This is a genomic window from candidate division WOR-3 bacterium (genome assembly GCA_016934535.1).
Taxonomy (GTDB): domain Bacteria; phylum SDB-A; class SDB-A; order SDB-A; family SDB-A; genus JAFGIG01.
In genome coordinates this window covers 1-57,671 of record JAFGSQ010000010.1, presented here as the reverse complement: position 1 = coordinate 57,671, position 57,671 = coordinate 1, and the positions used below count along the sequence as shown (strand labels likewise).

Genomic DNA, 57,671 nt, shown 5'->3' with positions numbered 1-57,671 from the left:
TTTCTTCAGCTGTTTCGAGGGATTTTTTTGAACAATCGAGGAAAACGACTTCTTTTGCACCGTAAAAGGCAGCATGGATTCCGAAGGCTCCATTGTTGCAGAAAGCATCGAGAACTCTTTTTGAATTGGAAAAACCGGAAAGCAGAGTGTAGTTCTCTCTTTGATCGAGAAAGAATCCTGTTTTCTGAGCTTCTAGAAGGTCAACAGAAAATAAAACTCCGTTGATTTTCACCGGTTTTTTCCTGTCAATTTTGCCGTAAACGCAACCTTTGAATTGTTCGAGCCCTTCCTTGATCCTGATTGGAGAGTCAGATCTTTCGACGACAAAAGACGGATTAAAAATTTCGATGACGGACTCCAGAATGAGATCTCTCATCTTGTCAGCGCCGAGGGTTGACAGCTGAAAAACCACGGCGTCTTCGTATTTGTCAATAACAAGGCCGGGAATACCGTCTGCTTCAGAAAAAAAGACCCGAAGGCAATTTTCCAGCGGGTATATCAGCTTTCTCTGATGCCACGCTTTATTTATAGTTCTCTTGATAAAAGCGAGATCGATAGGCTCGTCGCGTCTCGTTAGAAAACGAACGGTGATTGAAGATGAGGGATTGTAATATCCTTTTCCGAGAAATTTATTTTCCGAATCATACACGTCGGCGATGGAACCGGGCGTGAGAGAAGAGGAGACCAGGTCAATTTCATTGCCCCATATCCAGGGATAACCGCGTACCGCTTTTTTTTCGGCATTTTTTCTAAGTTTGATTAAATTCACAGAATATCTTCAGGTATTTAAAATTGATTATATAACGTACGGCACAATATTGAACACGAAAATTTTTACAGTGATTTTCCGCTGTGACAATCAGATGTGAAAAGGGGTTACAGAGGGTTTATTTTTGACATTTTGCGAAAAAAACATGTTCCTTCTTTTTGAACTGATACGAAATAAACACCCGGACAAAGATCTGCCGCAGAGAAGGAAATTTCGGGTGAATCATTTTGAAGAACGCCTCTGTAATAAAAGCCTGCGTTTCTCCCTGAAACATCAAGAACAAACACTTCTATGAATTCACCTGAATATTCTGAAAAGCGGATAAAGACATTCCCTCGGCCGTCGCTGAGAAAATAAAAAGGGTCGCAGCTGAAATAAGAGTCACGATTGATTTCTTCGACGTAAGTGAGCTGATTGTAGTACAATGCGCCCTGGTCTGCTCTCGTTCCGTCCAAATCAGGTGAAGAAGAAGGGTCGCCGGCGTCTATGCAAGGAGATCTCGTGCTGTCGTGCAAAGGGAAATTTGCCCATGTAATTTGAAGATTCGCGGACTCTGTGTCGGCAAATATGGGGTATTGCTCTATGCAGCCTGTTCCGAACCACTGGTTTCCCGTTCCACCCTGTAAATCGGAATATATGACGGAGACAGAGTTGGGAGAGGAATATGAAAAAGCGTTGGGTAAATCGCTCCACGAGATTATGTTTCTGCAGACAAAAACTGAAGTTGATTGTTCGGAATAATAATAGATACCGCCGCCTTCCAAAGCTCTGTTGGCGAAAAAGGTCGAACGGTCGAGTAAAATCGACCCCGACGCGGAAGCCGCCGAGAGTCCTCCTCCTACATTCCCCGCAGAATCCCTGAAAAAAATGTTCCCCGCCAATACCGACACGGCAAAATCCGACGTAAAAGAGATTCCTCCTCCATTGTCCTGCGCCGTGTTTGCGCTGAAAATATTATCCTGTATGGAAGACGTTCCGGTTCCTATCCATATCCAGGCTCCTCCTCCGTCTTCGCCCGAGTAATTTGAATTAAATTGATTTTGTGAAAAGTTGAGAGTACCGGAATTGAGGTGAAGAGATATTCCTCCGCCGTTCCAGTTCGTCGTCGTGTTGCCGATGAAATTGTTTGAACTGATGCAGACAGATCCGCTGTCATTCACTCTGACAAAAAATCCGGCTCCGTCGAGAACCGCATGGTTTGCCGTGAAAGTGTTGTTTTGAGCAAAAAGAGAGCTGTTGGCGCCTAAAAAATAAGTAAACAAACCGCCTCCGCCGTCTTGAGCGTAATTTCCAGAGAAACTGTTTCCGGTTGCTGATGCCGATCCGTTCTCGCAATACAGCAATGCTCCCCCGGCGTCGTCACCGTTTGCCCTGTTGCCGTTAAAAGTGCTGTTCGTCAATGCTATAGACCCGGAGGTTGATCCTGCGTTAAGGCCCCCTCCGTCATTGGCGCACGTGTTGTCGTCAAAATGACAGTCGGTAACAAAGATGTCTCCGGAATTGGTTATCAGAGCGGCTCCGCCGCCAATTTCCTGAGCCTGGCATTGTTCGAACATACAATTCGACATGAATATTCGGCTTGATGATGTTTCGACAAGAACGCCTCCTCCGTTAGATGCGTTACCGCCGTGAGAGAAACCCACTCCGTTAATTGCGATGTCTTCGGTCGAGTAAACTGAAACAACGCTCAGCAGTCTGAATGTACCGTCGCCGGTAAGGACAGTAGAGTCTGAACCAGCTCCGGCAATAAAAACACCGTAACTTTCAGCAGAGTTATACAACAATGCGGATGTCAAATCATAATTTCCTGCGGCAGCTATAATCGTGTCGTTTTGTCCGTTCGAAGCCGAAATAATAAGAGCGTTCTGAAAAGAGGATTCGTCGTTGACGTAAAAAACGGCCGAATGCAAAATGCTTGGGAGGATCGCCGCTGAAAACAGCGAGACCATAATTTTAAGCATCTCTTTTTCCTCCTGGTTCCTGAGTGTTTTCGCTATTCATGCAAAAAAGCGTTTTTCCGCAGATAAAACAGTATTTTGCAAAAGGAGACCTCACGGGGGTTCCGCAATGCGGGCAACAGGATATCATGTTATCGCCGCAGTAAGGGCATGCCGATTCATTATTTCTTCCCAAATAATGACAGCGGGGACACATTATCAAACTGTTCTTCATTACAAAAATATTATAAGGAAAGGGTATTAAAATTTAATTAAAAGCTTAAGTGGCTTCGATGCCTTTTACAAGATCGCGGGTTTTTTGTTCCGGTGTAACGCCGAGTTCGGCATCCAGAAGCCTGCAAAGTCTTTTGTATTGGTTCAAAACGCTGTTCCTGTCGCCCGCGAGAATGTAGGATTCCATCAAAAATCTGTGTGCTCTCTCGTCGAAAGGATCCGTGGAGAGAAGAGTATGAGAAAAATTTCTAAGTTCGTTGATGTCGCTTCTGTCCGCGGCTATCTGAGCGAGCCACAATAAGGCTTCTTTGATTTTTTCTCTGTAAATCAATTGCTCGTCGTCAATTGCAAGAGCGTACATCTCCGGAAGAAAATCCCCTTTGTAAAGACTGACGGCTTCTCTCGCGTATCGTTCGGCAGAATGAGATTTAGCTCTGTTTTTTTCCTGTTCGAAAAAAGCGTGTATTTTATCGAATTCGTAGCAATCTACGGTGAATTTACTGTTGTCGAGCCTGTAAAAAGGTTCTTCGCAGATAACTGCTTCTGCGCCGATTGTCTTTCTTAAATGCGTCAGGGTAACGTGAAAATTGTTTTGGGATTCTTTGGGTCCTTTGTCAGGCCAGAGCTGATTTTCAAGCATTTCTCTAGTCGCGCCTTTACTACCGGAAAAAACCAGCAGGAGGGCGAGAAGTTCCTTCGCTTTTCTCGATCCCCATTCCCTGTCTGAAAAAACTCTTTTCAATTCAGTGTCTTCCACCGTCAAACCGCCGAAGGTGGTTATTTTAAGTTTTTTACTCTTTGATTTTTTTTTAACTCCGGTCAAAGAAAGGTTTGGAAAAGGCGTTTTCAAACCGGATCTGGCGGCGAAATATTCCGTCTGTTCAGGCAAACGCATCTTTTCGAAAAGATCAAACGCCTCAAGAAGATACTTGTTCCCTTTTTCACCTTTTAAACACAGACCGAATTCGGCTTTCTGCCTTGCGAGAGAGAAAACCGCTCCTGATTTTTTAAGTATGTTTTCAGCCAAAATGAATTCATCGACCGCTTTTTTGGGGTTGCGGAGAAGAGCCCGAATTTGAGCTTTTCTCGAAAGAACGACTGCCTCGAGGATTTTCATCTTGTTTTTTTTACACAGTTCAAGCGTCTGTTCAAGTGAGTTCATGGCTTCATTAAATTGGCGTTTTTCCTGCTGTATATACGAACCTGTAAGAGAGAGCTCGGTTTTCAACGAACTTTCCAATTCTCCGAAATGCTCACGCGAGATGTCCAAAAATTCTTTTTCGGCTCCGCTGAAATCCATCTCTTCCAGCAGTATCCGGCAGAGTTTGATTCTGGATTCAAGAACGAGTGCACTCATCCCCTTTTTTTCGGCAAGTTCCCTGCAAGTAAAAGAATGCATTTTTGAAAGGGCTAAATCTTGTTTTATGAGAGCAAAGCTCGACAGAAAATCGTGAGTTTTGGCGATTTTCATTGTATTTCCTGTTTCATGGAATAATTCAAAGCTCTCTCTCGTGAATTTCAGAGCGAGGTCGATTTCCCCGATTTCGCGAAGAACCAGACCAAGATTTCCGAAAGAGACGCTTTTGCTGTTTTTATCACCGGCTTTGTCGGCTATTTCAACAGAAAGCTCATATATGTTACGCGCTTTTTGTAGTTTACCCGTGAGAAAAAATATCGAACCTAAAAGATTCATCGGGTACCATTTTCCTGACGGGCTTATTTTTGAATCGATCTCTTTTATCAGGATTTCGCATTCAGAAGAGGCTTTTGTGTAATGTCCCTGTTTTGTGAGTAAAAGGCAGTTGTTGTATTTCAGTTTCCACTTTTCTTCTTTCATTCTCTCCGGTATAAGGGAGATTGTCTCGTCCATCAGTTTCCTGGCTTTTTTATACTCGAATCTTTCGAGATAATTCCTCGAAAGGAAGTTTGACAAAGAGACAGCGTCTTGAATAAGACCCGCCGAAAAAAGCCGGGTTATTAAATCCGTGTATTGCTTTTCATTAAAGGCTTCAGATTTAAGGTTAGAGAAAATTATAAGCAGCTTTGATTGGACTTCAAGAACGTCGGTATCACTGAATTCTGGAATTTCTTTCATCAATTGAACCAGCATTTTCATGTATTCCGCAACACTTTCCCAATTCTGAATTTTTTTGTAATGATCGGCGGCCGCTTCAATTTTCTTTGCGAGTGGAATATTATATTCATCAGACGTCAAAAACCTCGTGAGATGGTAGGTTTCTAAAAGCGGGTCCTGAAATTTACCTTTCGAGAAAAACCTGGCTGCTTTTCTGTGGGATCGTTTTTTGTCACTTTCTTTTGTGATTTCGAAAATCGCTTTTCGAATCAGCGGATTTTGAAAATCGGTCAGAGAGTTTTCGTCCTTGACAAGAAAATTTTTATTCACGAGTGACGAAATCGTCTTAATCGGGTCGGAAACAATGTTTTCTGAAATAAATACGGCGGCCTGTTCCGGGAAAGCGCTTTCCAGGACTGAAACCGAAGAAAGCAAAGCATATTCTTCTTTTGAAAGTTTTTCAAATTTCTCTTTCAAAAAAACAGCGACGTTTTCCGGAAGTTTTACGTCCTCATAGAAATCGTCAACTTTCCATGTCCCGTCTTTGTAATATATTATGTTTGACCGCAAGAGAGTTTTTATAATTTCGTCAATGAAAAAAGGAATTCCTTTTGTTTGGAAGTGAACCCATTCTACGAATTCACGGTTAATATGTTTTTGAAAAAAACAACGTAGTGAATCCTCCACCATTTTCACATCCAAAGGTTTCAATACGATTAGTTCGGAAGAAAATCTGGCTGAAGAGAGAAATCCTGTGTTTAGTGCGCCGGCAATCACAAAGATGGAACAGTCATAGATGTTGGATCCCAGATATTCGAGAAATTCGATTGAACCTGAGTCCATATAATCCGCATCGTCAATAACTATTACCAGGGGCCACAATGAGGATATTTTCTTTATGATTTTTAAAAAAGAATCAAAAACGGCTTCTTTTCCGGCCGGGGGTACTTTTAGAACGGAATACGGATAATGTTCGGAAATCAAAGGGCAATAAGCGGATATGATCCTTGCGGTGTCGGCAGGGATCAGCGAAGCGATTAGTTTGGATTTTCCTTTTTGAGAATTCAGAAAAGAGCTTATCAAAAAGGAAAACACGGACATGAAGGTAACTTTTCCCGAAGCTTTACCGTGAAGAACTATGAAAGGAGGGCAGAGGATTTTCGATCGGAATTCTTCGAGAAAACGGGTTTTTCCTATTCCGTCTGCACCCGTAACAAGAGCGAATATCCCTTCACCTGAAAGAGTGTACTGCAGTTTTGCAACAAGCATGGAGATTTCACGCTCTCTCCCCTCCAGGGTGAGTTTTTTGTTCAGGATTTCGGCTGCTTTTTGTTCATTTTCTGACATTCTTAGCTCCGCAAAAAAATCTATTTAGAATGACGCTTTGAAAACCGGTTAAATTGAGATGAGGTGAGAGAAGTTTTGACTTTTTCAAAAGAGTCTTTGCCGCAACACAACAATGAAGACAAGGGCGCTTTTTCAAAAACCAGACCGATTATATCGTCGGCCAATTTTCTTATTTCCCATTGAGAGTGACTGTCCATCCTCAATCTTGAAAAATGGCAAAGTTCCCGTGCATTCATCCTTACGAGTACTGTTCTTTTAAATGAATTTGCGAGAAGATACGAAGATGATATTTTCATTCCGTCTTTTTTCCAAGCTTCTTCCGATTGAAGTGACAGCTCGCGGAATTTGCTTTCATAACCGGCTGTAATTACTGATTCCGGGATGACGAATCCGAGGGCGGGATCAGGTAAGCTGTTTAATAAAGTCATCATTCTGTGTCTCTTAAGCTGAGCGAAAGCGCAGGAAGAAAGATTTATAGAAAAAGTGAAGTCGGCGAGTTCAAAAGAACGGGGAAGCGGATCGTGAACGTTCAGGTTTTTATAAATATTTAAAATCACTTCTTTTTTTCTCTGCTCGGACAGTTTTTCAGGTTCCTGGAAAACGCCTTCTGACTCAAAAATCAAACCCGAAGCGATTTTTGAATCGGCATTTTCAGTGAACGAGACGAGTTTTACGGCCTCTGAATTCACGTTTGATGAGGAAATCGGTCTTACTGCCAATTGTGCCGTTGCTCCTGCAGTGTGCCTTATGAGAGACGGGATGTGTTCTTTTGCTTCGGACTCGAGCAGGCCGGCGATGTTTTCTGTTTCAGCGAGGCCGGAGTTTCTGAGCGTGACAATTATATGCTCGAGAGATCTTGCGTTGACCGTCATCCCCAATTGAGTCGGAGCTGACAAAGTAAGTGCGTATCGTGAGTCTTCTTTCGAAGGATCACCCCTGGAAGGGTTTTTTTTCTCAAGATTTTCAGAAAGTTCTTCGTAAAGCGCAGTTGATTTTTCCGAGATGTCCAAAAAATCTTTCTTTTTTTCGGGCTCCTGAAATTCATAAGGTACAACCGGTTTTTCAAATATGTTCATGTAGCGCTGAGATCTTTCGGTGAACGACGCCAACCTGTGATGTTCAATGAATTCGGCGGCGAATCTGGTAATTCCGGATAAATCGAAATTGAGGCAGACGTGTTCGGCGATGGATTTGTGCCCCATTTCAAAAATGATTTTTTCGTTTGATTTTCTCGCGCTTTCGACGTCGGCCAGCGCTTGATTACGTAATTCCAAAAGAGAAAGGGAGGACCTGCTGCACCTGGCAAAAGACGTCGCCATGGCTTCCGCTTGTTTGGCTTTTTCGGAGTCCGCAAACGATGTTATACCCGACAATTTTACCTGCATAGCACGAAATATAGATTATTATATTCTTCGTGACAAGCGTTTTCAAGACAAAAGAGGGTTGCGTAACATGCAAAAGCGTGTATTTTTTAAAATAAAAGGGGAAAAAATGGATTTTAATAAATTGACAACAAAGGCACAGGAGGCCGTTCACTCTTCCCAGATTGAAGCTTCACGAAGAGCGAATCAGATAATAGAACCCGAGCATCTTCTTCTGGCTTTGATTCAGCAGGAAAACGGTTTCATACCTCAGATATTAATGAGGATGAACACGGACGTTCAAGGTCTGGCTGAAAAAACCGAGAAAGAAATAATGAAATATCCTTCCGTGACCGGTCAAAGCGGTGCCTTGTCTCCGGGAATCGGATCGGATCTTAATCTGATACTTGCAGATTCGTTTGAAGAAGCACAGAAAATGAAAGATGAATTCGTCAGCGTGGAGCATATTTTTCTGGCGATGACATCTGACGCAAGCAAGAGGACGAGAAAGATACTTAACGAATTCGGAATTGACAGAGAAAAATTCTTGAAAGTGCTCATGGAAATGAGAGGAAGTCAGCGAGTGACCAGCGCTGAACCTGAAGCGACTTACGACGTTTTGAAGAAATACGGGCGCGAACTTGTAGAACTCGCACGGTCCAACAAACTGGATCCGGTTATCGGCAGAGACGAAGAGATAAGAAGAGTCGTGAGGATCCTTTTGAGAAGGACAAAGAACAATCCTGTCCTAATAGGCGACCCCGGAGTCGGCAAGACTGCGATAGTTGAAGGCCTCGCTCAAAGAATAGAAAGAGGCGATGTTCCCGAGGGCTTGAAAGACAAAAAGATTTTTGCCCTAGACATGGGATCGCTAATAGCCGGAGCGAAATTCAGGGGGGAATTTGAAGAAAGACTTAAAGCCGTTTTAAATGAAGTTCAGAAATCGGAAGGCAAAATTCTCATGTTCATCGATGAACTTCACATAGTCGTGGGCGCTGGAAAAGCCGAAGGATCAATCGACGCCGGTAACATGCTAAAACCTCTTCTTGCAAGAGGTGAAATACATTGTATCGGAGCCACAACAATAGACGAATACAGAAAACACATTGAAAAAGACGCCGCTTTCGAAAGGCGTTTTCAACCGGTCCTGGTAGACGAACCTTCAGTAGAAGATACGATATCGATCTTGAGAGGCCTAAAAGAAAAGTTTGAGATTCATCACGGAATAAAAATCCTCGACAGCGCAATTGTTGCTTCGGCTGTCTTGAGTCACAGATACATATCTGACAGGTTTCTCCCTGACAAAGCCATCGACCTGATAGACGAAGCCGCAGCAAAAATCAGATCTGAAATTGACAGTATGCCGTCTGTGATAGACGACCTGAACAGGAGAATCACCCGACTAGAGATAGAAAGAGAAGCCTTGAAAAAAGAAAAAGATAAAGCGAGCAAAGCGAGACTTGCCGAAATCGAAACAGACATTGAAAAAAACAAAGACAAATATTCAAAGCTGCGGAAAAAATGGTCTCAGGAAAAAGAACAAATAATCCGGATAGGCAAGGTCAGGGAAGAAATTGAAAGGGTCCGCACTGAGTCGGATAAAGCCGAAAGGGAATACGACCTGAACAAAGCCGCTGAGCTTAGATACGGTAAACTTCTGAATCTTGAAAAAGAACTCGCTTCGCTCGAGGCCGGATCAGATAAAGGGGAAGGCAGGCTTTTGAGAGAAGAAGTTTCGGAGGAAGAGATCGCCGGAGTTGTCTCTCTTTGGACTGGTATCCCAGTCAATAAGCTTATCGAAGGCGAAAGAGAAAAGCTGATGAAGCTTGAAGAACTCCTGCACGAAAGAGTAATTGGACAGGACCCGGCGGTTTCCGCTCTTTCAAAATCGGTATTGAGAGCGAGAGCCGGCCTCAAAGATCCTTCGAAACCGATAGGTAATTTCATTTTTCTCGGTCCTACCGGGGTGGGAAAGACCGAACTTGCGAAAGCTTTGACTGAAGTGCTTTTTGACACGGAAGAAAACCTCATAAGAATTGACATGACGGAGTACATGGAAAAGCACACGGTTTCCAAACTCATAGGCGCTCCTCCGGGGTATGTCGGATACGACGAGGGGGGGCAGTTGACGGAAGCCGTCAGAAGAAAGCCTTACAGCGTAATACTTTTCGATGAAATTGAAAAAGCTCATCCGGATATATTCAACGCGCTCTTGCAGATTATGGACGACGGAAGACTCACGGACAATAAAGGAAGGACAGTGGACTTCAAAAACACGATACTGATTATGACTTCCAATATAGGCAGCGCTCTGCTCGTAGAAGGCATGGGAAAAGACGGATATATGTTCGACGAACGCAAAAAGGACGTTCTCGACGCACTGAGAAACCATTTCAAGCCTGAATTCCTCAACAGAGTTGATGAAGTCGTCATGTTCATGCCCTTGACAGTCGAACAGGTCGAAAAGATAGTTGATTTACAGATTGAAAAAATAAGAGAAAGGCTGAAAGAAAATAAAAACAACATTGCTATATCTGAAAATGCCAAAAAAATGATAGCGTCGGAGGCTTACGATCCTATATACGGCGCGAGGCCGATAAAAAGATATCTTCAAAGAAACGTTGAAAACGTGCTGGCTGAAAAGATAATCAAGGGAGACATAAATCCCGGAGACACAATAAACATTGAAGAAAGAAACGGACAACTTGAGATTTCAGTTAAAAAGTGATCAAAAAGAAAAATCAATCGTCAAATATTTAGACAATACGGTCCAAATCAGAAAACCCGCTGAAATAAAAGGAACAAAAGGTATTTTTTTCCATCTCGGTTCAGGATCCCGCCAGTCTTTTTCGACGTTTTTTCTAAAAAAAACCATAAGAGCCAGCGAAAAAATGAGCCCAAAAACAGAGCCGAAAAACAAGGAAAAAAACGAAGCCTTCCAGCCGGTGTAAGCTCCTATCAATCCGGCAACGCTCGCGTCCCCGTCACCGAGTCCGTTTTTAGAAAATAAGGCTGAAAACAAATCATTGAACAAGACGACTGTACCAATTGCTATTGCTGTCCCCGCAAGGCTTTCGAGGGGGGTGACAAAACCGTTTTTGATAAACGAAGTCAAGAGGCCGAAAACAATTCCAGCCGAAGTCAGTTTTACAGGCACGATATATCTGTCGGTGTCAGTTGCAGAAACCGTGAAAAGAAAAAAAAGCAGAGCGGATATTCTGACGGCGTCGAGAGTCGTTCCGAAAAAAACAAAAGAATACAAGAACAGTATTCCGACCGATAATTCGACGAGGGGATAACGCGGAGAGATAGCTTTTTTGCAGTAACGGCATTTTCCCTGGAGCAGCAAATAGGAAACAACGGGAATGTTCAGGTAAAAATGTATTTTTTTTCCGCATTCCGGGCAAAAAGACCGGGATTTCACAACGGAAATTTTTCTCGGCATTCTGTATATGCAGACGTTTGAAAATGAACCGAGACATGTTCCGAGAAAAAACCAGTACGTTCCAAGCAGAACAGAAGGGTAGCTTCTAAGTGCTTCAAGAAAGCTCAGAAAAATTCCTTCCTTTCGAAAAAGATGATTGACAAAGCCAGGCATGAAATAACGTAAAACAGAGAATATGAAACAGCGGAAAGAGCGAAATCATATCCCAGGGGGATCCTTTTGTACGCGAGGATGTTAATGTCAATTTCCGAAAAAGCCGGTAAAATGTATGCTAATAAGGAGACAACAAACTTTGTCAGAGGGTTCAATTTATGACTTATGTCGCTGAAATTCAAGGCTGAAGAAAGATAGAACCCGGAAAGCACTGTAAGAAAAGTGAACACGGCGCCGGTAATCGGAGTCGCGAAAGAAGAGAAAAAAACACTCAAAGCGCAGACTATTAAAAGCTGAAGCTGGATAAAGATAAAATTTAGGCAGAATTCGAGACGTAAAGGCACCTTGGTCATTATAAAAACAACGGCAAAAAGAAGAGCAATGAATATTTCCAGAATAAATATACTCCAGTACATGCCCAGGAATTTGGCTATCAGATAATGATCTCTTCTGACAGGTTTGGAAAGGATAAGATATATCGTCCTTTGCTTGAATTCAGTCTGTATAACTGTTGTCCCCGTGACAACAGCTACGAGAATTCCGGTCAAAAGAAAAGTGGCGTTGGAAAAATCATAAAGAATTTTTTCGTATTCTCCGAGGACGAGTGGTTTAATAAGCACTGGCATCAAGCTCATTAAAACAGGAAAAACAGAAATGAAATAAAGAGACCTTTCTCTGAGAAGAACTTTGAATGTGACTTCAGCGAGAACAAACACCTTTTTCATTTTGCGCCCATCAAATCCACGAAAGTCTGTTCAAGGGGAGATAGAGAAGGGCCGTATTGAATGATTTTTACATTTTCCGTCTGGCATGTCTTCATAACTTTCTCAAGCGTTTCCCTGTTTCCTTCTATCTTCCAAAGGTTTTCGCCGCAGTTCTGCGGAACTGCTGAAGTTACTGTCTTTTTGATGTCGTTTTTGCCGGACTCGACAACCAGAGTGAAAGCGTTTCTGTATTTTGACGTTATGTTGAGCAAAGAATCCTGCATTACAAGTTTTCCCTTGTCTATTATGCCGATGTCGTCGGCCAGCTCTTCGATGTCCGGAAGCGTGTGCGTTGATATGATGACGGTTTTTCCGTCGTATTTTAATTTTCTGATTATCTCTTTTATTTCCGCCCTTCCGACAGGATCGACGCCTGAAAGAGGCTCGTCGAGTATGAGGACTTCCGGGTCGCCTGCCAAAGCCTGAGCGATGCCCAGTCTTTGAAGCATACCTTTGGAATAAGTTTTTATGTGGTTTTCCGATGATTTTGATATTCCGACTGATTCGAGTAAAACTTCGAGTGTATGCTTGTTTTGAGTTTTTCCGAGCAGAGCGAATGAAAGAGACAAAAATTCTTTTCCCGTCAAATGAGAGTAAAAGACAGGGTTTTCAGGAAGAAATCCGATTATGCTTTTTGATTTCATTGTTCCAGCCGACTCTGAAAAAATTTTTGCAGATCCGCCGTCTTTATTGATCAATCCGCTCAGTATTTTCATTGTAGTTGATTTTCCGGCTCCGTTAGGACCCAAAAGGCCGTAGATTTTACCTCTTCCGACGAAGAAAGAAAGACCGTCAAGAGCTTTTATCTTTTTGGGGAAGAATCCCGTTTTGTATGTTTTTTTAAGTTCGTTTATCTCAACTGCATTCATATTCAGAATCCGGGAAATCCCGCCGCCGTTTTCTCCATCTCAATAAAACTGAGGTCTGAAACAACCGTGCTTATTATATCGTAATATCTGACTGCTTTTTCAAAAACATACATTTCATTTTCCGGGAGAGGTTCTCCGGAAGCTCTTGCAAGAACCGGGAGCGGATCCACATGAGTGCCGTTGATTTTTATGCCGAAATGCAAATGAGGACCGGTTGATAAACCGGTCGAACCAACGAAACCAACTAACTGACCTTGTTCGATTCTTTTTCCCATCGAAATTCCGTCGGCTATTTTGCTCAAATGATAGTATTCGCTTTCTACGCCCCCCGAATGTTTTATTCTGACGGCGATGCCGGCTTCTCCGGACCATCCTGACAAGACGACAGTGCCCGCCGCAATCGCGGAAACAGGGGTTCCGGTGGGAGCAGAGTAATCTACACCTCTGTGCGCCCTTGTATATTGAAGAATGGGATGAAATCTGGCCGGTGAAAAACCCGAAGAAATCCGCGAGTATGAGACAGGGGAACTGAGAAATCTTCTCTGGGAACTTTGCCCGTCGAGGCTGAAATGAGAAAAACGGGAATAAGGATAAAGATAAGCCTCTCCGGAAGTTCTGCTTCCCCAGTAGTTTCCTGAAATTATTGAAGTTCTGCCAATGCAGGATCCTCCGGAATATTTTTTGAATATCAGTATCTCGAAAGAATCCCCTTCCCGAGAACTGAATGTGAAATCCGCCTGATACTCGAGCAGGTTGCAGAACGCGGCTGCAACGTCGTCGTTGCCTCCGGCATTGATTATGCTCTGCCATAGAGAGGGATTTTGAGCGTCCAGCTTGCCTTTAATGACGAAGGGCACGAAGGAAACATCAACTTCAACCGTTTCCCCTCTCCAGCCTGAATCTGTTCTGAAAACTCTGTACATCTGGTCTTCTTTGCGTTTGAAAAGAAAACACACAACAGAATCCTTTTCAACGAAAACAAACAAACTTTCGCCGGGTCTGCATTGTTCTGTTTTGAACAGCCGTCCGAATATCAGGGATATCTCACCGGTTTTCATTCTTGATGCGGCAACGCGCGTAATAAGCGATGACAGATATTCTCCGGAGTCTAAAACGCCGGTTAGAGTTTCTGAAACAGGTTGAGGTTGGAAAGGCAGAGAGTCGTCCATTAAAGTGATTTCGCGTCTTTTGGTTTCTCTGCAAGACAGCAAAGCCAGAACAAAAATTGTTATGTATAATTTTCTCATGTTCCTAAAATAATTCTCGAAGCCAGATTTTTTGGCAGTCCGCTCTTGAGTATTTCCTTGTAAGCAGACTCGACATCATAGTCAAAACGTTTGTAAACAACCAGGTTTTTGAGCGTATCAAAAACCACATAAGAAGGCATGTAATTTCCGTCACGCGGTTGACCGGAGCTTCCCACGTTAAAAATGTATCTCATGCCGCGCTCGAGGTCAATTTCCGGGTGAAGGTTCAGATCTGTCGAATTTGTGTTTTCGTCTTTGTCTGTAATGTATACCGCCGGGAAATGGGTATGGCCTATGAAAACAAGATCGACTCCGTCGCTCCCGATTTTTTTCATCTCTGTTTTTGCTTCTTTGAGTCCGAAGAGGTAATTCCACGAATCCGGAGAAGAATAAGTGCAGTGGGCGAAAAACGTGTTCCAAAAACCAAAAACACCGGAGTATGTCAAGTCCCAGGAAGAAATGATTTTCATGTTTGGTTTCGATAGAACACCTCTGGTCCATTTGAGGGATTCCCTGGCGACCGGATTGAAATTTTCATCCGTTATTTTTTCAAGAACGCACGCTTCGTGATTTCCGAGAAGCTTTACGTCGGAGATATCTTCAACTCCTTTGACGCATTCATTGGGAAAAGCACAGTAATCCAGTGCATCACCTATGAAAACAGTCAGATCGGGAGAAAGAGCGGACATTTTCTTTTTCAGTTCTTCGAAGGCGTGTAAATTACCGTGAATATCCGAAAAGACTGCTATTTTGATGGTTTCCTCGCAACGGCTTCGAGAATTCCGTTTATGAAAGAGGACGCTTTCAAGCCGCAGAATTCTTTTCCAAGTCTGATTGCTTCGTCCATAGCGACAGGAATCGGAACCTCCGGATAAAAAAGGATTTCGGCTATGGAGAGTCGAAGTATCTGCCTTTCTACAATTCCGACCCTTTCGATGTCCCAGTTCATTAAACTCTTTTTTATAAGTTCGTCGATTTCCTGAAGGTTTTTGCTGATGGTGTCGATCTTTCCATCAATCCAGTCCGTGTCTTCGCGAGCCAGATCTTTGCCGTAGAATTCAAAAAAAATATTTCCGTCTTCTTCACAAAATTCTTCCCGGTAAAGTTTTTTTATTATGAGTTTTCTAAGATTGTGTAGGCTTTGCAATAATCATTCCAGTTCGGAATACAAATTCGCCATCTCAAGAGCCGTCATCGCCCCGTCAAAACCTTTGTTCCCGGACTTGATTCCCGACCTGTCGAGAGCCTGTTCCTGAGAGTCTGCGGTGATAATGCCGTATATAACAGGTGTCCTTGAAGAAATGCCTACGGACGCGATTCCCTTTGAAACTTCAGCGGCGACGTAATCGAAATGAGGCGTGTCTCCCCTGATGACAGAACCCAGGCAGATAACCGCGTCATATTTTCCCGATTCGGCGGATAATTTTGCGACGGGAGGAATTTCGAAAGCGCCGGGAACCCACACGACGAAAATATCCTGATCCAGCACTTCATGTCTGCGCAACGCGTCCAAAGCGCCGTCTATTAGTCGCGCAGTAATCGTCGAATTGAAGCGCGATGCTATGAGAGCAATTTTTTTTCCTTTTCCTGAATATTTGCCTTCTTTTACAACAGGCATTTAAACCTCCTTTAACATGTGACCGAGTTTCTCTTTTTTTGTTTTTAAATATTCGATGTTCTTATCGTGCGGATGCGTCTCCAGAGGTACTCTTTCGGCGATTGTCAGCCCGAAGCTTGATAACCCGATCAATTTTTTGGGATTGTTTGTCATGACTCTGATTTTCGACAAGCCGAGATCCGACAGAATTTGAGCGCCCAGACCGTAGTCTCTTTCGTCAGGCTTGAAACCAAGACACAGGTTCGCGTCAACGGTGTCGTATCCTTTTTCCTGAAGGGAATAAGCCCGTATCTTATTCACGAGACCAATCCCTCTTCCCTCCTGGCGCATATATAGGAGGACGCCCGTCCCTTCATCGCTTATCATTTTGAGGGCTGTATGAAGCTGTTCCCCGCAGTCGCATTTCATGGATCCGAAGAGGTCGCCTGTGAAACATTCGGAATGAACCCGAACGAGAATGCTGTCTTTGGAGTTAATGTCGCCTTTGACGAGCGCGGCGTGGACGTCGGCGTTGATGTCTGTCTCGTAAAGATATAACCTGAATTCACCCCATTTGGTTGGAAGTGAAGATACGGCTGCGCGGCGGACGAGTTTCTCTTTTTTTGTTCTGTATGAGATGAGGTCCTTAATAGTGATTATTTTAAGGTCCAGTTCCCGGGAAATGAGCTCCAACTGAGGCATTCTCGCCATCGTACCGTCTTCAGCGAGTATCTCGCACAGCACTCCGACGGGATTCAGGCCGGAAATCTTCATCAGGTCTACGACAGCTTCGGTATGGCCGGCTCTGCGCAGAACCCCCCCGCTTTTTGCTTTGAGAGGGAATATATGTCCGGGCATTACGAAATCAGACGGTACTGATTTTTCGGATGCGAGAAGGTTGACAGTTCTCGCTCTGTCGTGAGTGCTGATGCCTGTCGTTATACCTTCAGACGCGTCTATGGATACGCCGAATGCGGTTTGATAGGGAGCGGTGTTTTTCTGAGTCATCATCGGAATCCCCAGCTTATCCATTTTTTCTTCCGGCATTGATACGCAAAGCAATCCCCGCGCGTATTTAGTGATGAAATTTATGTCGTCGCAAGTGGCTTTTTCGGCGGCTATTATCATGTCGCCTTCATTTTCTCTGTCTTCATCGTCGACGACGATGACTATCTTGCCGGATTTTATGTCTTCCAGAGCTTCTTCAATTTCTGATATCATTTATGCCCTCCGTATTATCGGTGACATGAAATCCCTTTCTATGTTCACCTGTAGTCCCTGACGCACGAATCTGAGATTTGTCTTTTTGTACGTTTCTTCGATTACTGTCATTTCAATCGCACAGCCTTTTTTAGCGTTTATGGTGAGGCTTATGCCGTCTACAGCTATGTATCCTTTTAAAGAGACTCCTTCAGAAAATTCGCTCGGAACCAGGATTTCCAATTTGGAATTTCCTTTCGATCGCAGAAATCTCAATACTTTTCCTGTAGTTTCTACATGGCCCTGGACGAAGTGTCCTCCTATCCTGCCGTCTGCTTTCATCGCTCTTTCGAGATTGACTGTGTCACCGGATCGGTAGTGTTTAGATTTGGTTGAATTCACAGTTGAACGCGACATTTGAGCCTTGAAAAAATTTTTGCCGGTTTCAATAGCAGTCAGACACATTCCGTCGGTGCAAACCGAATCTCCAGTTTTAAGATCCTCGAGTATTTTACAGCATGAAACCGTGATTTCCCAGAATTGTCCGCGCCTGTCAATTTTTTTTAAAATTCCCGTTTCTTCAATCAGACCTGTAAACAACCGTCTTCCCCGATTTTGATTTTGTTGAGCGGGTTTTTATAGACGACCAGAAGGTCTTCCCCGAAGTACAGTGCGTTTTTTCGCAACAGGCGGGGATGCTCTTCTAGTGAAAAACCGAGGGGCATCATACCGAGTCCTTCGCCGAGGAAAATGGGGGCGACGAAGTGATAGACGCAGTCGTATAGGGAGTTTTTGACAAAAGATGCGGTGAAAGCCGGACCTCCTTCGACAAGTAATGACTTCACGTTGTATTTTTTGTAGAGAATTTCGAGGACGGCGGAAATACTGAACCGGTCCTTCTCTATGTGTTCAGCTTTAAGTGGATAATTTTCATTTGTAGTAAATACTATATAATTTTCGTCCAGGAAAACGTTGCTGTTTTCGGGAATTTTTCCTTCTTTGTCTATAATCACTCTGAGGGGGTCAATTTGCATCGGAAGCCTCGCTGTAAGGAAAGGATTGTCTGCCAGAACCGTGTTTGTCCCGGCTGTTACGGCAACGTGAAGCGCACGGAGTTTTCTTCCGTAAAATCTCGCTTTATCGCCTGTTATCCACTTTGAAGAGCCGTTTTTATCTCTTACAAATCCGTCGGCTGAAGTCGCGAATTTCAAGGAAACAAAAGGTCTTTCAAAAAGGCAACTGACAAAAAAATGTTCATTTATTTCAAAACCCTCTTCCGCGCAAACACCAGAGGACACCTCGATACCCGCTTTTTCAAGTTCAGATCTGCCTTTGCCGCACACAAGAATGTTGGGGTCGCGAATTGCGTAGACGACCCTTTTCACTTTCGATTCAATAATTTTTTCTGTGCAGGGAGGAGTTCTTCCCCAATGACAGCATGGTTCAAGGTTGACGTATAAAGTCGATCCTGCTGCGTCTCTGCCAGCTTTTTCAAGAGCTCTTCTTTCGGCGTGAGGGTGACCGGATCCTTTGTGAACGGACTTTGCAACAATCTTGTCTTTTTTGACAACTATGCAAGCCACGGAAGGATTGGGCATGGTTTTTCTCTCTCTTCCCCGGGCAAGTTTGAGTGCTTTTTTCATGAATATGACATCTTTGTATTTTGACACGGGTACATTATCGCAAATACGCGCTCATCTTACAAGAGGGAGATTGGCCGAAAGTAAATTCAGAAGCCGGTGTTCAGAGATTTGTTTTTTGAATACTTAAGGAAAAAACGTTCAGGTTCAATCCTCAACACAGGCCTGTAAGAACTGCCGTCGTTGTTTTCATCCCAGAAGAAATCAAATCTGGAAAACAGAGAAAGCATCACAGAAGGCGGCAAGTCTGGCGTCGGGTTTTTACCGCTTTTAAAAGGTCCGGGATTGTTCATTTGGGTCGGAAGCGAGACCGGCGAAGGTCCGTTCCCATAAGTGCCCGTCCCCCGGACAGCACAAGGGGACGGGCGAGGAGGAAGGAAAGACACGAACAGCGAAAAAAGAAAGAAAAATTTTTTCATCTTGTCTCGATGGATTTATTTTGCCTGATTCCGACACTCAATTCCCTGTTGCCTGGTTCGAGCTGATATGCCCAATCGAAGACTATTTCCAGGGGTGAAACAGAACGCACGTATATTTTCGCGTAGTTGTTCGTTCTCGTCCACACTACGTATATGTGATTCGGAACGGCTATTGCATCGCCGGTTGTCGACCATCCGCTTGTCGGAGCGTAAGAAACATCGTCGAAAGAATAAGCCCAGCCCATGTCCTGAATATCAGTGCTGAGGTCCGCGCAGACAATGTAGCCGGTTCCGTTATAAACTTCATAATATATGTCACAAAGAGGCGACTGCGCATCACAGTGCGAATATGATGAAAAGTCCCATCCCGCAAGCTCCGGATTCACCGTAATATCGCAGATGCCGGCGAAATAACCCTGGGGGCGAGGTGTGTCGTATATCAGATAATCCGTCAAAGTGCCTTCATCTCCGCATCCGTTTACGGCTGACAGAGCATAATAATAAGTTATTCCGTTTGTTACGGCATAATCGTAAAAATATTCAAAATGAGTTTCAGCTATTAGTTCATAATAACCTGATGCAGTGTAACATCTGTATACTCTGTAGAAGTCAATGTTTGATTCGTCATTTTTATCCCAGAAAATTTTTACCACTCTGTCTCCTGTGACAGTTACGGCGTTTCTTACCATATCAGGTCTTCGGCAGCATCCGAAAAGAGCAAGAAACACGGCGGTGCTGATAATCATTGTTCGTTTATTCATTTTAAACCTCCACAAAATATAAAGCATTTATTATGCCATCATTATGGCGGTTACTTTATGGCTTGATAATGCGTGAAATAGAAAAAATCAGAAGATACCATATGAAGTAATCCGCACAAAAACAGTGCGAATACATCAAAAAAAAATCAGCTGTCTTTCAGTATTCTGACAGTTTTTGAATAATCGGCAGATCTAACTAAGTAAGAACCTGAAACAAGATTTTTTATTCCGGCGCGGACAGCATATGGAGCAGTGTCGGCGTTGATGCCGCCGTCTATGAATAAATCCATAGCGCTGCGTTTTAATATTTCGGCCGCTTTTCCCGGCACATCAGGCATGAACTTTTGCCCGCCGAAACCCGGATTTACACTCATCAGAAGGACAAAATCAATGTATCTGAGATGAGGAAAGAGTTTTTCTGTATCTGTAGAGGGGTTTATGGCCAAGCCAGGTTTTATTGATTTTTCTCTGAGCAAAGATGATATGGCCTCATGATCGGCGTCAATTTCTACGTGCCACGAAATGTATTCAGGCTTGCAGTCTAAAAACCAATTGACTGTTTTTTCGGGATTGTCTGTCATTAGATGGACGTCCAGAGGGAGATCAGTGAATTTTTTTACAGCACGGGCGAGTTCCGGCCCGAAAGTGAGGTTTGGGACGAAATGTCCATCCATGACATCGAAATGAATGAAATCGACTCCGGCTTTTTCAAGATTTCTTATCACTTCACCGAGATTGAGAAGATCCGAAGATATGAGAGAAGCACCTATTTTCGTCATTTCAGCCCGCCAGCGACATAAAAGAAAAAAAGCCGAGTACAGAATAAACCACCGGGTCCGACTTTGTGTATTTAACGTTTTTAAAGGTCAACAGAACCTTTATCAGAGCCGTTGCGACAAAAAGCAGTAAAAAAACCGAAGCCGAGAAAGGAGTGATTTTCACTACACGAAAAAACGCGTTGAAAATCCCAAGAAACAGAAACGAAAAAAAAATGAGAGGAAAAAAATGATTTTCAATTTTCTTTAGTTCCTCGAAATAACGCCAGGCTATCACTGAAAAGACGAGAGCTCCTGTTCTGAATATCCGGTTTTTGAAAGCCAAAGTCGTGTCGAACACGCCGGACGTCAGAAAAAAAACAAGAAAAACAATTCCAGCCAGCTTGAGGACAAGCGAGAACACTCTGGGGTATTTCATGCTTGTATCTCTCGAGCCCTTTTTTCGAGATCTCTTTTTCCGGCTCCAATCAAACTCGCCAAGCCGAAATCCTCAATTGCAAAAGACGCGGCGGCGGCTCCGTGGGCGAGAGACGACTTCAAATTCTTCCAGCCAGCGGCTGTGTTTATGTCTGTAGAGTCCGTCGAAGAAGCCAGGTGCCCCATGAATCCGCCGGCGAAAGAATCTCCGGCGCCGGTTGTGTCGACGGCTATCGCCGTTTTATATATTCCGGAATATCCGTATTTGCTCCTTGAAAAAATGAAAGCGCCGTTTTTCCCTTTCTTGAGAACCAGGTATTTCAATCCGAGTCCGAAAAGTTCGAGAAGGGAACTTGTTTCAGAATTTTTACCCGCGAGATGAAAGAGTTCCTGATCGTTTATGAATAAAAGGTCGATTTTTGAAACCGCTTCAATCAGGATTTCGTAAAATCCGTCAATCCAGTAGTTCATTGTGTCCAAAGCCTTGAAGGATCTATCGTCGGCCTGGTCTATTACGGACAACTGTAACTCCGGTGAAATATTTCCGAGAAAAACGTATTTTGCCTTTTTCGCCGATCCTGACAATTTTGGTTTGAAGTCTCCGAAAACGCCAAGCTCGGTGAAGAGCGTTTGCCTGAAGTCCAGGTCTTCGGCGTATTTCCCGCCCCAACGGAAAGTCTTTCCGTCTTCAATTATAAAATTCGAAGTGTCTATTTTCCTTCCTTCTCCCCACGCTTCTGTCAAGGCTGGAAAGTCGAAACCGACGACGCCGACCGGAATGACTTTTTTGTACAAAGCGGCGGCGCTGACAAAATAAGAAAGCGATCCGCCTGGTATGTTTTCAACCCTGCCTCTGTCGTTTTCTATTGTGTCAAGAGCGACTGATCCTACGGCCAGGATTTCATTCATCAATTATTGCTCTGATGCTGTCTTCGTAGGCCAGAGCTCTTTCGTCAATCACCTGCCAGTGGAGATGATTTTCAGCGACGCCGAATATGTCCCTCATGGATGAAGTCTCGCGCAACAGCCTGACCGCTATCTCCACAGCTTCGTCCGATTTCAAAGATTCGTAGTATCTGCCGTCTGCACCGAACATTGTCGTGGCAATTGTAATTCTCAATTGGGATATTATGTTTTTTCTTACTTCTTCGGGCGTAGTCTCGCCTATGTAGATGCCGGAATCGGCTGCGAGACGGTAGAAATTTTCCATGTCAGCGTCAGAGATAACGAAATCCAACGGAATTGAAGGGTGTTTTAGGGAGTATTCCATAGCGTATGTGAAATAGATGCCTTTGGTGGAAAGATCTATTTCTTCGTCAGTCAGCAAAGAAGAATAATAAAGGAAATCCGGATAAATGCCTCCACCTCCGAAAACGTTTCTTTTCAAAGGGCCGACAGTGACGTAAGGTCCGGAATCTGCCAAAGAGACGCCGTTTTCAATCTGGCTTTTTGTTCTCGAATGGCCTGCGTCTATGAGTCTACCGGAAGGCGTATAGTAGCGGCTTGTCGTCAGTTTAATGGCGCCTCTCGTTCCGCTGTAAAGAGGGAAGATACTCTGGACAGAGCCTTTTCCGTAAGTTCTCGACCCCATTATGAGGCCTCTGTCGTGGTCTTGTATGGCGCCTCCGACGATTTCAGAAGCGGAAGCACTGCTGAAATTGACGAGAACTATCAGAGGGCTGGCGGGGGAAATCGGTTCATTTTCTGAAAAAAATCTGTTTCTGCCGACTCTGCCGTTTGTCGATACTACAGTCGAGCCTTTTGGAAGAAATACGTTTGAAATATCTATCGCTTCTCTCAGAAGTCCGCCCGGATTGCCTCTCAGATCCAGGATGAATTTATTTGCTCCGCTTTCGGCGAGAGTTCTGACCGCGTCAGATACTTCCATTCCAGCGTCATTGTAAAAGTTTGAAAGACGGATATAACCGATTTCGGTGCCGTCAATTATTTCAGCGTAAGGTACGGATTTTAGGTGTATGATTTCCCTCGTTATGGCAATGTCGAGCGGTTCGGTCTGCCCAGGATGTAGAATCCTGATTTTAACCTGAGTGCCGGGTACTCCTCTCAATTTGTTGACGGCTTCTTCGGTGGTTATTCCCTGAGTGCTTTCATCATCTATTTCAAGGATTTGATCCCCGGCCATAAGCCCCGCCCTTTCCGCCGGCGTATTGTCCATGGGCGCTATGACAGTGAGAACGCTGCCTCTGATTCCAATTTCTATCCCGAGACCTCCAAAGTTACCCGAAGTGTTTTCCTGCATTCGGGCAAATTCAACAGAGTCGAAATAAACGCTGTACGGATCGAGTCTGTCGAGCATTCCTTTGACCGAAGATTCAATCAGTTCGCCTGTTTCAATGTCGGTGACGTAATTCGACATGATTATATCGAGCGACTGAGAGAAAAACTCCAGTTCTTCGCGCAAAGTCCTCTCCGAAGAGTTTGTGTTTTTGGCTACAAGACATAACGACGCTCCCACAACGGAGCTGAGAAATGAACTGGCGAAAATTATCAAGAACAGCTGTTTTCTTGACATGGTTACCCCCCTTGAATTTCCTGTATTTTTCATTTAAATACTTTGGAGATGCTGTTGGATTTTTCCGGTTATCATCAAATGGATCTCGTCGGCGGGAAGTTTTGCGTCAATTACGACAATTCTGTCGGGGTGTTTTCTGGCGAGAGTTCTGTAACCGCCGCGAACTCTGACGTGAAAATCAATGTTTTCTTTCTCGATCCTGTCTTTTTTCAGTCCTTTTCTTTCCAGGCCGCATTCGGGTTCAAAGTCGAGTAGAAAGGTGATGTTCGGATTAATTCCCCTGGTTGCGATCATGTTGAGTTCGTTTACAAGGGTTTCAGGAAGCCCTCTTCCGAAAACCTGATAAGCTACTGTCGAGTCAGCGTATCTGTCTGTAATTACAATTATATTGGCTTCGAGGGAGGGAATTATCACTTCTTCGGTGTTTTCTACCCGGCTGGCGAGATATAAAAAAAGTTCGGTGTAGGCTGAAATGTCGAATTTGTTTTGAAGGAGCAATTCCCTTATCTTATTCCCGACTTCGGTTCCGCCCGGCTCTCTTGTGACGATAAAAGCGCGGTCTTTTTTCGACAGAAAAGATCCCAGCATCTCTATTTGTGTCGTCTTGCCGCTTCCTTCGACGCCTTCGAACGATATGAAAAGAGGCATAAAGCCCGTCTATTTCTTACCCGTGTGTTTTTCCGGTTTTTTTTCTTTTATCATTTTCGATGAAAGTTTTTTTATGAAATCCTCGGTCTTGTCCCTGCATATGCTGTCAGGATATTGTTTCGGAGGAGATTTCATGAAATAGGAAGCGGGTTCTGTCAAAGGACCGGAGATGTTGTTGTCTTTCGCTAATTTTATACACCTCACAGCATCGATCACTACACCGGCTGAATTTGGAGAATCCCAAACCTCAAGTTTCATTTCCAGGTTGAGAGGTACGTCTCCGAAGGTTTGTCCCTCCATTCTTATGTAACACCATTTTCTGTCTTTGAGCCACGGAATGTAATCGGAAGGGCCAATGTGAATGTCTTCTTCATTCATTTTGAAAGGAAGCAGGGAAGTTACAGCCTGTGTTTTTGATATTTTTTTGGACTCGAGCCTTTCCCTTTCGAGCATGTTGAGAAAATCAGTGTTTCCTCCGACGTTGAGCTGGTATGTCTTTTCGAGTTTGACGGCCCTGTCCAGAAACAGTTGAGTGAGGACTCTGTGCGTTATAGTCGCGCCGACCTGGCTTTTTATGTCGTCGCCGATTATCGGTTGGCCGGCTTCGACGAATCTCTTTGCCCAGTATTCGGATGTCGCTATGAAAACCGGAATCGCGTTGACCATGCCTGCTCCGGCGGCCAATATCTGTTCGACGTACCATTTTGTCGCTTCCTCGGAACCCACCGGGAGGTAATTAATTACGACGTCGGTTCCTGTGTCTTTTATTATCTTCTGGACGTCGTCTGATGGACCGGGTGCTTTTTTTACCAAGTCCTTAAGATACTTGCCTATCCCGTCGTGAGTCATGCCTCTGTGAACTTTGATGCCGAGGTTTGGTACGTCTGTGAATTTATAAGTATTGTTCGGAAAAGCGAAAATCGCCTGGGAAAGGTCTTTGCCTACTTTTCCTTCGACAACGTCGAACGCGCAGGAAAATTCAACATCGCGTATATGATAACCGCCGAGATTTACATGCATAATCCCGGGAATGGAGTCTTTTTCACGGGCATTCCTGTAGTAATAAACACCCTGAACGAGAGAGGAGGCGCAGTTGCCCACTCCGATGATTCCAACTCTGACTTTCTTATCCGCCATCTTTACCTCCTGAAAAATTCTTCCAGATAATAAAAAACCTTTGAATACATGTAAAACTGACCAGCAACATGAGAACAGCCATGCCCCAAAAAACAAAGTTTTTTCCCAAGATCGCAATAATTGCCGTAGAAATTACTCTCTCCGGTCTGGCAAAAAAACCTTCCCTCGTCCCGTTTCCGAGACCTTCTGCACGCGCTCTCAGGTAACTTGTCAGTAATGAGCCAAATAATACTATAAATAACATTAAAATAAAAGAATTTTTATCGGTCCAGAGTGCGGTGAAATAACCGGGTTCTTTGTATAAAGCCCAATATGCAAAAGCACCCAAGGTCGCGAATTCGCTGAGTCTGTCAATGGAAGAGTCAAGAAAAGCACCTCTCATGGATACTCTGGAAGCGGCTCTCGCGAGCTCACCATCCAGGGTGTCGAAAAGTCCGGAGAAAAGCAGCATGAGACCTCCGGCTAAAAAATTGCCGACCGCAATAAAGTAAGAAGAAACAAGGGTCAGTAAAAAGCCGAAAAGCGTCAGAGCGTCGGGAGAAACGCGCAATTTTAACAAAAGAGCAACCAAGGGACCGACAATTTTCCTGAATGAGTTCGCTGTTTTGGAAGGTATCAAGATTTTTCGCCTCCTACTATTATCACAATTTCTCCTTTAACTTTTCTGCCGGCAAATCTCTCGGCGAGTTCTGAAGGTTTTCCGAAAGAGAACTCTTCGTTTATTTTTGTCATCTCCCTGGCGACAACGAGTTTTCTGCGGGGGCAGTGTTCGGAAATTTCATTAATAGTTTTTGTCATTCTTTGTGGCGACTCGAATATAACGGAAGGCATGTCGGTTTCGGAGATGAAACGGAGTTTTTTAGTTCTTTTTGATTTTTTTCTCGGAAGAAAACCGAAAAAAATGAATTCTTCGGCTCTGAACCCCGAAACGGAGAGTGCGCACAAAACGCTCGAGGGACCCGGAACCGGGATTATTTTAATGCCTTTTTCGATGCACTTTTCCACGAGGGATTGGCCAGGGTCTGAAACAACCGGAGTTCCGGCGTCGCTTACGAGAGCGACGGACATGGATTCCGTCAGAAAAGAAATGATTTTGTCTGTTCTGTAGTTTTTATTTTCTTCGTTGAAAGAGATCGTTTTTTTCCGGATTCCGAAGTGCTGAAGAAGGATGTACGTCCTTCTCGTGTCCTCGCACGCGATTAGATCCACTTCGGAAAGCACTCTTACCGCTCTGTACGTAATGTCTTCCAGGTTACCTATGGGTGTCGATACTACGTAAAGGCAGCCGGGATTCATTCTTTGAAAGTGAGGCTGCTTTTTTCGAAGAAGCCGATGGATTTCAGAGCGAATCTGTATTCGTGAACGGCCTGGTGTATGAAGTTCTCTGCTTCGACGTCTCCGATTATTGACGAAAACGAAGTCTTTATAAGATCGAACCACACAGCGAACGAGCGGACAAGTTCCTGCGGCGTCGTGACTATAGACCCTTCTATTATCAGGTTTTCGAAAGAGGAGTTTTCCATAAAGCTGAACTGCTCTTTTATCCTGTTGTAACTTGTCGCCGCAGTGTTTTCTACTATCGTTTTGCCCAGAATTTCAGAAAATTTTGCGAAAGTGCTGTTTATCGCGTTGTAAAACAATGCTATTTGTGCGGGTGAAGCCTGAACTTCCTTGTCGTCGGTTTTGCAGAGGTATCCCTCTATAAGAATGTTGCCCTTCCTCAGTTTGAAGTACTCTTCCAGAAGCATTATGAATTCAGGCCAGCTCGCCTGATTTGTCAATTTTGACGCGTAATAACCCTTCACTATTTCTCCGTTAAGTATTTTAAGGTAATTATGGTCTATGTCGCATGAGAATTCGAGAAATCCCGTGAAATTTATGGAGTAAAATTTGGAAATCAGAGTTTCTTTGTTGCTTACTATTTTTTCTATCTTTTCCCATCCAACAGCGCTGAACACAGGTTTTCTCGTCGCTGAAATCAGAATGAAAAGTAAAAGTTCTTCCGGAACTTCGTAAAAATTTACAATTCCCATTACTGATTTTTTTGCTCGATCGATGACTTCAGATATGCCTATCACCATTTTTTTATCATGAGTATATGTAATTGCGTTGTAAGGTTCTCCGTTCTTGACGAGAAGGAGGTCTATCGATTCAGGGTAAATAATGGAAATGTAGCCCGAAATCTTGTAAGCCCTCTCCTGCTTGGAAGCGTTCAGAACTTTGTCAAAATCGACGAAACTGAGTTTGGTGTTTTCTATTATTAAATTGCCTTTGGGGAATTTCAAATCAATATCCCAGTATTGTTACGTTTCCGGTTATGTTGGTTATGTCAACTTTTGTTCCTCCGTCCTTCAGGGTGTAAATGTACAAACCTTGTTCGGAAGATGCGTTGACGAGGACTTCCTCGAATCCCGAAATTGAAAAATTGCCTGCATCAAGTCTTACAGACAAATCGGCGGACAAAGACAACGGGAGAAGAGCGGTAATGTTGCCGGCTTCGGAGTCGATGAGGAGTGCGTCGGTGCTTCTCATGCTCCATCTCAAATTCACGTTGCCGGTTCCTATTTCGATTTCGACGGTACCGTTGCCGCCAGCCATGTTTATATTGCCGGTGCCGACCGAGCAGACAACTTTTGAAAAAATCTCGTGAACGTCAACATTGCCGGCGCCCGAATAAGCGTTTATTTCCAAATAAGGCGGTACGTGGCATATAAAACTAACCTGGCAGCTGACGTCGTCCGGGAAGCCTTCCATCGGACTTTCAAAGATTACCTTCAGCTGACCGTCGGATGAATCTATCTCGGTCTGGACATAATCTAAAAGCACGAGAGCCGATTCTGGAGTTATGTTTCTGACGGTTTTTACAGTTTCGACGAATAGCGTGTCGTCGCTAACGATGTGAATATTTCCTGTTTCGGTGTGAAGAAAGATGGACGAGAAGGTTTTGTCGAAATATTTTCTTTCAATGTTTTCTGCTCCGTCCGGCAAAGGTATGGATCTTCCTGAAAAAGATATAAGCCACATAACCGCAATCGGTAAAATCCTTCTAATCACGTATGCTCCTTTATAGTTAAATTATATTTAGACGTTTACTCGTTTTTCAGAACATTGTAACATTTATTATAACCGCGCCAAGGCATAAAATAAAGTGAAGAGCTCTTTTATAATCCCCCTTGAAAATCTAAGGAAACAGAAAATAGATACTGACACGGTGGTAAAAACTCTTTCTCCTATTGGGCAGATTTTTACCGCAGAAGAGCTGACCGGGAGAAGCGATTTTACAAACGAAGAACTCCGCGAAGAGATTATTGGAAAAGTTATGCCGAAGTGCGACAGCATAACTTTGATAGGCGACGACGAAGCTCTTCCTTTTTTCAGACTGGACAATCCGGCTTCAGATTCGGATAAATTTGTTCTTTCCGACAATCCTTGGGGCTGTCCGGAAGACGAATACCTCGTTCCCGAATTTCCCGTGTCGAGGATACCATCCTGCAGGCATTGTCCTGAATTTTTGCCGGATTTCATTAAAAATAATCTTGAAGAAATTCCCCTCGGGGAAAAAAGAGGAGTTTCCGCCGAAGTTTGGGAAAAAGCTTCTTCTGCTGTTTATATCGTGCTGTCACCCGCAAGCCCTTTGATTCTTACTCCTCCAGCGAGAAGGGGCGATCTCGACAAAGGAATAGTATCTTCACGGGAGAGCATTTTGTATTTTAACGTCCACGGTGATAAAAACACCGGATGCTGGTATGGTCAGGGAGCGCATGAATTCCCGGTTATAATTTCATCTTCGGACATAGAAAGCGCCGAAAAATCGGTGATTGTAACGGAATCCTGCTACGGTGCCCTTTTGGAAAGAAGGGGGCGTGAAGAAAGCATGGCAATGGCTTTTTTTAAAAAAGGAGCTCATGTACTTGTAGGTTCGACTACTGTTTCATATGGTCCTGCCGAACCCCCGAGCCAAGAGGCTGATCTCGTCGTGAAATATTTTCTTCAATACGCCCTGAAGGGTTTGCCTGTCGCACAAGCGCTCAAAAACGCGAAAGTCGATTTTTCGAGGAAAATGATAAGACAACAGGGATATCTTGACGAGGACGACAAAAAAACGCTTATGCAGTTCGTGTCTTACGGAATGGCAGGCGCAAGAATGGTTATAAAGTAAAAAACGGAGAGTTTATGCGGAACGACGAATTGCTTAATAAGATACTCGAAAAACTTCCCGAGCTTTCGGGGGTAGACCATGACGTGAAAACTGTAGAAGCAACCCCGGATCGAAAACTCGGTAAAAAGCTCGGTGTGAGTTTTCCTAAAAAACCGGGAAAAAAGATGAGAGTGTTCACTTTCAGGAGAAACGTAACATACGGAGAAAGCGTTGCCGAGAAAATAACAAGGGTGACAATCGACGAAGAAGGTTTGATCCTGAAAGTAACACAGAGCAAATAAACGGTTAACGGGGTCTCAAAACTGCGTAAGGAATTACAATTTCATCAAGGGAAATTCCTCCGTGCTGAAAAGTGTTCATGTATTCTCTGGTGTATTGTTCCGGATTTGTCGGATAGACCAGAAAAGAATCGTGCGTGGAAATGACGTAATTAAAATTGTGTCCGTGCGAAGGCAGTCCCCACGGTTGTGGATCGCTTATCACAACGGCCCTCTCCCTGTGTTTATCTATCACGCCGAGTTTTTCACCGTATTTATATCTCAGGTTCGACGATACTTCACCCTGGGCGTTTTTGAGAATTGAGGGTGTCTTGACCTGTATTGAACCGTGATCCGTCGTTATGACAACAGTCACGCCAAGTTCCCCTGCTTTGATTATGGCGTTCATCAAAGGTGAATTTTCAAACCACGTTATAGTGGCGCTTTTGAGAGCTCTTTCATCGTGTATCATCTCTTCGAGGATCGGATTGCGCGAAATTGAATGAGAGAGAATATCGACGAAGTCGACTACGACGGCTGAAAACTTGGTTTTGGATACGGCTTGTATTTCGGATAAAAAGTTTGTCTCTGCGGTTTTATTTAGTATTTTTTTATACAATATGTCCGAGTCTTTTGCCCCTTTGACGTTTCTGAAAAAGGATAGGAGAAAATCTTTTTCGAATTTGTTCTGATGGGGCTGTTCGAGAATGTTCAAAAATTCAGGGAATTTTGTGACCGTAGCCGATGGAGTCATGCCGGAAAAAATTGAATTTCTCGAATATGGAGTCGCCGAAGGTAGAATGGAAAAATAATAGGACGAACTTATGGAAAAATACTTTTCGAGAAATTTGGATATCTCAGTCCATTGGTCGGACCTCATGCAGTCGATTATAACGAAAAGAAGGGGAGGTTTTTCTTCGTAAAGAGGTATTAAAATCCGTTCAAGGAAAGTGTGCGATAAAACCGGAGCATTTTTGTCGTTGATTATATCGGGGTAGAACTTCTGAAAAAATGAAGACAAAGCCAGGTCGGCTTCTTTTCTTATGTCGGAGTGAATTTCCCTGAGAAGAGAATCAGAGCTGTCAAGAAGTCTCAAAGTCCATGTGTTTATCTTTTTGGCAAGGTCAATCCAGGTGAAAGGATTTTCGCTTTCGAACTGAGTTTTCAGGGATTTCAGCTCTTCCGTGTATCTCGGAGGTATTCTCGTGTCTATGAGCCTTTCTCTTTCGAGGAATTTTTTGCACACGGCGATCAGCTGACTCGGATGTACCGGTTTGACGACATAATCGTCCGCTTTCAGGGCGATGCTTTCGTCGACAGTTATTTCATCTTCGCTTTTTGTGATCATTACGACAGGAAGAGAAGGTTTCAGGCTTTTTATATCATCGAGAACGCTTATGCCGTCTTTTCCGGGCATCATCACGTCGAGAAATACCAGATCGAACGATTCTCTTTCTATCATGGAGACTGCGTCGTAGCCGTTGTTCGCAGTTTTGACTTCGTAGTTCTGTTTGTTAAGGAGTTTTATGTGAGGTTCAAAAAGCTCTACTTCGTCGTCTATCCAGATGATTTTATATTTTGTCGGCATTTTTATCCTTTCATTTTTTTATTTAGTTTACGAGCAACGGCGTTCCAGCGCAAGCGCCAGGCACAGGCTTTTAAAGATGAGGTCTTTATGGTATAAGTAATTAAAGTGAAAGGGGGAAAAGTGAAATTTGCAATGAACTTAAGTATACTTTTGATCGTTGTCGGAGCACTTCTATGGTTGTCAAACGCGGGTTATTTGAGTGTAAAAAGAGACTGGCCGATAGCCCTGGTTGTAGTGGGTGCCGACCTATTCGTTGTAACTTTGGTCGGATTGATCCGGCGACGCTCGCGGGAAACGAAGAAAAAAGAAGATGTTCAAATCTGAAACGGAGGGATCATGACGAGGTTTATTATTATTTTGTTGTCATGCGTTGCCTTGATAACGCTGATGCAGGGTTGCTGCGGCGCATGCAACCTCGGTGATAAAATATCTGAAAAAGTCGGCGAAGAAATCGGTGAACAGATAACAGAAGGAATTACTGGCGGCGATGTCGATATTTCAGACGGCTCAATCACCATAAAAGATTCAACAGGGTCTTATCAATATTCCGATGACGTCGATCTCGACGACTACGACCTTGACGAAGACATCGTATATCCCGGTGCCAGGGCAAAAAGCGTAATGTTTGTCGAAGAAGACGAATTCGATAATTATTCTGTCGTTTTTGAAACAGATGACAGCCCGGGAGACGCAATTAACTATTACAAAAACTTGACGGGATGGGATATTGTCATGGAAACATCTCATCCTGAAGGATACATGGTTCAGATAAAGAAAGATAATTCGGAAGCTACAGTGAGCACCTCAAAAAACAGCGACGGTGACAACACTTTAGTCACGGTTATCTACACAGAGCACAAATAAATAGATCTTTGTTCTGATAGAAATAAAAGAACGGGACGGAGTTCTTCGGGCAAAGGAGAGTAAAATTTCAATCCTTTGCCGTCGCGGGGATGCTCGAACGAAAGCCTCGCGGCGTGAAGGAATTGGCGGGGGACGAGTTTTCTGATCTTTTCTACCTGAAAAGACCATTTGCCCGAAACACCCTGAGGATAAGAGGTTGCTCCGCCGTATTCTCTGTCTCCGATGACTGGATGCCCTATGTGTTTCATGTGAACTCTTATCTGGTGAGTTCTTCCTGTGTCGAGACTGCAAAGAACCAGAGTCGCCGCGCCGAAGTTTACTAGTGTTCTGAAATGAGTTCTCGCATCTTTGGACCTGTATGAAGTCACCGCCATTTTTTTTCTGTTGACTGTGCTCCTGCCAATAGGCGCTTCTATTGTTCCGTTTTTATCAGGTTGCCCCCATACCAGTGCGAGGTACTCCCTTTTCATTTTTCTCGAAGATATCTGATTCTGAAGGTTTCTGTATGCCGTCTCGGTCTTCACAGTTACCATCAGTCCGGAAGTGTCCTTGTCGAGTCTGTGGACAATGCCGGGGCGATGTTCGAGTGAGCCGCTTTCGGAAAGACTCGAATGAAACAAGAGTGCGTTGACGAGAGTTCCTTCCCTGTTCCCTTTAGCCGGATGAACAACTAATCCCGCACGCTTGTCCACGACTATAATTTCATCGTCCTCGTAGGCTATCTTGATGTCTATGTTTTCAGGCTCAAGTGACATGACGGGTTCTTTAGGGAAAGCAACGATCAGCACGTCTCCTCGTTTGACATAATGATGGGGCACGCGGACGGTTTCTCCGTTTACGGAAACAAATCCGTCCTCAATGAGTTTTTTCAGCCTGGATCGGCTTGTCGGAGCTCCGGAAGAAGAAAGAAATGAATCCAATCGGATTCTGCTTTGATGAGAATCGACCTTTTTTGTAAACAGATTTCCGTTCAGCATTTAAGTGCGAGACCGAGAGAATCCAAAACTTTGTCCTGGGCTGAAAAAACGGAAGGCATGACTTTTAAAACCGATTCGAAAAGAGTAACAAACTGTTTTTTGGTGATCGGATAGCCTTCTGCGGAGGATTGTATTTCGACGATGTCGAGATCTTTGGTGAAAACAAAATTAGCGTCGAAATCTGCGGAACTGTCTTCTTCATAGTTGAGATCGACCAGTGCTCGATTTTGGCAGAATCCGGCACTCATGGCGGCTATCTGCCTTATAATAGGGTCGCTTTTCAAGGTTCCCTGAGAACGAAGCCGGTTCAAACCCATAACCAAAGAGACCCACGAGCCGGTTATTGAGGCTGTTCTCGTTCCGCCGTCGGCTTGAATTACATCGCAGTCAACTGTAATGGTCATTTGAGGAAGAGCTTTGACGTCCACCGAAGAACGAAGGGACCTGCCAATGAGTCTGCCGATCTCTAGAGACCTGGAATTCGCGTATATTCTTTCCCTTTTCACTCTTTGAGAGGAAGACCCGGGCAGCATGCCGTATTCTGCGGTAAGCCATCCGTGGCCTTTGCCTTTCAGCCAGACCGGCACTCCGTCGGTTATGGAAACCGAACAACAGACCCAGGTTTCACCATACTGGCAAAGACAGGAACCGGGCACGTTTTTCTGATAGGGCGCAATTATATTAATCTGCCGAGAAGCTTCGCCGATTCTGCCGTCGGTTCTCATCATTTTTTAAAACCCGGCGGCGGCGGCGTCCGTTTCGCACATTGATACTATCCACTTGGATGCGTTTTCGACGTCGGATGAATCTACCATTTCGCTGGGAGAATGGATATATCTTGAAGGAACTGAAATGCATCCGGAATGAATGCCGGATCTGGTCATGCTAAACGCTCCGGCGTCTGTTCCGCCGAAAACCAATATTTCGTTTTGATAAGGAATGTCTCTTTTTTCAGCGGTTTCTCTCATATAACTTTTCATTTTTTCTGTGACGACAATGGAAGCGTCCATAATTTTAAGCCCCGGACCTTTTCCCATCTCGACAGACATCGTGAATCCTTTTGGAGTGTCGCCCGTTCCCGTTACGTCAACAGCGACGGCAAGCGCGGGATCGATTGCGTAAGCCGATGTTTTGGCTCCTCTGAGACCTACCTCCTCCTGAACCGTGAAAACGAAATACAGGTCGTTTACGGGTTTCTTTATCTTCTTTATGGCGTCCGCTATGACCGCGCAACCTATCCTGTCGTCCATAGCCTTTGAAATCCATCTCTGGCCGTTTACCGAAAAACCGTTTGAGAATCCCGCTTTGTCGCCAATCCTGATTTTTGCGAGGGCTTCTTTCCTGTCTTTTGCTCCTATGTCTATGTACATTTTTGAGAGAGGGGGGATGGTTCCGGGAGTAATGTCTCTGGATTCACAGCCTACGACGCCCTGTGTGCCGTCTTCAAAAACGACTCTCTGGCCGGCGGCTATCATCGGATAAACTCCTCCCAGAGGCGCAAAGCGCAAAAATCCTTTTTCGTCGGCGTAATTGACTATGACTCCGATTTCGTCCATGTGGGCGGCAAATAGGATTTTTTTGCCTGGACCCTTTTTTCTCGCTATGAGATTTCCCAGGTTGTCCGTGTGAATCTCGTCGACGAAAGATTTGATCTCGGATTCTATGGTTTTTCTTATCTTGTTTTCGTTTCCCGAAGGACCGTAAACTTGCGTAAATTTTTCGGCTATATTTCTCATTTTTAACTCCTTGTCATGAAAATGTTTTGGCAAATTCAGGCAGGCAGGCGTAGGCCATATTCAGTGTTTCCCTGTAATCAGAAAGCGAAGCAATTGAGACCGGCGAGTGTATGTACCGTGATGGAACGCTGAATATAGCGCAGGGAATTCCTTTCCTGGAAACGTGAATTCTTCCGGCGTCTGTTCCTCCGATCTGAGGCTGTTTGAACTGATATTTTATCCTGTTTTCCTTGGCGGTTTTTTCGATGATGTCGATCATTTTTTTCCCGACCGAAATGGAACGGTCTGTCAAAGTGACCACAGCGCCTTTCCCTAAAGACGGATATGAAGGAAGATCGAGTTCCTCGTCGTCGGGAGGAAAGTCAGCCGCTCCTGTCCCTTCAAGCACAATGGCTGCTTTTGGGTCTATTCTTTCTCCTATTACGCCTGCGCCTCTCAGACCGACTTCTTCCTGCACTGTGAAAACTCCGAAAATGTCGAAAGGATAACCTTCATGTTTTTTGAGTATCTCCATGAGAAGAGAGCATCCTATTCTGTCGTCGAAAGCTTTGCCCTTTACTCTGTCTTTGGTCAAATGTCCGAATTTAGTGTCAAAAGTGATGAAATCACCGACAGCTATTTTTTTAAGTGCGGATTTGTCATTTTCAGCGCCGATGTCAACAATAAGTCCGGAGACTTCAGGTACCGAAGAAGCGGGTTTTTTATTTAGATGGGGAGGCGGCCAGCATATTATCCCCGGAACGGCTTTATCACCTATGAGCACTCTCTTGGCAGGCAGTACTCTCGGATCTATCCCTCCTGACGGAGTGAAGTGTATGAATCCTTCTTTGCTGACGCTTTCAACGATAAAACCGACCTCGTCCATGTGAGCAGCAAGCAGAATTTTTGAGGATTTCTCAGTTCCTTTCTTATAGCATATAAGATTTCCCAAAGAATCCGTCTCCACGGAAGTCACATATTTTGAGACGTTCTCTTTTATGAATTTCCTGACATTGTGCTCGTAGCCGGCAACGCCGCATAAATTAGACAGTTTTTCAAGATACATCGGCTACTCCTTTTCGTCTTCTTTTATTTCCGGTTTGTCGATGTCGAGATCATCATCATCCAGTTCTGTGACCAGGGAAGATAACAAACGGGCAGATCTTTCAACGTCCTTGTGTGAAATCGTCTCAACCGGAGAATGCATGGATCTGACCGGAGCGGATATCACAATGCACGGGATTCCGTTCCTGATCAGCTGGATTGTGTAAGCGTCGGTGCCTGTCCCGTAAGGTGCTATTTCATTGGCGTAAGGTATCTCTTCGTATTCGCATATTTTTTTCGCTTTGGAAAGGATTCCTCTGTGTATGTTGGGTCCTACCGACAGGGTTATTCCTTTGCCGAGTTTAAAAGTTTCCGATTCTTTTAAACCGGGCATGTTGCCGTGAGTGACATCGAGTGCCACGGCGACGTCAGGATTAATAGCGTAGGCGGAGCTTTTTGCGCCTAATCCGGTCCATTCTTCCTGAACTGTGCCGACGGCGTAAAAATTCCAGTCAGTATTGATATTGTGCAGTCTTTCGAGCGTCATAACAAGTACAGCGAGGCCGAATCTGTCGTCTATGGATTTTGATGAAAAACTTTTGTCGAGAAGTTCGACGCTGTTGGCCTTGAAAGATATGAAATCGCCCACGGCAATTTTTGAGACGACTTCTTTTTCATCAAGGCTAGTGTCGATGAAAATACCGTCCCAGCCAAGGGGTTTCTTCTGTTCTTCCGGCGCCATGAGATGCGGAGGTTTGGATCCGACGACTCCTTCGATTTCGCCCTTCGAAGTATGCACTACGACTTCCTGGCCCAGGAGAATAGATCGGTCGACTCCTCCGACCTGATAAACTCTGAGATATCCGCCCTTCAGAATTTTGGTAATTATCAGTCCGATCTCGTCCATGTGAGCGGCGGCGAGTATTTTTCTTTTGCCCGAGCCTCTTTTTACTGCTACGGCGTTTCCGACATGATCTATGTATGTTTCGTCAGAAAAGGGTTTCGCCTCTTCGATGAATTTTTTTGCCACGGCGGCTTCCATGCCCGTTAAACCGGGTATTTCACAAAATGTTCTCAGGCGTTCGTTTGTTGATTTCATCTGCCCTCCCGATGAAGGATTACTGAAGCTCGGTTAAACCGAATCGCTTCATTATTTGGTTCAGTTCGTCGTAAGAAAAGAATTCGATGACAAGACGGCCTTTTTTTCCGGCCATCTTGATTTTTACCGGATTACCGATTTTTTCTGACAGCCTGCTTTCGATCGCGGAAATTTCCGGGTTTCCGTGGATGGGCTTCCGTCTTTTTTCAGGTTTGTGGGTTTTTTTAATGTCTTCGACATAATTTTCAGTCTCGCGTACGGAGAGGTTTTTGTCTATGATTCTCTGAGCGGCGATCATCATAAGCCTTTTTTCCTTCAGCGATAGTATGGCTCTGGCGTGACCGGCTGAAATGCTGGCTTTTCTGACGAGCAGTTTGACTTCATCCGGAAGGTCCAGAAGGCGAAGAGAGTTGGCGACCGTCGACCTGCTTTTTCCCACTCTGTCCGAAATGTCCTGCTGGCTCAGATGAAATTTTGAAGACATTATGCTGTATCCTTCGGCTTCCTCGATCGGGTTCAGGTTTTCTCTCTGCAGGTTTTCTATCATTGAAATTTCGAGAGCCTTCAAGTCGGGGACGTCTTTGATTATTACAGGAACCGTTTTCAGACCCACCTTTTTAGCGGCTTCAAATCTTCTCTCACCGCAGATTATTTCGTATCGGCCGTCGGAAGACGGACGGATTATCAAGGGTTCAATTATGCCGTCCTGTTTTATCGACTGAGACAGTTCAGCTAGAGTTTCATCGTCGAAATACGTCCGGGGCTGAAATTTACCTTTTTTAAGAAGTTCTATATCGAGTTCGACGAGGGCGTCGTCTGACGTTTTGAGAGAGGACGCCGCGCCTATCAGTGCGTCAAAACCTTTACCCAGTCTTTTTTTCATTTTTAAGCCTTTCTCTTTTTAAAAACTCCACGGCGAGAGACACATAGTTCTTGGCGCCGATGGATTCCGCATCGTAGAGAAGTATCGGTTTCCCGAAACTCGGAGCTTCGGCAAGTCTTATGTTTCTCGCCACGTATGTCGAAAAGACGTGCTGGGGGAAAAACCCCCTGACCTCGTCCATTATTTCCTTAACTAATTTCAAACGCGGGTCGACGAGAGTGAAAACTATTCCCTCTATATCGAGGGAAGGATTAAGTTCCCGACTGACCAATTCGTATGTTCTCATCAGTTTGCTCAATCCGTCAAGAGCGTAGAATTCAGGCTGCATTGTTATGAGTATCCCGTCTGCAGCTGCAAGGGCGTTGACCGTGAGAATCCCCAGGGTAGGAGGCGTGTCGAGAATTATGTAATCGTAATGATTCCCTAATTCTTTTAAAGAATCTTTGAGGAATTCGTTTCTGTCCTTTTCTCCGGCTAACTCAACTTCCATTCCAGACAGATGCTGAGAGGCCGGTATGAGATGAAAAAACGGAAGGTAGTCAAATTTGATAATCGCGTCGAGAGCCATGCAGTTTCCCGAGAAAACATCGTAGAGAGTTTTTATATTTGCGGCATCAACCCCGAGGCCTATAGTCGCGTTGGCTTGAGGGTCGGCGTCTACAATGAGTATTTTTTTTTCAGCAGCCGCGAGGGACGCTCCGAGATTGACAGCGGTTGTCGTTTTGGCGACGCCGCCTTTTTGATTGGTAATAGATATAATTTTTGCCAATTGAATCCGCCTTTATATGTTGACATTTATTATCATAAATGATTTAATTTTGCCTTAAAAATTCTTCGGCGACAAGGGAAGTTCCGATGAACGGAGACGGTCCCCGCCGCTGTGATCGCTGACGAAGGCGAAACGTGCCACTGGAAAATCCGGGAAGGCTCGCCTGAGGATGAAGCGAGAGTCAGAAGACCTGACGCTGAAGGATTTAGTTACGCACGACGGGGGGTTCGTGTGCGGGCGAAAAGCTTGTGCATGACCTCTCCATTGAATGGAGGGGTTTTTTATTTCTGGGTTCGTTTTTATATCATTATTCCGTTTGACGCTTGAAAGCGCCGCCCTATACGGTGTGGTGAAAGACGCCGCCGATTTATCTCCCATAGAAGCCGCATCCATATTCGTCGATGAAAGGCTTGTATGTATTACCGGACCCGGCGGTGAATTCCATGTACAGAGCATTCCGTGGGGTCAACACATGTTGTCTGTACGGAGGATCGGCTATGAGAAACGTGTGTTCTTCCTGGAGATTGAACAGACTGAAACAAGGCAAATGTTTGTTTTCTTGGAGTCCCAGTCTATAGAAGCAGAGGGGATAACCGTCTGGGGAGAGAAAAGGACCGAAGGCAATATTATCATCATTGATTCGGAAAACATTGAGGGTTCAGGGTGCTTCGACTTGCCTGACGTTCTGGAAGGAATAGCCGGAGTTACGATAAGCAGGCAAAACGCGGGTGATGTGTCAAGCGTTTCGCTGAGCGGCCCGTCAGCAGGGAGAGTAGGCATATATGTCGACGGTGTAAAAGTGAACAGCGCCGTTACCGGCGCTTTTGATCTCTCTTCGATACCTATCACTTCGGTAAAAAGAATCGTCGTAGTAAATAATCCGGGAGCCGGTTCGGAGCCCGGAGGCCGAATTATGATATTCCTCAAAGGTCAGGAAAGAGAAGAAAACGAGATATCTGTATTGTCGGGTTCTTACGGATTGATCGCCGCAAGATTAGGCTTCGGTTCGGGATTTCCTTTGACGGAAAAGGAGAAAATATCTCTCGACGTTTCTTTCGACGGTTATTCCGGAGGATACCCGGCCGAAGGTTACCCCGGCGGAGTTATCTCAAACAGCGATTCGAAATCCCTGAGGGGTGTAATGAGAATTTTTTCTTATTTTATAAGGAAAATTGAATTGTCCGTCGCCGGAAGCGCTCGTGAGAAAGGAATACCTGGTCAAGCGGACGGTACGCTTATGACTTTGTCAAGGATGAACGATTGTAACTTTACGGCATGGGCAAAACTGCCCGTATCGTTTTTCGGAGTTCCTTGTGCCTTGTCGGTTTCGCACGGTTTGACGAGTAATTTCTATTTCTGCCCTGAAAGACAACCCATCCCCGGTCAAAACGACAGCGCTTATTTTTTCCCGGAAAGTTCAGAAACCGTCTCAACCCGGACGGATATGTCGTTAAATTTCACACCTTCGGTAAGTTCCTGGGCGGAACTGATAATAGATTGCCGCTGGAACAATCAGAATTATTTTTTCAGGGACGGTCTGAGGGATTTTTTACCCGAAATCAGAGCAAGGAGAAGCGAAATAATTCTTTCCCTGGCAACTATTCTGACTAAATCCCTTGGGGTCTGCAAAGGAAGACTTGATTTTGAACTTGCTCCGTCAATCTGCCGCGCAAACGGCAAAAGCAAAGTATTCTGGTCGTATTCGGCCGGACTGAATATCTCTTCTCACTCTTCCACGTCAGTGTCCTCGGGCGGTGTCGGTTTTTCACGCAACATACATTATCCGGATTTTTCTAACACGCACACGGTTGAAACGGTTTATTCTTCGGGCAATCCCGATTTAAAGCCGGAAATTTCCAACACACTCGGCTTGAATTTTAATATGACAGGATCAAGCTTGCCGGGCTGGTCGTTTTCGGTTTCAGGTTTCTACGGAATTCTCGAAGACATGATCGTGTGGAGAAGAAATTTCAAAGGGCAGTATCAACCCTTCAACCTTGGAAAGGCCAAAGGGCTGGGCTGTGATTTTTATTTAAGTGCGGATATACCCGCCGGTTTTTATTTTAAGCTTGGGCTTTCCCTTCAGGACGTAAAGAACAGGACTGGCGGAGACATCAATTACGGAAATTACATAACTTATCGCCCGGTTTATAGATTCTCTTCGGAAACGGGATATAAAAGAGGGGTTTTTTCGGCGGAAGTATTGTACAGGGCTGTTGCCAGAAGATATACGAGAGAGGCGAACACGGATCCTCTCGGAATTTCAAATACGTCCCTCAATCCATACAGAGTTTTTGACGTATTTGTATCTTGTTCAAGGAGTATTATGCACTCTGAATGGACTTTTGTTTTTTCAGTGAAAAACATTTTTGATGATAGATATATGGTCGTGGAACAAATGCCTGTTGAAGGAAGAATTTTTAAAACTGAGGTGAGTGTAAAATGGTAAGAAAGAAATTCTGCGGACTTCTGCTGTTTGTGATGTTGTTTTCGTGTTCAAAAACATCTTCGCCCGCTGGGCCGGGAGGAAATGTCACGACGGAATGCTGGATAATCGTGATAAACAATTTGGCGGAAACGGTTTCGTTCGTCAAAACTTCCGACTGGAGCGCAGTCGTCAATGCTGTTGGCACAGGGCAAGTCCCAAACGATGTCGACACAATGGGGGGATTCCTCTATGTTGTCTGTTCCCAGTCATCGACTCTCGACAGGTACAGAAAAAGCGGAGACGGCATTTGTTTTGAGTCTTCTATCAGTCTCGGAGGTACCGTAAATCCATTCGGATTGGATTGCCACAACTCTAAGATTTACACATCGTGCTTTATGTCCGACGAACTCGTAGTAGCCACGGCAAATCCTTATGAAATAAAGAAAAGAATAAACGTAGGAAAAGCCCCGGAAGGAGTTCTTGCAGAAGGCCAAACTGTATTTGTCGCTTGCACGGGCTATAATTCGGCGACCTACAGTTACGGACAGGGATATGTTTATGCTGTCAGCGCTGTATCAGATTCAGTTTTGGACAGCATAAAGGTCGGTACGAATCCTCAGTACATGACCGCCGTGGGCGGCGAAATACACGTTTCCTGCACGGGAGACTGGGGAATCACTGTCAACGGAAGGATTTACATTATCGATCCCGTAAATCTGAGCGTCAAAGACAGCATCCTGATTGAAGGAACGCCCATGAGGCTCTGCTCTTCAGGAAACGACAGCGTTTATGTCTCGGCCGGCGGGTGGGGAGGGAGCGGAAACCTCTACCTGTACAGAAAAAACGGAGAGATATTGAGGGGCAACGCGAATCCGATTATCGTTCCTGAAGGAGCCATGGACGTCGAATATTGTGGGGGAAAGGTATATGTCGCCTGTTTCGGCGCAGACAGTATTGCCGAGGTCACAGGCGACTCAGTTACCCGAAAATGGCTCATAGGCGACGGACCGCAGACGATAACCGTCTGGTGAAATAGAAACCGCCTTCTTCTTCCTGTTTTGCGTTCAGCGGAGTAAAATGTGTAAGCGGTTCGCCGAGGTGCCTCGTTTCGGCGTATGGCTTTTGCAGAATAATATTATCAGTTTAACATTGAACCGCGGAAAAGAGAGGGAAAGATGCGAAACGTCATTTATTTGACAGCCTTAAAAAGGCAGTTCCGGATCAATGACGCCTGTTTTATTTTGAGGGAATTTCCCGGTAAATAAGCCGGATATATTGAAAGATGAAAGAGACGGACCTCCATTCGCCCCTCAAGCGTTTTCTTGAATCGCAGGGATACTCTGTAAACTGCGAAGTCAACAACTGTGATATCGTTGCAAGAAAAGACGGTGAAATCGTTGTTGTCGAGATGAAAACCCGCCTTTCTGTGGCTCTTCTGGCGCAGGCCAATCTGAGAAAAGAGATTACGGACTCGGTCTACGTCGCAGTACCTGTTTCATCTGAAAAAAAGTGGACGCGAAATTATAGAAGTGTAAGAAAACTCTTGCGGACACTTGAAATAGGACTCATAGCCGTTTATTTCATGAAGAAAAAAACAAGAGTCGAAATACTTTTGCAACCCCTTCCTTTCGCAAAAAGAAAATCGAAGAAAAAGCTTCGCGCGGTTCTCAATGAAATCCATGGGAGATACGCCGAATTAAACGTGTCGGGCAGTTCAGGATCCGCTGAAAAAATCACTTCATACAGGCTTGAAGCCATAAAGATAGCTTCGGCTCTCGAAAAATGCGGAGAATCAAGTCCGAAAAAGCTGAGAGAAATGGGCTGTTTTGAGAAAACGCAGAGAGTTCTTCATAACAATTTCTACGGCTGGTTCGATAGAAAATCAAAAGGCCTTTATATTCTCAACGATTCAGGGAAAAAAGCGCTGAGGCGTTACGAAACATTAATTTCGCTGCGGAATGAAAACTGATGATTTTGAAAAATAAGACTGAAGCTGCCGCTGCAGGCGTTTGCAGCGGCGACAGTCCTGCAGCGCACGGCTCTTCGTTGTAAGACTCACCGGTCCCAATCGTCAAGAAGCGGTATGAAGCCGGTTATTTTGCGGTCTTCATGCCGGCAGTCCTGATTTACCTCGTTACTCAATACCGAGGCGTTTTGCTTCTTCGGGTTCCTGGTTTTTCAGAAGATCAAAATTAGCGTACTGGCCTATTATGTTGAAGCTAGAAAGAAGGTCGTAGAAATCCCTGTTCGTTGAAGCATATTCAGAGATTACTGTCGTGTACGTCGTGTACCACTCAACTTTACTCAAGCTGTCGAGTTTTCCCATGATGGCTATGTCCACGAGCCCTCTGTCGGAGGGGTTCATAGCCTCTCTGAGTTTTCCGAGTTCAACCAGGATCTGAATGTTGGCTTCTTTCAGTTCTTCGACGGCAGGTCTTATTTCCTCTGCGTCGGGTTTATCTTTGATCAGATCGGTTACATCTTCAAGGGCTTTCAGATAAACCGAACCTATTTCTTCTCCGAGCTCTTTGGGATTCATAGGCTCATCAGGGACAACAGCAGCAGATGTGTCGGAAACAGCGGTTGTGTCTGCCCCGTCCCTTGTGCTTTTACTGCACGAGAGTAGAAAAACCGCAGCCGGCAAAGCTATCAGTAAAATGCTCTTTCTCATTTTGCCTCCCTTGGATTTGTGCGCGTTAAAAAGATTTTACAACAAAACTGATGTAAATTTATACAGAAAATGCTTGTAAATATTGTGCTGTTTGAAATTGAAGTCAATGTTATTCCATAGAGACAATGAGGTCTGAATCCTTCTATTTTTTTTCGCGCTGACAACGGTCAAAACCCGACAAGGCATTTATGGTTTGAATTATCTTGTTCATGCAATACCGGGCTCCGTCTTTATCAATTTGACCAGATGAAAAACGCAGAACCTGCCAGCCCAGAGAGGCGAGGTCGTTGTTCCTTTCGTTGTCTTTTACAGCCGTTTTCGGATTGTTGTGCCAAAAATCGCCGTCAGTTTCCACGTCGATCCTGCCTTTTTTGCAGTATATGGCAAAATCGAGAAAATAGTTTTTCTCTCCGGAACTTATCAAAACCTGTCTTTCGGCGCTGATATTTCTGATTTTCAATTCATTCCACATCTTTTCTTCAATTTTACTGCCTTCATAGAGATCGTTGATCTCTTCGGCCGAGAGGAGTTTTTTCAAGCTTGTCTGAATGAAAACTATCCTTCTCAATCTTTTACTGTGGATGGGTTGAACCAGGTTGTAAAGATCCGATATCAGCAACTGATAGTATTCCTTGTCGCTGTCATTGTTCAAAGGGTTTTGAGGGAACAACTGCCATCTTTTCGCCTTTTCAATCCTCAAAACCCGGGCGTAATGTCTCACCGAAAACGCCTCTTTTCCGAATATTTTCGGCATGTAAAAAGCGAGCCATTCCGGCGGCCATTTCTTCGACAGGAGCTTGTCCGCTTTATCTACGGGTATCCTGTACCAGTGAAGATCTCTCGCGATAAGCAAATCCTCTTTATTCTTGAGTATTGCCACGAGGACTTTTGATGCCTGATGCCGAACCATATATAAATATTGTACATCAAAATTTTTACACTTATAATGATTTAAAAGGAAAATTTCTTAACATTCTGTAAATCATCCAAACAAACAAGGTAATTTATATTACGGCATGGAAGGCAAATTGCTTCGAGTAAACAGGCAGGTTTCGATAAAATCTTTCCTGTTAAAAGATCAACGGCCTTGAGATTCCAGTGAATCGAGAAGACTTTTAATTTCCACGGACGACGGGAACAAACCGTAAGCCGTTTCAAAGTAACGCCTTGCCGATATACAGTCGCCGCTCGCCATGTTTATTTTACCGAGATGATAATACGGTTCGAACCACAGAGGAGAGCGTGCCGATGCCTCAAGAAAAGCGTTTTCGGCGCTGTCCGGGTCGCGGAAGGACAAACCTTTCAAAAAGAAGTAATCGGCTCTTGATGGGTTGATTTGAATGGCTCTGTCCGAGTAAAAAACGGCCGATTCCGGGTGTCCAAAACGCAGAAGAAAATCCCCTCTTTCGTAAAACCTTCCGGCGATACCCGACCTCATTGAAAAAAAAATAAAAAATGGAAATGAAAGGGCAAGAGCGAGAGAAAAAAGCTTCGGCTTTTTCAAAGCGCAAGGTTTTGAATGGGCTCCGGCTAATGTGAAAAAAACAATAGAAATTCCGAAGTTGTTGAAATCCCAGTCGCCGAGTGAATGAAGTAGTAAAGACAGAAAAGTGAAAAACAGAAGGGGAAAAGATAATGAATCCGCGAGGATAAAGAAAAGCGCGGCGGCGAGAAACAAGGAGGCAGGGATCCCGGCGGTCGAGGACACGTCAAGTATGATGTTGTGAGCGGAGGAGGGGACGTCCGTCTGGCCAACCGGTCTGTATCGCGGATATTGTCTTTTAAACATTCCCGGTCCGGATCCGGTAAAAGGATTGTCCAGAGTCATGTTTACGGCACCGTAAAAAGTGAGAAGTTTTGATCCGGAATCGGTTTTGAGTGAGTGAGCCCTTTCGTGAATTTCCCTGGTGGCCGGTTCTTCGTTCGATCTGTTAATTATCACTGCCGTCGAAGTGCCCGCCAGGGCGAGCACTGTTATCAAAAAAAGCATTTTTTTGTTTTTTTTATAAAAATAGATCGCGGTTCCTACTATAAAAAGAGCCCAAAGCGCTAAAGCGAGTCTCGAAGAGGTCAGGTAGATGAAAAATGAAACCGAGAACCAGACCACGCACAGAAACGCTTTCAATATGGAGCCGCTGTCATTTTTTTCAAGTAAAATCCATATCAATCCCGAAACGAGCAGAAGATAGGCGGCAAACGAGTTCGGATACTGAAAAGTCGAAAATATCCTTCCTGCGGAAATAAGTTCCGAAGACGTTTCAACAAGACCTGAACCTGAAGCCAGCATGTCTTTAATGGCGGGGAAAATTACAAAGTACTGCCAAAGCGAGTAAATGAGAGCGGCAGAAGCCGAGAAAACCGCAATCCGGTAAAACAAGTCTCTTTTTTCCCTGAAGGCGTATCCGCAAAAAAAAGCGGCTGACCACGAAAAAAAATATGAAACCTGGACCGTTGAGAGCTCTTTTTCTTCTGAAAAAACGGCGGAAAAAGCAGAAAAAATCGTGAAAGTGATTAAAAAAGGCAATGAAAGCGGGATGTTGTCAATTTTGCGAAAGTATGAAATAATAACGAAAATTGCGACAGCGAGCACGGCGGATGTGAAAATTCCACCGCTCGATAAATGTCTGTTTTTAGACACAAGAGGAGCGAGAAAAAAAACCAACATGAACAGGAAAAAGGAAAAGTGTTGTATTTTTTCCGGAGTCGGTTTTTTTGAGAAATCTCCGATCAGATAAAAAGACTTTCTTGCGCAGTTGAACATGATCAGCGGGATTATACATCGCCGCGCTTAAATTGTAAAATGATGGAGGTCAGATGGTATCCGCATCGAAACAGATTAAAGACGAGATGTTCAGAAGACAACTCAGGAGATACGGCAAAGATAAAGGGTCAATAATACCGCTTTTGCAGGCAGCTCAGGATATCTATTCATACGTGCCGTCGGAAATCGTCTCAGTTATATCCGAAGCGACAACGATTCCACAGAGCAGTATATACGGAGTGGCTACGTTTTATAAACAGTTCAGGCTAAAGCCTGTAGGCAAGCATATAATCAAGGTCTGCCAGGGCACCGCCTGTCACGTCAACGGTTCGAAGGAGATTATGAAAGCGGTCGAAGAGCACCTTTCAGTCGGAGAAAACGAAAACACTGAAGACGGATTATTCACCCTGCAGTCTGTGGCGTGTCTCGGCTGCTGCAGCCTTTCTCCGGCTGTAATGATTGACGATGAAACTTACGGAAAACTGACCCCTGATTCGATTCGCAGTATTCTGGATTCGTACAGAAAAAATGAAGGAGACAAAAAATGAAAACGCTGCTCGTCGGAATGGGGACTTGCGGAATATCCGCCGGAGCTGAAAAAGTTTGGAATCATCTGGCGGAACTTATAAACGAAAAGAATCTGCACGACAAAGTGAGACTTGAAAAAACAGGGTGCATTGGAATGTGCTACAAAGAGCCCCTTGTCGAGTTGAGAAAAGAAGACGGCACAAAAACAATATTCGGCGAAATTGACACCGAAAAAGCTGTCCGGATTCTCGAAGAAGCGGTCATTGAAGACGGGGAGATAGAAGATCTTGTCGTCTATGATTTCGACAAGAAGGGGGAAGCCGATCTTTTTTCAAAACAAATGCGTGTCGTCCTAAGAAACTGCGGCATTATAAATCCAGAAAGCATTGATGATTACATCGACAGGGACGGTTATGCAGCGCTTGAAAAAGTCATTTTCGATTACACTCCCGAGGAAGTCATTGAAGAAATAACGGCCAGCGGTCTGAGGGGCAGAGGCGGAGGCGGATTCCCTACGGGACGAAAATGGCTTTTTACGAAGATGAGCCCAGGCGATAAAAAATACGTGATATGCAACGCCGACGAAGGCGACCCGGGCGCTTTCATGGACAGAAGCGTCCTCGAAAGCGATCCTCATTCCGTAATTGAAGGAATGCTTATTTGCGCCTACGCCGTCGGCGCTCAGGAAGGCTACATTTACGTCAGAGCGGAATATCCCAAGGCAATAGAAAGACTGAAAATAGCTATAAATTCAGCCACGGAAAGAGGATACCTCGGAAGCGGGATTTTCAAGAGTCCCTTCGCGTTTTCATTGAGAATAAAAGAAGGAGCCGGAGCTTTCGTTTGCGGAGAAGAGACCGCTCTCATCGCTTCAATAGAAGGGAAAAGAGGGATGCCGAGAGTAAGACCGCCCTTTCCGGCAGTCAGCGGGTTGTGGGGAAAGCCTACTAATATTAACAATGTCGAAACATTCGCGAACATTCCTTGGATAATTATGAACGGCGCCGAAAAATTCGCATGTGTCGGAACTGAAAAAAGCAAAGGGACGAAAGTATTCGCTCTTGCGGGAAAGATAAACAGAAGCGGATTGATAGAAGTCCCCATGGGACTGACGATCAATGAGGTCGTCAACGAAATCGCAGGAGGGATAAGAAACGGAAAAAAACTTAAAGCTGTGCAGATGGGCGGACCGTCCGGAGGATGCATACCCGCTGATATGTGCGGCATTTCCATTGACTATGAGGAAATTGTCAAAACCGGAGCGATTATGGGATCCGGCGGTCTGATAGTCATGGACGAGGACACTTGCATGGTAGACGTTGCGAGATTTTTTCTCAGCTTCACTCAGAAAGAATCTTGCGGTAAATGCACTTTCTGCAGAATCGGGACCAAGAAAATGCTCGAGATTTTGACCAGGATAACCAATGGAGAAGGCGAACGTGAAGACATCCCGAAACTTTACGAATTGGCGGAAAAAATAAAATCCGCTTCGCTATGCGGACTCGGCCAGACAGCCCCGAATCCCGTTCTGACGACCCTGAAATATTTTTTGAGCGAATACGAAGCGCACATAATTGACAAAAAATGTCCTGCCAGAGTATGTTCCGCACTCGTCAAATACGTTATAGACCCTGAAAAATGCATAGGTTGTACGCTTTGCGCAAAGAAATGTCCGGTGAAAGCAATTTCCGGAGAACCTAAAAAAGTGCATGTCATAGACGCCGAATTATGCATATCATGCGGTAAATGCATGGAAGTTTGCCCGAAAGACGCCGTTTACAAAGAATAGGAGATTGAGATGTCCACTGTCAATTTAACAATAGACGGAAAACAGGTTGAAGCCAGACAGGGAAGCACGATTCTTGAAACTGTCAGGGAATTCAACATTGCCGAAATTCCGACCCTCTGCCACGACCCTGAATTGCCTCCGTTTGGTTCGTGTTTTCTCTGCGTCGTCGAAGTGCAGGGTATGAACAAACTGGTTCCTTCCTGTTCGACTCCGGTCGCTGAAGGAATGGTTGTCAGCACCTACAATGAGAGGATTTATCAGACGCGGAAGATGGCTCTCGAACTGCTTCTTTCGAATCATTACGCCGACTGTGTCGCTCCGTGCAGTGAAGGTTGTCCGGCTAACGTCGATGTCCAGACATACATAGCCCTTATATCCGCGGGAAAGTATTCTGAAGCAGTCAAAACCATAAGGGAAAAAAATCCCCTGCCTGTAGTATGCGGAAGGATATGCGTCAGGAAATGCGAACTTAACTGCAGAAGAAAGGAAGTGGACGAACAGCCGGTCGGGATCAATTATCTGAAAAGATACGCTTCGGATTACGAAAGAGAACATCACGAAAATGAAACTCCGAAAAAATTCAACGGAAAAAGCGTCGCGGTAATAGGAGGGGGACCGGCGGGTTTGACCGCGGCTTATTATCTCGCAAAAGAGGGTTACGGAGTAACTGTATACGACATGATGGAAAAACTCGGCGGCATGCTCAGATACGGAATCCCCGAATACAGGCTTCCTAAATCCGTTCTCGATAAGGAAATTGGATTCATTCTCGACTTAGGAGTGAAGGTAAAGACGGGAGTTCGTTACGGAAGGGATTTCACTTACGAAGACCTGAAAAAAGAAGGCTTTTCTGCGGTTTTCATAGGCACAGGCGCCTGGTCGAGTCAAAACATGGGAATAGAAGGCGAGGATAAGATACCGGGAATCCTTTCGGGGATAGACTATCTCAGAGAGCATCAGTTAAAGGGAGAGGTCCGGCTCAAAGGAAAAGTGATTGTAGTCGGAGGAGGGAATACTGCCATAGATGCCGCGAGAACTGCCGTCAGGGAGAAAGACGTCGTTAAGGTGACTCTTCTTTACAGAAGGACAAGAAACGAGATGCCGGCCGATCCCCTGGAAATTCACGGAGCGGAGGAAGAAGGAGTGGAACTTTTATTCCTGACCGCCCCGACAGGATTTTTGACCGGGAAAAAAGGTGAACTTAAAGCTCTCAAGTGCCAGAAAATGGAGCTCGGTGCACCTGACTCATCAGGCAGAAGAAGACCCGTGCCTGTCCCCGGGAGCGATTTTGAAATTGAGTGCAACAATCTTATTTCCGCCATCGGACAAAAACCCGATCTTGCCGGCATCGGCCTGGATAAAACAAAATGGAACACAATAGTCGCCGACGAAAGGACATTGAAAACGAGCCAGGAAGATGTGTTTGCCGGAGGAGACGCAGTTCTCGGCCCCGCTGTTGTAATAGATGCGATAGCGCAGGGACAAAAAGCCGCGAAAGCAATTGACGGGTACCTCTCTGGAAAAACGTCTGATTTTAAGACAAAATTTATTTCAAAGAGGGATTTATTCGGCCGCGCACCCGAGAATTACTATAAATTCGCCTCTCCTTTTAAAAGAAGCGCCATGCTTGAGGAAGAACCTCAAGAAAGAATCGAGGACGAACGTGAAGTAGAAAAAGGGATAGACGAAAAAGACGTTCCGAACGAAGCATCGAGATGCCTCGAATGCGGCTGTTCCTTGCAGGATGCATGCGCCTTACGGGATTACGCTACGGCTTACGACGCCGACGTCAGCAGGTTTTTAGGAGAAGTCAGAATTACGCCTGTAGACAGAAGTCATCCTTTTATCCTTCTCGATCAGAATAAATGCATACTCTGCGGAAGGTGCGTGAGAACGTGCAGTGATATAGTAGGACCGTCTGTTTACGGGTTTATTGACAGAGGTTTCAATACTCAGGTGTGCCCTATACCGGGAGAAGGATTGAGGAACACGGACTGCATAAACTGCGGAAATTGCATAGACGTCTGTCCGACGGGAGCCATCGCGAATGTCCCGTCTTCCGCAAAACCCATCCCTCGCCTTCTGGAAAAAATAAAATCGGTTTGCTCTTTCTGCTCGGTCGGATGTCATCTTTTGGTTGAAATGGATCCGACCGGATCCTGGAAAATAGGTTCCGGTAGAAACGGAGAGGTCGAGGGTCCGTCGAAAGGACTTCTTTGTTTCAGAGGCAGGTTCGGTCATGAATTGATCAAAGACGGATCGAGAATGACCAGACCTATGATAAATAAAAACGGCCGTCTCGTAGAGACGGATTGGGAAACAGCGATTGATGCCGTTGTTTCGGGTTTCAAGTCTTCGTCCGGGGAACAGGATTCAAACGCGGTATTTTTTTCCAGGAAATCGAGCGCAGAAGAAATGTTTTTGCTGCGCAAGATTTCAGATGCGTTCAGAACCGGTGTTTGCGCGAGCTTGTCGGCTCTTTTTTCCCCTGAATCTGAACTTCTGAACGATTTACCCGAGACATACGGGAGATCGACGGCAGATTTTAACGATCTCGATATGGCCGATGTGATTGTCGCAATAGGAGACATCGAAAATAGAAATCCTGTCGCGGCCATGAGAATAAACAAAAGAAAATCCGAAGGAGCGGCGGTTTTTCTCATAGACCCGAACGAGGCCAGTATTTTATCCAAAAAAGCGGACTTGTCCCTGTGTTTTAAAAACGGTGAAGACGGATATTTAATAGCGGCTCTGCTGAACTCGCTTATATCCAAGGGTGGATTGAAGTGGGAAATAATAGCGAAATTAACTTCGGATTTCAGCGCTTTTGAAGAATCGCTGAAGAAATGGTCTCTCAGGACCGTCGAAGAGACAACGGGTATAAAGAGAAGGATGATAAAAAAATTCGTAGACGCTCTTTCCGCTCCCGAAAAAAATGTAGTTTTTCTTCTTAACTCCGATCAGTACTCCTACCCGGAGACTCTGCGGCTTATTTGTTCGTATTTCGTTTTGACCGGAAAACTGTTTCAAAAAGGAAACGGCTTTATATTGCTCGGATCTCATTCAAACAGCTTCGCTTATAGGATTTATGAACCCCCTGAATCGGGTAATAAAGCCAGGCAAGCATTATGCAAAAGTGAAAAGTTGAAAGGAGTACTTATATTCAGGGAAGACCCTTGTTCGGACGAGAAACATAAAGAGGTGTTTGAAAAAGCAGAATTTTTAGTTGTTTCAGACTTCACATTAACACAAACAGCGAGAAAAGCGGACGTTTTTCTGCCTTGTTCGGCTCACTTTGAATCTGACTCGTCTTTCATCAGTGCGGTTGGAGAGGTTTTCACTTCAGCCAGGATATTTGAACCTTTACCGGGAAAAGACAACGTAAGTTTTCTTTCGGAAATACTCGAAAAAGCCGGTGGAGAAAAAATACGCTCTGTCAGGGCATCCGCCATTGAATCTCTTTCCTATAAAAAACCTCATTTCCACAAGAAAAAAGAAGCGGACGCTCTCGGCTCACCTGAATATTTTTTCCGATTGAAACCTTTCAGTTTGAAAAAAATTGAGATGGAAGAACATAAAAACATCGACAGCACCGACAGATGGATAGAGTGTTTTAAAGAGAAGAAGTTCAAATAAAATCAGCTGAGGCTTGTAAAAGAAAGCGGCAATGTGGTATAAGTATCTGAAGCGTTGAAAAAAATGAATAAGGAAAACAAAGACATCGATAAATTAATAAGTTCAGTGAGAGCCGATCCTTTTGACTCTGTCGCGTGGCATTCTTTGGGTAGATTTTTGGCTGAAAAAAAAAAACCGATTTGGCTAAAATTGCTTTTTACAAATCATTGCTCCTCGATCCTGATTCTCCGTCTTTTTCGGAAATCAGGAATCACGGTCTTCCCGAGGACAAGCATTTTGTCAGGAATTCAGACCCCGAGAATTTAATTTCTCACATATTGAGAAAGGCGGAAGGTTTGGAGGAAAACAAAGACACTGGTAAGAAAAACAGAAGGGAGTTCGCGAAAAAGTGGGCGAACTTGCCGGTTCCACCGCCCCCGGAAGGTTTTTTTAAAACTTCACCGGAAAAAGAAAGTCCAGGTGGAAAAGAGGAACCGAAAAAAGAAATCCAGGACGAGAAGCTCGATGAGATACTGAAGGATTTTGAGACTGATTTCACTTCGTCTGAACAACCTGAAGTCGGTAAATTATCGGATTTAGAGAAAACTTCATTGCCTGTGCCCAAACTCGAAAATGGAAAGACAAAGGAAGCTCTCGATGTAATAGTCAGAACCTTGAAGGCCGAAAAAGAAAAATCAGAATTTGATGTTTCGGGATGTGAAAGCGTTATAAAGTCAATTTTCGACAGAAAAATAGCGCTTTATCTCATGTTGGAAAAAGGATCGAGTTTTTTCGAAGCGGGTGATAAAAATTATGAGAACTCCGCCCGCAGCGCTCTTGAAAACGTAAAAACACTGAGTGAAGAAATACTTTACTGGACAGCGGAATATACAGAAGAGTCAATACTGGGATACATAGACAAAGATTTTTCAATCACGTCCTTTTGCGACAAAAAGAAGACCGGCATAGCTAAAATTGAGCTTGGAAAAATTTTCAACATGGCGCGGAAGAATTTATGAAAAATATCGAATCGGTCAAACAGCAGTCTGGCGTGAGAAAGTTTTATTATTTTTCTCAAGATAAAAAAACCGATGAAATCGAAAGAGAACTGGACAAAGAGAACGTATTGAGAAGGATTGTGCTTGAAGTCATTCCTTTTCTTGAAGGAGGAAGAGAACAGCCAATAAGTTATTTTTCGATTTCTACTGAAAAAGACGTCATCATGGTAGTTAAAAACTCTGGAAATACAGGCATTGTAGTGGCCGACGAAAACGCGAACATAGGTCTTCTGAGGATCATGATCAATAAAGTTCTCTCTTGAGAAGGAGGGCCGAAGATGCAGGAAGAACTCAATAACTTGAAGACTCTGTCTCTGTTTCATTTCATAATGAGCGGATTCACTGCGCTGGTCTCATGTTTTCCTCTCATACACATCACAATAGGAATTATCCTGCTCATTGCCGGCGCTCATGGCGCATTCGACGAGCAGAGTGAAGCCCCTCCCGCAATGGTCGGAGTAATATTCATTATCGTAGGTGGAATTGTGGTGCTCGTCGGATGGACTTTGGCTCTGTTGATTTTTTTAGCCGGAAAGAATCTGAGAAAAACCACCCGTTATCATTACTGTCTGGCGATAGCCTGCTTGTTATGCATCATGGTGCCTTACGGAACTGTCCTGGGTGTTTTTTCAATAATAGTTTTGACCCGGGAACCGGTGAAAGAACTTTTCGCAAAAAAGAACTGATTATTACCTAAAATTTTTCTGCATTATTAAATGGAGGTCAGATGAAAAAGATTACCCCCGAATGCGAATTATACTCGGAAAGCCCGCAAGGCGAGAAATTCCCTCTTCCTAAAAAGGAAGAATACGACAAGGAATATGACAAAATTGAAGCCCTCTCAAAAAAAGCCCGGGACGAAGGAAAAGAAATAGTCGTGGTCATGGGGGTCGGATTTGTTGGAGCAGTAATGGCGGCAATAGTCGCCGACTCCGCGAATGATAAAGGGGAACCCGGTAAATTCGTAATTGGATGTCAGAGACCCAGCGCGAGAAGCTTGTGGAAGATTCATCTTTTGAACAGGGGAGAATCTCCTGTCAAGGCTGAAGATCCGGAAGTAGAAGAACTGATAAAAAGATGCGTCATCGAGCGTAAAAACTTAGTTGCGACCTACAACAACGACTGCCTCAAGCTTGCAGACTGCGTCATCGTCGATGTACAGTGCGATTTTGTAAAAAGAGACCTAGGCGACATGAGAACCGGTGAAACTGACATGAGAGCCCTGGAAGAAACGATAAGAATAATCGGCGAAAAAATACAGGAAAAGTGTCTGGTTCTAATAGAGACTACCGTCGCCCCCGGGACGACTGAATTTGTCGCATATCCCATTCTAAAAAAAGCTTTCCTCAAGAGAAACTTGAAAGGAAAGCCTTTGCTGTCGCACAGTTTCGAAAGAGTGATGCCGGGAAGAGAATATGTAAGAAGCATTCGCGATTTCTGGAGAGTGTGCGCAGGTTGCGACGAAGAGGCGAAAGAGAGAGTTGTGAAATTTCTCAACGAAGTCCTCAACACAAAGGAATTCCCTCTGACGGTGATGGACAGGCCGATCGAATCAGAGACTACTAAGATAGTCGAGAATTCATACAGGGCTGCAATACTCGCTTTCATAAACGAATGGAGCGTTTTCGCGGAAAGAAACGGAGTGGACCTTATTAAAGTCATCAAAGCAATTAAGATGAGGCCGACACACAGCAACATAATTTTTCCTGGACCGGGCATAGGCGGATACTGTCTTCCGAAAGACGGAGGGCTAGGATACTGGGCGTACAGGCACATACTTGGATTCGACGATGGAGACGACCTGTTCAGAATCACTCCAGCGTCTATTGATATAAACGACACGAGAGGTTTGCACGCCGCTCAACTGGCCAGAGACGCTTTGAGGAACATGGGAAAATATATTGCCGGTTCTACAGTCGTCATATGCGGCGCAAGCTACAGGCAGGATGTCGGTGATACGAGATACAGCGGAAGCGAACTCATAGCGAGAAAACTCGCGGAGATGGGTGCTGACGTCCGTGTACACGATCCTTACGTCGCGCACTGGTACGAACTGGAGGAACAGGACGTTTATCCGTCGCCCGAAAGCTCGAGAAAGCATTTTTTCAGGAACCAGGAAGAACTGAAAAATGTCGTGGTTGAAAAAGATCTCGAGAAAGCCTTGAAACAAGCAGACGCCGTAGTCCTCGCGGTGCCGCACGAACCGTATCTGAAGCTTGAAGCGGAAAAGATAATTTCGATGGCAGATGGCTCTATCGCAGTAGTCGACTGCTTCGGAATTCTTTCAGACGATAAAATTGAAAAACTTTTTGAACTCGGATGCGAAGTCAAGGGCATGGGAAGAGGTCACATCCAGAGGATAAAAGAAAAGGTGAGAAACAGGAAAGCCTGATTAACCGATAGCACGAAGATTTAGTTAAGAATAAAAGAAAAGATAAGAAAGAATATCAACCACGAAGGAAAAATGAGTACATTTTTTCTACACGAAGGATGAATTGAATACAATTCATCCTTCACGAAGTGAAGGTAAAACAAACAAATTATTCTTTATAAAATTTGTATTTCAAATTTTATACTTCGTGTAGTCTGATTATTTGTTATGTGCAAATAAGCAGACCTTCGTGTAAGAGACATGCTGAATGTAATTCAGCATGTCTCTGCTTCGTGGTAGAAACTGTATTTGTTTTAACAAATTATAATAACGAATAAATATCCGCCACTGAGAAAACGAAGGATGAATTGAATACAATTCATCCTCACGGAGTCGGTGAAGAAAAATTGTATAAGCTAAGGAACAATTGATTAGAATAAAAAAAAGGGCGGAAGAAAACTTCCGCCCTTTTTTTATATGATCAGATTATCAGAAGTGATAAACCGCTGATACGCAAAGATTCATCGGATCGGTGCCGTTGTTGGCGCCGGAGATGAGATAGGGACCGTTGTAAAGAAGGTCTTCACTTACTTCGGTGTCTATCGTGAAGTTTGGTCCGAAATGGACGCCGAGGCCGACCTGAACGTTCATGTTCTTGCCGAACTGGGTCTTTCTTTCGTTTTCAACGCTGGCTCCGGCGGCTGTCGTAGTCAGTTTCTCGGTGACCATGTTGAGCTGATAGGTCATTCCGGCTCTTGCAGTCAGCCATGAGAAAACCTGTGATTCCGCACCGGCTTTAACCCTGGGGAAGGTGATGGTGTTCATCGTGCCTTCCTGGTCGTTGTTGTTGGAGACGTCGTTTTCTTTTGTGAGTTTGCCTGTTTCGTAACCGAGTTCGGCTGCGAGTCCGGCCTGCCAGGTGGCTCCTGACCATACTATTCCTGTTCCAAGAACGAATGACAGATCAGTATATTTGAGTGTGGGATTCCAGTCCACTCCGTTGGGATCGTATTCGCCGTTTCCGGTTTCGTAGCTTAAGCCAACCAAGGGAAGAATTACTTTCGTCGTCTGGTTGGGATACATTTTGTACTTGAAGCCGAGGTTGACTGCCATGTTCGAATTGTCGAATTTGTCGGTCGTTGTCACTGCGCCTGCTATAGCTTTGATTTCAGCGCTCGAAGTGAGCATGTCGAATCCGACTGTTACGTCCATGGGCATGGTGTAGTAGCCGAGGAGTAATCCTATCTTCATAGAATTAAGAGTGGGTTCCCAGTTGGGAGCTGTCGTCGAATATCCCCAGTAACCGAAATTGAGGTTTATTCCGAGACCGGCTTTCGGGCCCCAGTTCTTCGACCAGATTACGTCGAGAATGTTGTTGGGAACCTGAAGCGTGTCATTGACGTAGTCTTCGGTTCCTGCCATCAAACCGGCGGGAGTCCAGGTCATGCCCGCTGGAAGGTTGTTCTGGAAATCGAACAAACCGCGGAAAGTGGCCGGGCGGTTGACGGCTATGCCGAGATACTGATTGGCATTGCCGTAATGGAGATAACCCCACCTGTCCATGTCGCCGTTGTTGGTCGGGTTGTCAAAGCCGAATTCCATTCCGACGGCGTCTTTTCCTATTTCATTGTGATGAACGACCATGTAGCCGGGGTTCGACCAACAAGACATAATGTCCGACATGTATCCTGCCATGTTGAGGACACTGATCCTTGACTGGGTCGCGTAACCGGCGACTGCTATCAGGGTAAGAAGCACTCCGATAAG

Annotated in this window: 53 protein-coding genes and 1 riboswitch (1 of these 54 running past the window's edge); of the genes, 15 read left to right on the top strand and 38 right to left on the bottom strand. The window is 44.6% G+C overall.

All coding sequences use genetic code 11. From position 1 onward, the window contains the following. The 4 genes from JXL83_02030 to JXL83_02015 all read right to left on the bottom strand — a co-directional run. On the bottom strand, nucleotides 1-769 hold the 5' portion of the coding sequence (locus JXL83_02030; GenBank protein ID MBN2362891.1) for a class I SAM-dependent rRNA methyltransferase. The gene continues 428 nt to the left of window position 1, outside the view; the window shows 769 of its 1,197 coding nt (coding positions 1-769); the start codon lies at nucleotides 767-769; the stop codon falls past the left edge of the window. A 107-nt stretch (nucleotides 770-876) separates the two neighbouring features. Next, a complete protein-coding gene (locus tag JXL83_02025) occupies nucleotides 877-2,730 on the bottom strand; it encodes a right-handed parallel beta-helix repeat-containing protein (GenBank protein ID MBN2362890.1) in 1,854 nt (617 codons plus the stop codon). Between the two features lie 256 nt (nucleotides 2,731-2,986). After that, nucleotides 2,987-6,361, bottom strand: coding sequence for an AAA family ATPase (locus JXL83_02020; protein MBN2362889.1), 3,375 nt, complete (start codon nucleotides 6,359-6,361; stop codon nucleotides 2,987-2,989). Between the two features lie 20 nt (nucleotides 6,362-6,381). Beyond that, complete coding sequence (locus JXL83_02015) at nucleotides 6,382-7,746, bottom strand: FAD-dependent thymidylate synthase (GenBank protein ID MBN2362888.1); 1,365 nt, start codon at nucleotides 7,744-7,746, stop codon at nucleotides 6,382-6,384. Nucleotides 7,747-7,852: 106 nt separating this feature from the next. On the opposite strand from JXL83_02015, the gene clpB reads away from it, so the two are divergent. Continuing rightward, the gene (clpB, locus tag JXL83_02010) at nucleotides 7,853-10,450 is read left to right on the top strand and encodes an ATP-dependent chaperone ClpB (GenBank protein ID MBN2362887.1); all 2,598 of its coding nucleotides are present in this window, start codon (nucleotides 7,853-7,855) and stop codon (nucleotides 10,448-10,450) included. Here clpB and JXL83_02005 read toward each other — a convergent pair whose 3' ends face one another. The 22 genes from JXL83_02005 to JXL83_01900 form a co-directional block, all read right to left on the bottom strand. After that, nucleotides 10,451-11,320: a prepilin peptidase gene (locus tag JXL83_02005; GenBank protein MBN2362886.1), complete on the bottom strand. Its 870-nt coding sequence runs from the start codon at nucleotides 11,318-11,320 to the stop codon at nucleotides 10,451-10,453. Further along, nucleotides 11,272-12,045 (bottom strand): ABC transporter permease, encoded by a 774-nt coding sequence (locus JXL83_02000; GenBank protein MBN2362885.1) that lies wholly within the window; start codon nucleotides 12,043-12,045, stop codon nucleotides 11,272-11,274. The genes JXL83_02005 and JXL83_02000 overlap by 49 nt, the downstream gene beginning before the upstream one ends. Then, entirely contained in the window at nucleotides 12,042-12,953 is a 912-nt protein-coding gene (locus tag JXL83_01995; protein ID MBN2362884.1) for an ABC transporter ATP-binding protein, read from the bottom strand. Before JXL83_01995 ends, JXL83_02000 begins: the two co-directional genes overlap by 4 nt. 2 nt (nucleotides 12,954-12,955) lie before the next feature. Next, on the bottom strand, nucleotides 12,956-14,200 hold the full coding sequence (locus tag JXL83_01990; GenBank protein ID MBN2362883.1) for a M23 family metallopeptidase: 1,245 nt from the start codon (nucleotides 14,198-14,200) through the stop codon (nucleotides 12,956-12,958). Next, on the bottom strand, nucleotides 14,197-15,018 hold the full coding sequence (locus JXL83_01985; protein ID MBN2362882.1) for a metallophosphoesterase: 822 nt from the start codon (nucleotides 15,016-15,018) through the stop codon (nucleotides 14,197-14,199). The genes JXL83_01990 and JXL83_01985 overlap by 4 nt, the downstream gene beginning before the upstream one ends. Next, on the bottom strand, nucleotides 14,946-15,347 hold the full coding sequence (gene nusB, locus JXL83_01980) for a transcription antitermination factor NusB (GenBank protein ID MBN2362881.1): 402 nt from the start codon (nucleotides 15,345-15,347) through the stop codon (nucleotides 14,946-14,948). Before nusB ends, JXL83_01985 begins: the two co-directional genes overlap by 73 nt. Before the next feature lie 3 nt (nucleotides 15,348-15,350). After that, complete coding sequence (locus tag JXL83_01975; GenBank protein ID MBN2362880.1) at nucleotides 15,351-15,818, bottom strand: 6,7-dimethyl-8-ribityllumazine synthase; 468 nt, start codon at nucleotides 15,816-15,818, stop codon at nucleotides 15,351-15,353. Next, complete coding sequence (locus JXL83_01970; protein MBN2362879.1) at nucleotides 15,819-17,018, bottom strand: bifunctional 3,4-dihydroxy-2-butanone-4-phosphate synthase/GTP cyclohydrolase II; 1,200 nt, start codon at nucleotides 17,016-17,018, stop codon at nucleotides 15,819-15,821. Continuing rightward, nucleotides 17,019-17,597 carry a riboflavin synthase gene (locus JXL83_01965; protein MBN2362878.1) on the bottom strand — a complete coding sequence of 193 codons (579 nt, stop codon included), beginning with the start codon at nucleotides 17,595-17,597 and terminating at the stop codon, nucleotides 17,019-17,021. Then, the gene (gene ribD, locus JXL83_01960; protein MBN2362877.1) at nucleotides 17,582-18,667 is read right to left on the bottom strand and encodes a bifunctional diaminohydroxyphosphoribosylaminopyrimidine deaminase/5-amino-6-(5-phosphoribosylamino)uracil reductase RibD; all 1,086 of its coding nucleotides are present in this window, start codon (nucleotides 18,665-18,667) and stop codon (nucleotides 17,582-17,584) included. The genes JXL83_01965 and ribD overlap by 16 nt, the downstream gene beginning before the upstream one ends. A gap of 59 nt (nucleotides 18,668-18,726) precedes the next feature. Beyond that, nucleotides 18,727-19,056 (bottom strand): hypothetical protein, encoded by a 330-nt coding sequence (locus JXL83_01955; protein MBN2362876.1) that lies wholly within the window; start codon nucleotides 19,054-19,056, stop codon nucleotides 18,727-18,729. Next, a complete protein-coding gene (locus JXL83_01950) occupies nucleotides 19,053-19,817 on the bottom strand; it encodes a hypothetical protein (protein ID MBN2362875.1) in 765 nt (254 codons plus the stop codon). Before JXL83_01950 ends, JXL83_01955 begins: the two co-directional genes overlap by 4 nt. Nucleotides 19,818-19,963: 146 nt before the next feature. Further along, nucleotides 19,964-20,596 carry a ribulose-phosphate 3-epimerase gene (rpe, locus tag JXL83_01945; GenBank protein ID MBN2362874.1) on the bottom strand — a complete coding sequence of 211 codons (633 nt, stop codon included), beginning with the start codon at nucleotides 20,594-20,596 and terminating at the stop codon, nucleotides 19,964-19,966. A gap of 1 nt (nucleotide 20,597) precedes the next feature. Beyond that, a complete protein-coding gene (locus JXL83_01940; GenBank protein ID MBN2362873.1) occupies nucleotides 20,598-21,011 on the bottom strand; it encodes a hypothetical protein in 414 nt (137 codons plus the stop codon). Further along, the gene (locus JXL83_01935; protein MBN2362872.1) at nucleotides 21,008-21,919 is read right to left on the bottom strand and encodes a sugar kinase; all 912 of its coding nucleotides are present in this window, start codon (nucleotides 21,917-21,919) and stop codon (nucleotides 21,008-21,010) included. Before JXL83_01935 ends, JXL83_01940 begins: the two co-directional genes overlap by 4 nt. Continuing rightward, entirely contained in the window at nucleotides 21,912-23,576 is a 1,665-nt protein-coding gene (locus JXL83_01930; GenBank protein ID MBN2362871.1) for a S41 family peptidase, read from the bottom strand. Before JXL83_01930 ends, JXL83_01935 begins: the two co-directional genes overlap by 8 nt. Continuing rightward, nucleotides 23,577-24,191, bottom strand: coding sequence for a dTMP kinase (tmk, locus tag JXL83_01925; GenBank protein ID MBN2362870.1), 615 nt, complete (start codon nucleotides 24,189-24,191; stop codon nucleotides 23,577-23,579). Nucleotides 24,192-24,200: 9 nt separating this feature from the next. Beyond that, nucleotides 24,201-25,328, bottom strand: a complete 1,128-nt coding sequence (locus JXL83_01920) for an inositol-3-phosphate synthase (protein ID MBN2362869.1) — start codon at nucleotides 25,326-25,328, stop codon at nucleotides 24,201-24,203. After that, nucleotides 25,318-25,947, bottom strand: a complete 630-nt coding sequence (locus JXL83_01915; protein MBN2362868.1) for a CDP-alcohol phosphatidyltransferase family protein — start codon at nucleotides 25,945-25,947, stop codon at nucleotides 25,318-25,320. Before JXL83_01915 ends, JXL83_01920 begins: the two co-directional genes overlap by 11 nt. Beyond that, entirely contained in the window at nucleotides 25,944-26,624 is a 681-nt protein-coding gene (gene rsmI / locus JXL83_01910; GenBank protein MBN2362867.1) for a 16S rRNA (cytidine(1402)-2'-O)-methyltransferase, read from the bottom strand. Before rsmI ends, JXL83_01915 begins: the two co-directional genes overlap by 4 nt. Continuing rightward, entirely contained in the window at nucleotides 26,621-27,613 is a 993-nt protein-coding gene (locus JXL83_01905; GenBank protein MBN2362866.1) for a hypothetical protein, read from the bottom strand. Before JXL83_01905 ends, rsmI begins: the two co-directional genes overlap by 4 nt. Before the next feature lies 1 nt (nucleotide 27,614). Then, on the bottom strand, nucleotides 27,615-28,382 hold the full coding sequence (locus JXL83_01900; GenBank protein ID MBN2362865.1) for a DUF4097 family beta strand repeat protein: 768 nt from the start codon (nucleotides 28,380-28,382) through the stop codon (nucleotides 27,615-27,617). Between the two features lie 94 nt (nucleotides 28,383-28,476). On the opposite strand from JXL83_01900, the gene JXL83_01895 reads away from it, so the two are divergent. Both JXL83_01895 and JXL83_01890 read left to right on the top strand, forming a co-directional pair. Then, nucleotides 28,477-29,487, top strand: coding sequence for a hypothetical protein (locus tag JXL83_01895; protein MBN2362864.1), 1,011 nt, complete (start codon nucleotides 28,477-28,479; stop codon nucleotides 29,485-29,487). A gap of 14 nt (nucleotides 29,488-29,501) precedes the next feature. Then, nucleotides 29,502-29,768: a hypothetical protein gene (locus JXL83_01890; GenBank protein ID MBN2362863.1), complete on the top strand. Its 267-nt coding sequence runs from the start codon at nucleotides 29,502-29,504 to the stop codon at nucleotides 29,766-29,768. 4 nt (nucleotides 29,769-29,772) lie between these two features. Here the strand turns inward: JXL83_01890 and JXL83_01885 are convergent, their stop codons facing one another. Continuing rightward, nucleotides 29,773-31,332 carry a response regulator gene (locus JXL83_01885; protein MBN2362862.1) on the bottom strand — a complete coding sequence of 520 codons (1,560 nt, stop codon included), beginning with the start codon at nucleotides 31,330-31,332 and terminating at the stop codon, nucleotides 29,773-29,775. A gap of 120 nt (nucleotides 31,333-31,452) precedes the next feature. On the opposite strand from JXL83_01885, the gene JXL83_01880 reads away from it, so the two are divergent. After that, a complete protein-coding gene (locus JXL83_01880; GenBank protein ID MBN2362861.1) occupies nucleotides 31,453-31,656 on the top strand; it encodes a hypothetical protein in 204 nt (67 codons plus the stop codon). A 12-nt stretch (nucleotides 31,657-31,668) separates the two neighbouring features. Then, entirely contained in the window at nucleotides 31,669-32,196 is a 528-nt protein-coding gene (locus JXL83_01875; protein ID MBN2362860.1) for a hypothetical protein, read from the top strand. Here the strand turns inward: JXL83_01875 and JXL83_01870 are convergent. The 7 genes from JXL83_01870 to JXL83_01840 are packed head-to-tail and all read right to left on the bottom strand — an operon-like array spanning nucleotide 32,178 to nucleotide 38,683. After that, nucleotides 32,178-33,173: an RluA family pseudouridine synthase gene (locus JXL83_01870; protein ID MBN2362859.1), complete on the bottom strand. Its 996-nt coding sequence runs from the start codon at nucleotides 33,171-33,173 to the stop codon at nucleotides 32,178-32,180. The two genes, JXL83_01875 and JXL83_01870, sit on opposite strands and share 19 nt — an antisense overlap. Further along, nucleotides 33,167-33,901, bottom strand: coding sequence for a ribonuclease PH (gene rph / locus JXL83_01865; protein ID MBN2362858.1), 735 nt, complete (start codon nucleotides 33,899-33,901; stop codon nucleotides 33,167-33,169). Before rph ends, JXL83_01870 begins: the two co-directional genes overlap by 7 nt. A 3-nt stretch (nucleotides 33,902-33,904) precedes the next feature. Continuing rightward, on the bottom strand, nucleotides 33,905-34,909 hold the full coding sequence (locus JXL83_01860; GenBank protein MBN2362857.1) for a M42 family metallopeptidase: 1,005 nt from the start codon (nucleotides 34,907-34,909) through the stop codon (nucleotides 33,905-33,907). Between the two features lie 13 nt (nucleotides 34,910-34,922). Next, on the bottom strand, nucleotides 34,923-35,954 hold the full coding sequence (locus tag JXL83_01855) for a M42 family metallopeptidase (GenBank protein MBN2362856.1): 1,032 nt from the start codon (nucleotides 35,952-35,954) through the stop codon (nucleotides 34,923-34,925). 3 nt (nucleotides 35,955-35,957) lie between these two features. Further along, entirely contained in the window at nucleotides 35,958-37,031 is a 1,074-nt protein-coding gene (locus JXL83_01850) for a M42 family peptidase (GenBank protein MBN2362855.1), read from the bottom strand. A gap of 19 nt (nucleotides 37,032-37,050) precedes the next feature. Then, the gene (locus tag JXL83_01845; GenBank protein ID MBN2362854.1) at nucleotides 37,051-37,914 is read right to left on the bottom strand and encodes a ParB/RepB/Spo0J family partition protein; all 864 of its coding nucleotides are present in this window, start codon (nucleotides 37,912-37,914) and stop codon (nucleotides 37,051-37,053) included. Then, a complete protein-coding gene (locus tag JXL83_01840) occupies nucleotides 37,895-38,683 on the bottom strand; it encodes a ParA family protein (protein MBN2362853.1) in 789 nt (262 codons plus the stop codon). Before JXL83_01840 ends, JXL83_01845 begins: the two co-directional genes overlap by 20 nt. 30 nt (nucleotides 38,684-38,713) lie before the next feature. After that, nucleotides 38,714-38,896: riboswitch (cobalamin riboswitch) on the top strand. A gap of 55 nt (nucleotides 38,897-38,951) precedes the next feature. On the opposite strand from JXL83_01840, the gene JXL83_01835 reads away from it, so the two are divergent. From JXL83_01835 to JXL83_01825, 3 genes are all read left to right on the top strand, one after another. After that, a complete protein-coding gene (locus tag JXL83_01835; GenBank protein MBN2362852.1) occupies nucleotides 38,952-41,132 on the top strand; it encodes a TonB-dependent receptor in 2,181 nt (726 codons plus the stop codon). Next, nucleotides 41,126-42,142: a hypothetical protein gene (locus JXL83_01830; protein ID MBN2362851.1), complete on the top strand. Its 1,017-nt coding sequence runs from the start codon at nucleotides 41,126-41,128 to the stop codon at nucleotides 42,140-42,142. Before JXL83_01835 ends, JXL83_01830 begins: the two co-directional genes overlap by 7 nt. Before the next feature lie 251 nt (nucleotides 42,143-42,393). Continuing rightward, nucleotides 42,394-43,080 carry a hypothetical protein gene (locus tag JXL83_01825; protein MBN2362850.1) on the top strand — a complete coding sequence of 229 codons (687 nt, stop codon included), beginning with the start codon at nucleotides 42,394-42,396 and terminating at the stop codon, nucleotides 43,078-43,080. Between the two features lie 165 nt (nucleotides 43,081-43,245). On the opposite strand, the gene JXL83_01820 is transcribed toward JXL83_01825, so the two are convergent. The 3 genes from JXL83_01820 to JXL83_01810 all read right to left on the bottom strand — a co-directional run bounded on the left by JXL83_01820 (nucleotide 43,246) and on the right by JXL83_01810 (nucleotide 46,447). Next, the gene (locus JXL83_01820) at nucleotides 43,246-43,782 is read right to left on the bottom strand and encodes a hypothetical protein (protein ID MBN2362849.1); all 537 of its coding nucleotides are present in this window, start codon (nucleotides 43,780-43,782) and stop codon (nucleotides 43,246-43,248) included. A gap of 142 nt (nucleotides 43,783-43,924) precedes the next feature. Next, on the bottom strand, nucleotides 43,925-44,692 hold the full coding sequence (locus JXL83_01815; protein ID MBN2362848.1) for a DUF559 domain-containing protein: 768 nt from the start codon (nucleotides 44,690-44,692) through the stop codon (nucleotides 43,925-43,927). A gap of 168 nt (nucleotides 44,693-44,860) precedes the next feature. After that, nucleotides 44,861-46,447 carry an O-antigen ligase family protein gene (locus JXL83_01810; GenBank protein ID MBN2362847.1) on the bottom strand — a complete coding sequence of 529 codons (1,587 nt, stop codon included), beginning with the start codon at nucleotides 46,445-46,447 and terminating at the stop codon, nucleotides 44,861-44,863. 149 nt (nucleotides 46,448-46,596) lie between these two features. Here JXL83_01810 and nuoE point away from each other — a divergent pair, with 149 nt between their 5' ends. The 7 genes from nuoE to JXL83_01775 all read left to right on the top strand — a co-directional run bounded on the left by nuoE (nucleotide 46,597) and on the right by JXL83_01775 (nucleotide 55,925). Then, nucleotides 46,597-47,091, top strand: a complete 495-nt coding sequence (nuoE, locus tag JXL83_01805; GenBank protein ID MBN2362846.1) for an NADH-quinone oxidoreductase subunit NuoE — start codon at nucleotides 46,597-46,599, stop codon at nucleotides 47,089-47,091. Beyond that, nucleotides 47,088-48,860 (top strand): NADH-quinone oxidoreductase subunit NuoF, encoded by a 1,773-nt coding sequence (gene nuoF / locus JXL83_01800; protein MBN2362845.1) that lies wholly within the window; start codon nucleotides 47,088-47,090, stop codon nucleotides 48,858-48,860. The genes nuoE and nuoF overlap by 4 nt, the downstream gene beginning before the upstream one ends. Before the next feature lie 9 nt (nucleotides 48,861-48,869). Then, nucleotides 48,870-52,496, top strand: coding sequence for an FAD-dependent oxidoreductase (locus JXL83_01795; GenBank protein ID MBN2362844.1), 3,627 nt, complete (start codon nucleotides 48,870-48,872; stop codon nucleotides 52,494-52,496). A gap of 179 nt (nucleotides 52,497-52,675) precedes the next feature. Continuing rightward, nucleotides 52,676-53,494 carry a hypothetical protein gene (locus JXL83_01790; protein ID MBN2362843.1) on the top strand — a complete coding sequence of 273 codons (819 nt, stop codon included), beginning with the start codon at nucleotides 52,676-52,678 and terminating at the stop codon, nucleotides 53,492-53,494. Next, nucleotides 53,491-53,796: a hypothetical protein gene (locus JXL83_01785; protein MBN2362842.1), complete on the top strand. Its 306-nt coding sequence runs from the start codon at nucleotides 53,491-53,493 to the stop codon at nucleotides 53,794-53,796. Before JXL83_01790 ends, JXL83_01785 begins: the two co-directional genes overlap by 4 nt. A 15-nt stretch (nucleotides 53,797-53,811) precedes the next feature. Beyond that, nucleotides 53,812-54,219 carry a hypothetical protein gene (locus tag JXL83_01780; GenBank protein ID MBN2362841.1) on the top strand — a complete coding sequence of 136 codons (408 nt, stop codon included), beginning with the start codon at nucleotides 53,812-53,814 and terminating at the stop codon, nucleotides 54,217-54,219. A 41-nt stretch (nucleotides 54,220-54,260) separates the two neighbouring features. Continuing rightward, the gene (locus JXL83_01775; GenBank protein MBN2362840.1) at nucleotides 54,261-55,925 is read left to right on the top strand and encodes a nucleotide sugar dehydrogenase; all 1,665 of its coding nucleotides are present in this window, start codon (nucleotides 54,261-54,263) and stop codon (nucleotides 55,923-55,925) included. A 468-nt stretch (nucleotides 55,926-56,393) separates the two neighbouring features. On the opposite strand, the gene JXL83_01770 is transcribed toward JXL83_01775, so the two are convergent. Next, on the bottom strand, nucleotides 56,394-57,671 hold a 1,278-nt coding region (locus tag JXL83_01770), incomplete at its 5' end, for a hypothetical protein (protein ID MBN2362839.1).

What these genes read in the sequence shown, in the direction of transcription:
- JXL83_01780 (MBN2362841.1), top strand. Translation starts at nt 53,812, where the DNA reads ATGCAGGAAGAACTCAATAACTTGAAGACTCTGTCTCTGTTTCATTTC.
- JXL83_01810 (MBN2362847.1), bottom strand. Translation starts at nt 46,447, where the DNA reads ATGTTGGTTTTTTTTCTCGCTCCTCTTGTGTCTAAAAACAGACATTTA.
- JXL83_01970 (MBN2362879.1), bottom strand. Translation starts at nt 17,018, where the DNA reads ATGATATCAGAAATTGAAGAAGCTCTGGAAGACATAAAATCCGGCAAG.
- JXL83_01830 (MBN2362851.1), top strand. Translation starts at nt 41,126, where the DNA reads ATGGTAAGAAAGAAATTCTGCGGACTTCTGCTGTTTGTGATGTTGTTT.
- JXL83_01820 (MBN2362849.1), bottom strand. Translation starts at nt 43,782, where the DNA reads ATGAGAAAGAGCATTTTACTGATAGCTTTGCCGGCTGCGGTTTTTCTA.
- rph (MBN2362858.1), bottom strand. Translation starts at nt 33,901, where the DNA reads ATGATGAGAACCGACGGCAGAATCGGCGAAGCTTCTCGGCAGATTAAT.
- JXL83_01950 (MBN2362875.1), bottom strand. Translation starts at nt 19,817, where the DNA reads ATGAATAAACGAACAATGATTATCAGCACCGCCGTGTTTCTTGCTCTT.
- JXL83_01855 (MBN2362856.1), bottom strand. Translation starts at nt 35,954, where the DNA reads ATGTATCTTGAAAAACTGTCTAATTTATGCGGCGTTGCCGGCTACGAG.
- JXL83_01990 (MBN2362883.1), bottom strand. Translation starts at nt 14,200, where the DNA reads ATGAGAAAATTATACATAACAATTTTTGTTCTGGCTTTGCTGTCTTGC.
- JXL83_01890 (MBN2362863.1), top strand. Translation starts at nt 29,502, where the DNA reads ATGCGGAACGACGAATTGCTTAATAAGATACTCGAAAAACTTCCCGAG.
- JXL83_02000 (MBN2362885.1), bottom strand. Translation starts at nt 12,045, where the DNA reads ATGAAAAAGGTGTTTGTTCTCGCTGAAGTCACATTCAAAGTTCTTCTC.
- JXL83_01870 (MBN2362859.1), bottom strand. Translation starts at nt 33,173, where the DNA reads ATGCTGAACGGAAATCTGTTTACAAAAAAGGTCGATTCTCATCAAAGC.
- JXL83_01930 (MBN2362871.1), bottom strand. Translation starts at nt 23,576, where the DNA reads ATGAAAAATACAGGAAATTCAAGGGGGGTAACCATGTCAAGAAAACAG.
- JXL83_02005 (MBN2362886.1), bottom strand. Translation starts at nt 11,320, where the DNA reads ATGCCTGGCTTTGTCAATCATCTTTTTCGAAAGGAAGGAATTTTTCTG.
- nuoE (MBN2362846.1), top strand. Translation starts at nt 46,597, where the DNA reads ATGGTATCCGCATCGAAACAGATTAAAGACGAGATGTTCAGAAGACAA.
- nuoF (MBN2362845.1), top strand. Translation starts at nt 47,088, where the DNA reads ATGAAAACGCTGCTCGTCGGAATGGGGACTTGCGGAATATCCGCCGGA.
- JXL83_01860 (MBN2362857.1), bottom strand. Translation starts at nt 34,909, where the DNA reads ATGAGAAATATAGCCGAAAAATTTACGCAAGTTTACGGTCCTTCGGGA.
- rpe (MBN2362874.1), bottom strand. Translation starts at nt 20,596, where the DNA reads ATGACGAAAATAGGTGCTTCTCTCATATCTTCGGATCTTCTCAATCTC.
- JXL83_01845 (MBN2362854.1), bottom strand. Translation starts at nt 37,914, where the DNA reads ATGAAAAAAAGACTGGGTAAAGGTTTTGACGCACTGATAGGCGCGGCG.
- rsmI (MBN2362867.1), bottom strand. Translation starts at nt 26,624, where the DNA reads ATGAATCCCGGCTGCCTTTACGTAGTATCGACACCCATAGGTAACCTG.
- JXL83_02025 (MBN2362890.1), bottom strand. Translation starts at nt 2,730, where the DNA reads ATGCTTAAAATTATGGTCTCGCTGTTTTCAGCGGCGATCCTCCCAAGC.
- JXL83_01795 (MBN2362844.1), top strand. Translation starts at nt 48,870, where the DNA reads ATGTCCACTGTCAATTTAACAATAGACGGAAAACAGGTTGAAGCCAGA.
- JXL83_01940 (MBN2362873.1), bottom strand. Translation starts at nt 21,011, where the DNA reads ATGAAATACCCCAGAGTGTTCTCGCTTGTCCTCAAGCTGGCTGGAATT.
- JXL83_01785 (MBN2362842.1), top strand. Translation starts at nt 53,491, where the DNA reads ATGAAAAATATCGAATCGGTCAAACAGCAGTCTGGCGTGAGAAAGTTT.
- JXL83_01850 (MBN2362855.1), bottom strand. Translation starts at nt 37,031, where the DNA reads ATGAAATCAACAAACGAACGCCTGAGAACATTTTGTGAAATACCCGGT.
- JXL83_01955 (MBN2362876.1), bottom strand. Translation starts at nt 19,056, where the DNA reads ATGAAAAAATTTTTCTTTCTTTTTTCGCTGTTCGTGTCTTTCCTTCCT.
- JXL83_02015 (MBN2362888.1), bottom strand. Translation starts at nt 7,746, where the DNA reads ATGCAGGTAAAATTGTCGGGTATAACATCGTTTGCGGACTCCGAAAAA.
- clpB (MBN2362887.1), top strand. Translation starts at nt 7,853, where the DNA reads ATGGATTTTAATAAATTGACAACAAAGGCACAGGAGGCCGTTCACTCT.
- JXL83_02020 (MBN2362889.1), bottom strand. Translation starts at nt 6,361, where the DNA reads ATGTCAGAAAATGAACAAAAAGCAGCCGAAATCCTGAACAAAAAACTC.
- JXL83_01885 (MBN2362862.1), bottom strand. Translation starts at nt 31,332, where the DNA reads ATGCCGACAAAATATAAAATCATCTGGATAGACGACGAAGTAGAGCTT.
- JXL83_01815 (MBN2362848.1), bottom strand. Translation starts at nt 44,692, where the DNA reads ATGGTTCGGCATCAGGCATCAAAAGTCCTCGTGGCAATACTCAAGAAT.
- JXL83_01835 (MBN2362852.1), top strand. Translation starts at nt 38,952, where the DNA reads ATGGAGGGGTTTTTTATTTCTGGGTTCGTTTTTATATCATTATTCCGT.
- JXL83_01995 (MBN2362884.1), bottom strand. Translation starts at nt 12,953, where the DNA reads ATGAATGCAGTTGAGATAAACGAACTTAAAAAAACATACAAAACGGGA.
- JXL83_01875 (MBN2362860.1), top strand. Translation starts at nt 31,669, where the DNA reads ATGACGAGGTTTATTATTATTTTGTTGTCATGCGTTGCCTTGATAACG.
- JXL83_01975 (MBN2362880.1), bottom strand. Translation starts at nt 15,818, where the DNA reads ATGCCTGTTGTAAAAGAAGGCAAATATTCAGGAAAAGGAAAAAAAATT.
- JXL83_01825 (MBN2362850.1), top strand. Translation starts at nt 42,394, where the DNA reads ATGAAAGAGACGGACCTCCATTCGCCCCTCAAGCGTTTTCTTGAATCG.
- JXL83_01775 (MBN2362840.1), top strand. Translation starts at nt 54,261, where the DNA reads ATGAAAAAGATTACCCCCGAATGCGAATTATACTCGGAAAGCCCGCAA.
- JXL83_01920 (MBN2362869.1), bottom strand. Translation starts at nt 25,328, where the DNA reads ATGGCGGATAAGAAAGTCAGAGTTGGAATCATCGGAGTGGGCAACTGC.
- JXL83_01935 (MBN2362872.1), bottom strand. Translation starts at nt 21,919, where the DNA reads ATGAATGAAATCCTGGCCGTAGGATCAGTCGCTCTTGACACAATAGAA.
- tmk (MBN2362870.1), bottom strand. Translation starts at nt 24,191, where the DNA reads ATGCCTCTTTTCATATCGTTCGAAGGCGTCGAAGGAAGCGGCAAGACG.